Genomic DNA, 57,671 nt, shown 5'->3' with positions numbered 1-57,671 from the left:
TCGGGCAGCCAACAGATCTCCATCGTGGTCGCCGCCGCCCTGGGCTATGGCTTGAACGTGTGGATGGAGCCGGCGGTGGTTGCCGATTGGGGCTGGCGCATTCCGTTCGCCATCGGTTGCGTGATCATCCCCTTTATCTTTGTGTTGCGTCGCAACCTGCAGGAAACCGAAGAATTCGCCAACCGCAAGCATCGCCCGACCATGCGCGAAGTGCTGGCCACACTGGTGAAAAACTGGACCGTGGTCATCGGCGGCATGCTGATGGTGGCCATGACCACCACCGCGTTCTACCTGATCACCGTGTACGCGCCGACCTTCGGCAAGACCGTGCTGCAACTGAGCACCTCCGATGCGCTGCTGGTGACCTTGCTGGTGGCGGTGTCGAACTTTGTCTGGCTGCCGATCGGCGGCACCCTGAGCGACCGCTTCGGTCGCAAGCCGGTGCTGATCGCCATGACCGCGTTGACGGTGCTCACGGCTTATCCGGCGCTGTCCTACGTGGTGAATGCACCGAGCTTCGCCCATATGCTGGAGACGCTGCTGTGGTTCTCGTTCCTGTACGGCATGTACAACGGCGCGATGATCCCCGCCCTCACGGAAATCATGCCGGTGGAAGTGCGCGTGGCGGGCTTCTCCCTGGCCTACAGCCTGGCGACCGCGATCTTCGGTGGGTTTACCCCGGCGATCTCCACCTGGTTCATCCACATCACCGAAGACAAGGCCTCGCCAGCCTATTGGATGATGTTCGCTGCGTTGTGCGCGCTGTGTTCGACCCTGGCGCTGTATCGTCGCGCCAATGCACGCGGGCAGGTGATGCAGGGGGCGGCGTGATGAAGTCTCTGTTCAAGACCCTGACGGCCCTGGCCCTCGGTGCCCTGGCGCTGACGGCCCAGGCCGAGGAACTCAAGGTGATGACCTCCGGTGGCTTCACCGCCGCCTATAAACTGCTGGGCCCGCAATACGCCCGGCACAGCGGCGACACCCTCGATACCATCCTCGGCCCCTCCATGGGCAAGGCGCCGGAAGCGATTCCCAACCGCCTGGCCCGTGGTGAACATGCCGACGTGGTGATCATGGTCGGCTATGCCCTGGATGACTTGATCAAACAAGGCAAGGTCGACCCGGCGTCCCGCGTGGAACTGGCGGATTCGCGCATCGGCCTGGTGGTGAAGGCGGGTGCGACCAAACCCGCGATCGGCACCGATGCCGAACTCAAGGCCGTACTGAGCAAGGCCAAGTCCGTGGCGTATTCGGACAGCGCCAGCGGTGTGTATGTCGAGAAAGAGCTGTTCAAGAAGCTCGGCATGCCCGCCAAAGGCACCATGATCGAACGCCTCCCGGTGGCCGAACAGGTCGCCAAGGGCGATTACGAGGTGGGCTTGCAGCAGGTGGCGGAGTTATTGCCGGTGCCGGGTGTGACTTACGTCGGCAAGATCCCGGAAGACGTGCAATCGGTGACGCGCTTTGCGGCGGGCATTCCGGTCAATGCCGAACACCCTGCACAGGCCAAGGCGTTGTTGCAGTTCCTGGCCTCGCCCCAGGCACAACCGGTGGTGCAATCCACCGGCCTGGACTCGGTGGCACGCTGACCGAAACGGTATCTCCCTCCCCCACCGCTCCAATTCCAGCGCCGCCGACGGCCAGCTCCGTCCGCGGCGTTTGATCAAGCCCACATTACCCATCACCTGCGGTTCCACCCACCGCACACTCAGCCAAATGGGCTGCTCCGACGCCAGTATCGCGATCGACGGCAGCATGGCCCCCCATCACGCCTCCACCAGTCTGAAGCGCCCGGTCCACAGGGCTTGAGGCAAATGAACGAAAACCTTCGAAACAATTCAAAGCACTTCAATTTAGTATAAATTGCATGCCACTCAACAAGGCATTCAAGGAGGTTTCCCGTGGCAACTCTGCAAGCTCACACCATCCAGGCACTGCACACCCATCGCCCGACCCTGCTGACCGAATGGGTTGCCAGCCTTGAAGCTTCGGGGGCCACGCGTAACGTCAAGGCCGAAGACACCCGGCAGCAGGCCAACGACTTCCTCAACCTGCTGATCGCGGCGCTGCAGCAAGGCGGTTCCCAGCCGGTCAACCATGAAAACTGGGCAGAAACCCGGGTATTCCTGGAAAAGCTCTCCCACAGCCGCGCCCTGGTCGGCCAGGACTCGCAACAGACCGCCAGCTTTATCTTTGCCCTCAAGGGCCCGCTGTTCGCCCTGCTGCAACGGGAGTACGCCGAACAACCGACGCAACTGGCCGAACAACTGTGGGAAATCTCCGAGCTGCTTGACGCGCTGGGCATGCACACCATCCGTACGTTCCAGAAATCCCGTGAGTCGGTGATCAAGCGCCAGCAGGAAGAATTGCTGGAACTGTCCACCCCGGTGGTCAAGCTGTGGGACGGCGTGCTGGCCCTGCCGATGATCGGCACCCTGGATTCGCAACGCACCCAGGTGGTCATGGAGTCCCTGCTGCAGCGCATCGTCGACACCGGCTCGGAAATCGCCATCATCGACATCACCGGCGTACCCACCGTGGACACCCTGGTAGCCCAGCACCTGTTGAAAACCGTTACGGCCATCCGCCTGATGGGGGCCGACTGCATCATCAGCGGCGTGCGTCCGCAGATCGCCCAGACCATCGTGCACCTGGGCCTCGACCTGCAAGGCGTGGTGACCAAGGCCAACCTGGCGGATGCCTTGGCGCTGGCCCTGAAACGCCTGGGCGTCACCATCAGCAAGGCTGTTTAAGCATGGAACGTATCCCTATTTTGCAGATGGGCGAATTCCTGCTCGTGACGATCCAGGTCGACATGCATGACCAGCTCGCGCTGACGCTGCAGGACGACCTGTCCGAGCGCATCAGCCGCACATCCGCCCGGGGCGTGCTGATCGACATTTCGGCGCTGGACATGGTCGACTCGTTTATCGGCCGCATGATCGGCACCATTTCCGGCCTGTCGCGCATCATGGATGCCCAGACCGTGCTGGTAGGCATGCAGCCGGCCGTAGCGATCACGCTGGTGGAACTGGGCATGACCCTGCCGGGCGTGGCCACCGCGTTGAACGTCGAGCGCGGCATGCAACTGTTGCGTGACCGGGTAGACCACTCATGACCCAGGCCAGCAGTGGCACTCACCCGGTGCTCATCGAACAGGACGTAGTGCTGGCCCGACAATTGGTGCGCAAGCTGGCCCAGGAATGCGGCATGCGCCTGATCGACCTGACCAAACTGGTCACCGCCGTCAGTGAGCTGGCGCGCAACACCGTGGTGTACGGCGGCGGCGGCCATATGGATTGGGCCGTGGTCGAAAAAGACCACCGCCCAGGCCTGCGCCTGACCTTTCGCGACGAAGGGCCGGGCATCCCCGACCTCAAGTTGGCGATGACCGACGGCTGGACCTCCGGCAGCGGCCTGGGCCTGGGCCTGACCGGCGCCAAGCGGTTGGTGGACGAGTTTGAACTGGACACCGCACCCGGCCAGGGCACCCGCGTGACGATTACCCGATGGGCCTGAATATTCCCAGTGCCCTGACCCAGGTGTTGTTGATCGAGGATGTCAGCCAGATCGGCCATGCCCGACGCACCGCGCAACAGTTGGCCGAACAATCGGGCTTCGACGAGACCGATGCCGGCCGCGTGGCACTGGTGGCCACCGAGCTGGCCAGCAATATCCTCAAGCATGCCGCCCATGGCCAATTGCATCTGCGCCTCACGGGTAACCAGGGCGTGGAGCTGATCGCCGTGGACCGTGGCCAGGGCTTTGACCTGGACAGTTGCCTGGTGGACGGCTTTTCCACCGGCGGCACCCAGGGCATCGGCATGGGCGCCATTGCTCGTGTGGCCCAGGTGTTCGACGTGTACGCCGATCAGCGCGGCACGGCGATGCTGGCGCGCCTGTATCCACGGGCATCGGCCAGCAAAGATATCCGCTACGGCGTCAGCCAGCATTCCCTGCACGACGACCCGGCCTGTGGCGATGCCTGGCACCTGGTGATCGAACCCGGCCGGTTCAGCGTGATGGTAGCCGACGGTCTGGGCCATGGCTGCGAAGCCGAACGCGCGGCGCAGGCCGGCGAAGCGGTGTTTGCCCAAGACGCCTTCTTCGACGCAAGCGAGCTGTTCAATGACCTGCATATCGGCATGAACGGCACCCGCGGCGCAGCCGTGGCCGTGGCGCAGTACGATGCCACGACCGACAGACTGCGCTTTACCGGGGTGGGCAATATCGGCGCCAGCCTGATCGGCCCCGGCAAGTCCCGCGGGCTGGCGTCCCATCCGGGGATCGTCGGCGTGCAGTTTCGCAAGGCGCAGCCCTTCGACTACGCTCAAGTGGGCGGCCAGATGCTGATCCTCTACAGCGACGGCCTGCAGTCACGCTGGAACCTGGCGGACTATCCCGGGCTTTCCCATCGCCACCCTGCCCTGATCGCCGCCGTCCTGCACCGTGATTTCTGTCGCGGCCGGGATGACGTTACCGTCTTTGTGATTGCCCTGGAGGCCATCGATGGCTGACACCACCGTTTCGCTTGAGGAGCAAGTGCGAACGCTTCGCCTGGAAGCCGATGCACTGCGCGCCGAACTGGACGAAACCAACCAGGGCGTATTGGCACTCTATGCCGAGCTGGATACCCAGGCCGACCAACTGCGCCAGGCGTCGGACCTGAAAAGCCGTTTCCTGTCGTACATGAGCCATGAATTCCGCACGCCCCTGGGCTCGATCCTGAGCATCACCAGTCTGTTGGCCGACGAACTCGACGGTCCCCTGAGCCCTGAGCAGCACACACAGGTCGGGTTTATCCGCAGCTCGGCACGCGAACTGCGCGAAATGGTCGACGACCTGCTGGACCTGGCCAAGATCGAGGCCGGGCGCATCACGATCTCGCCGGCCTGGTTCGACATGTTCGATCTGTTCTCGGCGTTGCGCGGGATGTTCCGCCCGATCGTCGATGCGACGTCGGTGGACTTGATCTTCGAAGAGCCGATCGGCTTGCCCAAGCTGTACACCGATGACAAGAAGCTCGCGCAGATCCTGCGCAACTTCATCTCCAACGCCCTGAAGTTCACGGTGCAAGGTGAAGTGCGAGTGTCGGCGCAGAGAGTGGGTGATCAGGAAATCCGCTTTGCCGTGCACGACACCGGCCTGGGCATTCCGGCTGAATTGCACAGCAACCTGTTCGAAGACTTTTCCCAGATCGATTCGCCGCTGCAAAAACGCCTGCGCGGCACCGGCCTGGGGCTGTCGCTGTGCAAACGCTTTGCCGAGTTGCTCGGCGGCCGCGTCGGCGTGGAAAGTACCCCAGGCGTGGGCTCGATGTTCTTCGTGATCATTCCTCTCTCTATTCCTGGCGGGCTTGTTGATGAACCGTGACATCCAACTGCTGATCGTCGACGACAACGCGGCGACCCGCTATGCCCTGCGCCGGCGCCTGGAGAACCATGACTACCGCGTGCTCGAGGCCGGTACCGGCCAGGAAGGGCTGGACCTGATCGCCAGCCAAAAGATCGACGGGCTGATCCTCGACGTCAACCTGCCGGACATGAGCGGCTTCGACATCGTACGCGGGCTGCGCGCCGATCCGGTCACGGCCTTGCTGCCGGTGGTGCACGTGTCGGCCGCCTCCATCGAGACCGGCGATATCATCACCGGCCTGGATGCCGGGGCCGATGCCTACCTGATCCACCCCATCGACCCCGATGTGCTGCTGGCGACCCTGCGGACCTTGCTGCGGGTGCGCGACACCGAATATGCGCTGCGCGAGAGCGAGGCACGCTTTCGCGAAATATTCTTCAATATCAGCGCACCGATTGCGGTCATGGATGCGCAGCTCAAGGTCCACGAATGTAACCACGCCTTCGCCCAATTGATTCACGATAACCTCAACCCCGACGCCCTGCTGGAGTGCTTCGCCGCCGATCAACTCGGCGTGCTCCAGGAACTGTGCCAGCGCCTGGCTGCCGGCGAGCGCTGGAAGGGCACCCTGCACATGAAGGTCGACGGTCAGTTGCGCGAGACCGAATGGCAGGTTTCGCCCTACCGCAGCGCCGAATTGAGCCTGGTGTTTGTCGAAGACGTCACCGAGCACCGCCACCGCGAGCGGCACCAACAGGCCGAGCTGGCCAACGCCGCCACCCAGTTGGCACGTACCGAGGCGCAACTGTTGCAGGCGCAGAAGATGGATGCCCTGGGCAAGCTCACCGGCGGCATTGCCCATGACTTCAACAACCTGCTGACCGGGATCATCACCAGCCTGGAGCTGATCAAGAAACGCATCGAGACCCAGCGCACCGACAAGGTCATGGCCTATGCCGATGCAGCGTTGAGCTCGGCCCTGAGCGCCGCCGGCCTGACCAACCGCCTGCTCGCCTTCGCCCGCCAGCAGCCGCTGGACACGCGGCCGATCGACATCAACGCGCATATCCGCTCCCTGGAAGAACTGCTGGTACGCACCATCGGTGAACATATCGCGCTGAAGCTGGAGCTGACCCACAACCCTGCCGTGGCGATGGTCGATCCGATCCAGCTGGAAAGTGCGGTGCTGAACCTGGTGATCAACGCCCGCGACGCGCTGCCCAAGGGCGGCACTGTCTGGGTGACGACTTACCCGGCCTACTCCAGTGGCAACCTGAAACTGGAAAACGGCGCCTACATCGCCCTGTCGGTGCGGGACAACGGGGTGGGCATCGAACACAGCGTCATCGACAAAGTCTTCGACCCTTTCTTCACCACCAAGCCGCTGGGCCAGGGCACCGGGCTGGGCCTGTCGACCATCTACGGGTTTGCCCGCCAGTCCGGCGGCGATGCACAGATCCGCAGCGTGACCCGCCAGGGCACCGAAGTGACCATCATGCTTCCCGCCGCCAGCGGGCCTGCCAGCATCGTGACCAAGCCTCTGCCCGCACCCGGCCAGAGCAAGGGCGAACATGTGCTGGTCGTCGAAGACATGCCTTCGGTGCGCAGCTTTGTCGCCGAAGTCCTGGCCGACGCCGGCTACCGTTGCAGCCTGGCCGCCAATGGTGACGAAGCGGTGGTCTGCCTGCGCAGCGACCCGAGCATCAACCTGTTGCTGACCGACGTCGGCCTGCCCTTTATGACCGGGCGCGAACTGGCAGACGTGGCACGCGAGATCCGCCACACCTTGCCGATCCTGTTCATGACCGGCTACGCGGAAAATGCCGCGAACCGGCAAAGTTTCCTCGGCGAAGGCATGGATCTGATTTCCAAGCCGTTTCACATCGATGAGTTGCTGGAAAAGATCCGTCGTGGGCTGGATGGGACGGCAGGCGAGCGTTAGAAGGGACAGGGGCACCACGCCAAAAGGCACCTGCCTGGTGCCCGAAGGCGGCGAAAACCGAATGCCCGCGCGGCGCGAAAACCCACGGTAAAACGAAGCAGTATCGCGCAACGGCACAGGCGGCGAACCTGTCAGGAATGACAGTACCGCTGGTCCCGTGGCGCGTTGACGAGCAGCGGCTTCGGGACTTTGCTTATGGTTACCGCGACGAATCTGCAGCGGGGCACACCGGTTCGAGGACAGGAAGAATGAGCGACAGACAGAACGGCACAGTGAAGTGGTTCAACGATGAAAAGGGTTACGGATTCATCACGCCGGAGAGCGGCCCCGACCTGTTCGTCCACTTCAGGGCAATCGAGGGCAACGGGTTCAAAACATTGAAGGAGGGCCAGAAGGTCACCTTTGAAGCCGTACAGGGCCAGAAAGGCATGCAGGCCGATAAAGTCCAAATCGTGTCCTGACCCGCTTGATGCCCGCAGACATACCTGCCCCGACGGGCCACCTATTGCACTGGAAAGGAGAACGGCCATGCCCAGGAAAACTCCACAGACTGCAATCTCCATCAGCAGCAAGACTGCCGCCTACGATGAGCAGGACATTTTCTTTCGCAGTGCCACCACCGCCCAGGGCGGACGGCGGCTGCGCGAGGGGCAGACGGTCACCTACGAATTGGTCAGGGGCCCGGGCGGCGACTGGCAGGCCGTCAATATCGAGATCGTGGACGAGTCGACACTGAACTAGCCCGCGCATGTCACTACAGCTGAAACCTTGCGACGGCTTCGTTCAGGGAAACGGCCAGCTGCGCCAGTTCTCGACTCGATCCATTGATCTGCCCGGCGCCGGAAGAGGATTGCGCAGACAGGTCGCGAATATTGACGATGTTGCGATCGACTTCCTTGGCCACCTGGGCCTGCTCCTCGGCGGCGCTGGCGATGACCAGGTTGCGCTGGTGGATCTGGTCGATGGAGTCGGTGATCTGGCTCAATGCGCCGCCCGCGCCCTCAGCCAATGCCAGAGTGTCGGTGGCACGCTGGGTACTCGACTGCATCGAGCTCAACGCGTCGTTGGACCCCGTGCGCATCGCGGTCACCATCTGGTCGATTTCCAGGGTCGATTGCTGGGTACGGTGGGCCAGTGCACGGACTTCGTCAGCCACCACCGCAAAGCCGCGCCCGGACTCACCGGCCCGCGCCGCCTCGATCGCAGCGTTGAGTGCCAGCAGGTTGGTCTGCTCGGCGATGGAGCGGATCACATCGAGCACCTTGCCGATATCCCGCGATTGCTCGGCGAGGTTCTGCACCAGGGTCGAGGTTTCGCCGATGTTGGTGCTCAGGGCTTGAATGGCGCTGACCGTTTCACCCACACGGTGCTGGCCTTCGCGCGCGGTTTCATTGGAAAGGCGAGTGGACTCGGAGGTGGACACCGCATTGCGCGCTACCTCATCCGCCGCCGAGGTCATCTCGTTGACGGCGGTGGCGGCCTGCTCGATTTCAGCGGTCTGCTTTTGCAGGCTGCGGCTGCTCTGGTCGGTGATGCCGTTGAGGTCGGTGGCCGATGACGCCATCTGCCCGGCCGACTGGCGAATCAGTTGCAAGGTCCCGCGCAGGTTGGCCTGCATGGTCTTGAGTGCCACGAGCAGGCGCGTCACTTCGTCGTCGCCGCTCACGTCCACCGTTTGGGTCAGGTCACCTTGGGCAACGTTCTCGGCAGCCCGTACGGCATGACTGAGCGGGCCGACAATACTGCGCGTGAGCAACCAGGCCAGCAGCACGGTGCTCAACCCGGCCACGATCACAAAGCCGAACACCATGGTGCGCGAACGGCTGTACTGCGACTCGGCCGCCTGGCCTTGCTGGTTGATCTGGGCGTTGTAGTAGTCGGCCAGGGCATTGAGTTGGGCCCCGGAGCCATCGACCACGGTTTTCATATCCACAAGCAACAGCTTGTTGAGTTCGGCGCCCTGCTGCTTGTCGGCAAGGACGAACGACTGCGCCAGCCCTTGCTGGTATTGGCGCAGCGAGACCTGGAACTGGTCGTAGAGCGTGCGCACTTCGGGGGTGTCGATCACTGCATCGAGGTCGGCCAGTCGTTTGCTCAGGTCCTGGCTGCGGGTGTCCATCTGGCTACGGTATTGCGGGATGCTCGCCGGGTTCGGGTCCAGGGCCATGCGCAAAGAGATCGTACGAATGCGCAGCATGATTTCACGAATGTCCGCCACCAGCCGCATCTTCGGCACCAGCCCGCTTTCCACCTGCACCGCGCTGGCGCGGATGCTTGCCATGTTCGACAGTGCAAAAAAACCCAGCAGGGCCACGAGCAAAGCAATCAGGGCAAAACCCAGACCCGCACGGCGGGCGATGGACAGGCTGCGAAGGGACATTAGGGGGGACTCTCTTATTGGGGATACGATGTCGTACGAGAGTGTTTCGGCCGTGTGGGTAAAGACTTGAGGGGCGTACACCCAGGAAATGGGAAGTTATAAATATCAGTGAGTTATTTGCAGTATCGACGAGCACGGCGCCCACCAACGACAATACTGGGAACATCAAAGGATTACCCCACCAGCAGGTCTGACATGGAAAAAGCCGTCATTACTCTGGCACTGATTTCTTGCCTATACGGCTGCATCGGCGCACAACTTTCACTTCCTGAACAGAAAAACGTACGCACCACCCCTCAACAGAACCCGCCTGAACGAGCATGGTGCGGCGTGACGCTTTGGGCTGTAGTTCCAATACCCCTGAAGCTCCCCGTGTGCCGCTCACATCCCGCTCCCTCGCCCTTATATGCCTGTGGTCCTTTCATGTTCCTGGGACCGGTCATGCACGGTTACAAGGGGAATGCCTTATGTGGAGAAATGCCTTGAGAGCCCATGACACCCGTCTGGAAAACTGCTTGCTCCCATGTGCCCACTTGCAAAAGTCCCAAGGCGGGACTAGGATTTTCCCATGAGAATAGTCGCACTCAGTCAACTCAAAACCTTTTGGCACAAGCACCCGGATTCGGAGCAACCGTTCCTGGCCTGGATAGACGAAGTAAAAAACGCCGACTGGTCAAACCCGGCTGACATCAAGGAACACTTTCGCAGCGCTAGCATTCTCAAAAGCCGAAGGGTCGTCTTCAACATCAAAGGTAACGACTACAGGCTCGTGGTCGCCGTGGCCTATCGCTATGGCGCTGTCTACATCAAGTTTGTCGGTACACATAAGCAGTACGACGCAATTGACGCCGATACCGTCGAAACGGAGTAACCCATGAACATCCGACCTATCCACACCGAACAGGATTACAAGGACGCGCTCAAGTCTGTCTCTGCGCTGTTCGACAACGAACCAGAACCCGGCACCCCGGAAGGTGATTACTTTGACGTAATGATCACGCTGATCGAGGCCTATGAAGCCAAACACTTTCCCATGGACCTGCCCAACCCAATCGATGCCATTCGCTTCAGAATGGAACAGTCTGGCCTGTCGGCGGCTGATCTTATTCCCGCCATTGGCCGCCAGAATCGTGTTTATGAAGTGCTGAATGGAAAACGAGCGCTGACCTTGCCAATGATTTGGAAGCTGCATGAGATGTTTGGAATTCCAGCAGAAAGCCTGATCAAGCCAGTAAGGCATGCTTGAAGACGGAATACGGTTGGTTGTGCGTGCTGGAAAGAACCACTACGGCCCTGTTTGCTGCTCTGAACGAGTAGCTTGCCCCCAAATCTCAGAAACGAAAAAGCCCCGTAGCTTATTCAGCTACGGGGCTTTTTCTATGTAATGGCGGAGAGATAGAACGTATTGGCGGAGAGAGTGGCGGAAGCGGTGAACTTCCAGAAAAATCCATCAACGGCCAAAAAATCCCACGCAACCCCTTGAAATACTGAATATTCGAAAAACCACTCGTCTGATGGGGGTTCTCAACAACCACCCTTGTAACCTAGGTTTTTGATAGTCAATTCGTGGGTCGGGATCGCCATGAAAACTATCTTCCGCCTAACTGCCTTATCGGTATCGCGCACCAAAAAACCAGGCCTGTACTGCGACGGCGTGGGATTGTACCTGCAAGTCACCAAGGCGGGGGTCAAATCCTGGTTATTTCGCTACATGCGCCATGGCAAGGCCAGAGGCATGGGGCTCGGGCCCCTTCATACGGTGAGCTTGGCCGAAGCGCGAACCAAGGCACTTAACTGTAGAAGGAAGCTGCTCGACGACATTGATCCTCTGGATGAGAGACGCCAGTTGAAGGCTGCGAGCAAGGCTGAGCTGGCCAACCAGCTGTCCTTTGACGAATGCGCCAAGAAGTACATCGCCGCCCACCGCAGCAGTTGGAAGAACGACAAACATGCCGCTCAATGGCAAAGCACGCTGGACGCCTACGCCAGCCCAGTGTTTGGCAACCTGCCCGTGCATACCATTGATACGGCGCTGGTCATGCAAGTGCTTGAACCCGTCTGGACGAAAAAGACCGAGACCGCATCACGCGTACGCGGCCGTATCGAGTCCGTGCTGGACTGGGCCACAGTCCGGAGCTACCGCAAGGGAGAGAACCCCGCACGCTGGAAGGGCCACCTTGACCATTTGCTACCGCGCAAATCCAGGATTCAGAAGGTCAAGCACCACCCCGCCCTGCCCTACGCCGAGGCCAGTGCGTTTATTAGCCGGCTGCGCTCGTTGAGTGGCGTAGCGGCAAGAGCCTTCGAGCTACTCATCCTGACCGCCACTCGCACGAGCGAGACCCTGGGTGCCCGCAGGGTCGAGATCGATCTGGACGCCCAGATCTGGACGATTCCGGCTGAGCGCATGAAGGTCCCCAAGGAACATCGCATTCCACTCTGCCCGCAGGCGATCAAGTTGCTTCGCCCGCTCGTCCAGAACGAGGCGAGTGATTCCGAGTACCTGTTTCCTGGCAACAAGCCCGGCACTCATCTATCCAACATGGCCCTCCTTCAGCTTTTGAGGCGGTTGGAGCGTTCGGATCTTACCGCCCATGGCTTCCGCTCTACGTTTCGAGACTGGGCCAGGGAGACAACCGACTACCCACGGGAAGTTGCTGAAGCCGCCCTTGCCCACACCATAAGGGACAAGACAGAAGCCGCCTATGCGCGGGGGGATCTGTTTGATAAGCGTCGGGTCATGATGACGCACTGGGGCAGATATCTCAGTCAAAAACCGAAATAGACCATTGCCCCCTACGCATCCAGCGTTCCGCATTGCTGACCTTCGAAACTCATGCGACTGCAAGGCAGCAGTGATGTACGATCATCCAACAGACAAGGAGCCAGTCGTGAAAAGAACCAATGGCAGCTTTCTTCATAGCTATCTAGAAGCGGCAAACCGCACAAGCAAGGAAGTGCTGGAAGAAGATCCGATCGCATTAGATCTGATCGAAAAATGCGACGACCTGATCGCACACCTTGTTTCTACTGACCAAAGCAAACTAGGCCTTGTAGGTCATGCCCTCGCGCTAAACGCCTATTTTCTTTTCATGGCCAGTGTGCGCACGGCCATCTCAGGGCACCCTGGAGCTGTACATTCCACACTGCGCTCCGCTTTGGAGCATACCTGCTATGCATTTTTGATTGTTGAGGACGAACAACGTGCGGAGGTCTGGCTGAAGCGCAATGTTGATAAGGATGGGAACAAAGAACAGCGAGCGACTTTCGGGCAGGCAGTCCACCGAGCCTCCACCGAAATGGAAAAGTATGATCCTGAGACCGCCTCGCGCATCAAGGCTTTGTATGACGCGGCAATCGACTTCGGCGCCCACCCCAACCCAAAATCCGTTCTCGCGCACCTAACAGTAGATTCGACTCAATCCAGCGACGCTCAAGTGTTGACCTGCCTGTATCCCTGGAGCCAGGAAACGGGGAGAGGCTTGCTTGCCTGCCTCGAGTTCGGCATCGCGATCATCAGCATCTTGGTCATCACAAAGACCAAATGCCCACCACTGCAGGTGACCAACCCAGAGCTCTTCGACCTAATGATTCGGAAGGACGATGCGGCGGTTCAGCACTACGGCCTAAAGGTCGAGAACGGCAGAGTTATCTATAACGCATTCTGAGAGAGGTCGCCAATCAACCAGGAGCCCGCAGCTTATATGGCCTTTTCATGTGCCGCACACACGCACGAGGCCATGAGAAGGAAGCGCGTGCGCAGAGCCAGAACGGGACGAGCGTTGATGTCGGCCAAACTGACCTGACCGGTCACATCAAAGAACGGCATACGACTCGCCCCCTTCGCCACCATCACAAGAAAACTACGAACCAATAAGACTTCGCATCAAACAACAACTCATCGCGCCAGGAAGCAACAGGGGAACTCATGAGTCTATTGGAAGAGCAGTATGAAATGTTTATGGGCGAGCTGCAGGCATCCGGAGCGGATCTAGATGTCCGTAAAGTCGCAAGCATTATTCACGCGAACCTGGGGGTCATAGCTGCCACAGTGAGCGCAGGCGGCCAGCGAGCAAATATGCTGACTCCGCTTGTAAGGCGTGAACTTGCTGAGATGGAAGCCCCCCCTAACCTGGCACAACGCGCCGTCGCCGCTGCCCTGCCTTGGCAACGATTGCAGACACTAAAAATTGGTCCATTTCGTGGTTTTCGCAGGGAAGAGATCTTTGATCTAAAGAAAAATGTAACGCTTTTTTACGGTCCAAACGGAAGCGGAAAGACCAGCCTTTGCGAGGCACTAGAGTTCGCACTAACTGGCGATGTTGAGGAGTCTTCACTTAAGCGATCTGCGTCGCTCGCAGCATACTTTGCCAACATTCATGAAGGCAGACATGCCCACCCTCAGCTCTACTCAGCCGGCGCTGGCGATGGAATCGCAGTCCAGCCAGCGGCAGACCTTCTTCGCTTTGCGATTATTGAGAAGAATCGAATCGAAAGCTTTGCAAGAATTGCCGCCCGAACACCTGCGCAAGCAAATGAACTGATCTCCGCGTTGTTTGGGCTAAGTTCATTCAATGATTTTGTCGGGAACTTCCCTGCAGCCATTCAAGGAAAGCTCAACCTTGCGAGTCCAGTCAAAGATGAGATGCAGGGAAAGATTGTTGAGTTAAATGGCGCAAATGAGCGACTGAAAAGAAGCACCGAAGTACTTGCTGGTTTTGACGCTGACTTGGCTCGCACTGCTGAAGAATACAAGCAGGATTGTACCACCGCCCAACTACGCGAACTGATCGGCAGTGAGCAGCAGCCCGGCAGACTACAACACCTCATCGCTGCTGCGGATGAGATTACGCCTGCGCAATCCGGACTGCGAACTCGCGCTTTCAAAAAGTTGTTCCTACAACTTCGCCGCAACCTCAGAAGCCAAAAACGCTGCAAAGCACAACTCAGCAGTATGGCTGGCCAAATTTCTTTCAAGCGCCTCTTCGAGACGGTTCAAGCTCTCCAAGATGTCTCTCCGGATGCTTGTCCCGCCTGCCTGACACCTTTGAGCACCGTCGCCTCAGATCCCTACGTGAGAGCAGGTGCCGAGCTTCAACTGCTGCAGCATCTTGCCGTGCTTGAGACTGAGTTCGTGGCTCTGGAGGCTGATTACACCGAGCTAGAACGACAATCTAAAGCCCTTATCGTGATGCTTCGCGACAAGGAAGATACCATCGACCTGAGTGAAAATGGTCTCGTCGCGTGGGCAACAGATGACAATGCCACTCCCCTCTGGGAAGTGGAGGATGTATCAAAGTCAGATGTTCAGGAGATCATTGGCACGCTTACACGGTTCGAGTTGGAAGATGCTGCTCTGCAACTTCGCGTCGATGCGCGTGAAGCTATTGTAAGAGAGCGCGACCAGCTACTCGAAATCCAGCGTCAGCTATCCGTATTGGATGGCAAGCGCAGTCAGCATGAAAGCGATATCCAGACTGACAGGAAGCTCGTCGCAGAGTTCGACGAAGTCAACGCCGAACTTATAGATCGGGTTGTTCAGGAGTCGGCCTCCATTGCTTATGAGCTAAGGCTGGGCACGTCTTACTCAGCCTTCAGCGAAGCAATCAAAGCCTATAGGGACACGCTACCAGCCAAATTCTTGGCTGATCTCAACGATACAACGCGAGACCTATACAACGGGTTTAACGAGGACGACCATGAAAGGGACCGACTGGCATCCCTATCCCTCCCGCTTCGTGGCGGTGAAAGAATAATGGTCTCATTCGGCGCAAATCCAGAGCAAATGTACGATGCTCTTCACGTGCTCAGCGAAGGGCACCTTCGTTGCCTTGGGCTTGCAATTCTTCTTGCCAAGAACATCAAACTTGGGCTTCCTCTGTTGATCTTTGATGATGCAGTGAATGCGATCGACGATGATCACCGCGCCGGAATTAGGAAAACCCTTTTCGGAGATGCCCGCCTCAGCACTAAGCAAATAATTGTGACCTGCCATGGCAACGAATTCATCAAGGATATCCACAACCAACTCGGCGATGAGGCATCGCATTTGTATGTACTTGGACACCATGCCGGAGACCATCAGCCGAGAGTGCAAGGAGGTTCCAGCCGCAACTACCTTGTACGTGCCCAGGCTTCTTTGGATGAGGGAGACCAAAGGCAATGCTTAGCTTTCTGCCGGCAGGGCCTGGAAAACCTCACATCCAGAACGTGGAGAAAGCTCTATGGCAAAGCACGGGACCTCAGCTTTCTATCTGTTCCGGTTGGCCCTCCCACCTACAAACCAGAGCTCGGAGCATTGAGCAAAGCTCTGCTCAAGGGAATCCAGCTAGGGAGCGAGCGAGGAATGCTAACTGGCGCATCGTGGGCGAGCATATCTACAGGATTTGAGGAAGTCCTCGCCGTTCCAAACAATCAGCTCATCTGGAGCTATTTCAACAAGGGTACTCATGATGAGGTCGATCGTGAAGACTTCGAACTTCCAGCTGTAAGGCATACGTTAATGGCGCTGAAGAAGATCAGCGTCGGCCTGCCCGATTGAGCGGCTGACGGCATTTCTAGCCTGCAATGGACTGGGCCACCATCGCAGGTCCGCGAACGGCGCGCGGACCTGCGATTTGGCCTGGCACCAAGCTCCCCTGCCGCGCCTCCGGACTCCCCATCCAGTACGTAGGTCAACTCCCGGCCAGACTGCGTGTGCGGTGAAACACTGGTGCCCTGAGGTGATTGACGGTGAAACCACCAGGGAATGCGCGGGGAGACCTGCTCGATAGGCGTCGGGGCACGATGACGCACTGGGAAATATATCTGGGTCAAACACCAAGATGACTAGTGCCCCGCATCTACCCAGCCTGCTGCATCGTTGATCTCAACAACCCGTGCAAATGCAGGGCCGCATGGTGGGAGCTATCTGTCAGCAGATAGACCTGGTGCTCAGGAAGAGCGGGAAGATTCAGCCCCACCGCGAGCCCTAGTGACGCATCGCTGGCGTCCAGCTCCTCGACGATGCCAACTGCCAGCCCGCTCTTCATGCACGCCAACACCGCATGCCAGTTCGCACTCTCCAGCAAGATGCGGTACGAAATGCCCCGCGCCTTGAGCGCCGCCAGTGCCACTTCTCGATACGGGCAGCCCTTCAGTTGCAGGGCTAGAGGCAGGGGGCGATTAGGGTCGTGCGTGAAGCCTGGCGCCGCCACCCAGCGAGGCCGCGTTGAACAGAGCCTTTCGCCCTGCGCCAGCTCCTCGCCACTGACCGCCAGCGTCAGATCCAGATGTTGCCGCGCAAACAGATCAATGAGTTCCGCACTGGATCGCGCCACGACCTCTAGCTCCAGCTGCGGGTGGCTGACGACAAACACCGGCAGGAAGTCGCTCATGAGATCCGCAGCATAGCCGTCGGGAACGCCCAGACGCACCTTACCCGTCATCTGCTGGAGTGAAAGTGTCGCTAATAGCCGATCGTGCGCCATCAGGAAGCGCGTCGCTTCCCCCAGCAACTGCCGCCCCGCCGGGGTCAGCTCAACGGCCTGGTTGCTACGCAGAAAAAGTTGCCGCCCGACCTTCTCCTCCAGCCGCTGGATCTGCGTTGTCACCGCAGACGGGCTGCGGTGGACGTAGTCGGCGGCCGCCTTGAAGCGGCCAAGTCGCGCCACGGCCTGGAAGGTTCTCAGTACATCGACATCTAGGCCTTTTCCCATAGGGTCACCTGATTTCGTCGTCTCGAATTACCGGTTCACTTTATTCGGCTGTACAGCATTTTTCCCCCCGCCTATGGTTCGGTCAAGGTAGATCCTCTACCTGCCAACTGTGCTCAAACAAGGGTGAAACCGCCACGCGACACACAGCATGGAGCCATGGGGATGAGTTTGAACAATGTCGTCGTCGATGCGCTCACGCGCTGCAACCAGTATCAGGGCAAATCCATCTGGACCGTCGAGAACCACGCCAAGTACTCGACGTTGAAGATTGCGGCGGGTCATCAGCAGGATCATCGCATCAACCACCGGATCTTCATGTTGATGCGCGCCCTCAATGAGCAGGGCATCAGTACGAACGGACTCTGTGCAGACGCACAGGGCCATGGCTCACTAAAGAGTCTTCTGGCACAACTGACTCAACGCCTGGTTTATATGAGCCGTGGCAAACGCGTTCACTACGTCGAACTGGGGCCGGAGCCGGTCAAGACCTCGTACATCCTTACCCAGATCGCGCAAGCTGCGACGGCCGTGCGCTACACGGCGATCGACATCAACGCGACATCCGAAGGCGCCATGCGCGACGCGGTGATTCCAATCATCGCCGACCCAGCAAATTTTAACTATCTGGCGGCCGACTACCGAACCGTGACGCATGACACCCTGCGCCATGATCAGGATCTCACTCTGATCACCATGCTTGGCTTCCAGGAGGGCAATGAGTCGCCACTCGCAACTGGACGCCTGATCCAGGCCTTGGCAGATGACACTACCTGCATCATCTCGGAGATGCAGGTCTATGAAGAGGGCCTAGAACACTGCATCCATGCCTTCTACGCCAATCCCCACATGCTGAGCTTCTCGCAACTGATTGCTCGCCAGCAGGGCTTCGTTCCCGTGGGCGATCACGAAACCACCCTGTTGCGCCTGACCATCGCAGGTGAGCTGCTGCATATCGCCGTCACCTTGCAACCGGTGGAGCACTTGCAGAAGCGCGGCTACCTACTGACCAACAGCTGCATCAAATACACACCAGACCAGTTCCGCCGCGTCAGATCACTGCACGGGAACTGCACCGTGCTGGATGAGCTCGTCAGCGGCGATGGTTCGGTCCGCTACCAGATCGCCCAGTACCTCCCACCACTATGACTTAGGGAGCGAATGACCATGCATCGCACAGACCTCCCCCTCTATGCCCGCGGCCTTGATCGCGTGAAATTAGCGTTCAAATCGACGCTGCACCGCATGCCCCGTCACCCGGTTATTCAGCGGGACGAGCAAGATCATTGGCACGACGGCCTACTGACTGAGGCCGGCCCGGTGATCAGCGACAGTCGCACGCTGACCGAGCTGGGCTATACGCAGAGTCCCCATCCCAACATCGCCGTGGACACCATCACCGGCCTGAGCGCGGTGCATGGCCTGTTCACCCCCGACGCGGTGTCGGCACTGCAGCGTATCTGCGCCGACCTTGAGCAAGACGCCGGCGACAGCGACTGGATCATCTCGCGCCGCACCCGTGGCGTCACCGCACTTTCGTCATTCCTCCACTGCATGATGAGAAGCCGTGCGTTCCTGCTGGCGGTCTCGCGGATCGCCGGGGTTCCGCTGGCGCCCTACCCCATGCTCAACGCCCGTGCCCAGGTCAACTACTTCTATCCCAAGGCGCCTGGCAGCCCGCGCGAACAGGTCGGGATGTGGCATACAGACGGCACCAACTACGTGCTGAACATCGTGCTTTCCAACGCATCGGACTACACCGGCGGCGAGCTCCTGTTCCACAACAGCACTATCGACACTTTCGATGCTCTAGACCACCGAACCTTCGAGACCGCACCGCTGGTTGAGCCCGGCGACGCGTTGTTCATCTATGGCAGCCGCCTGTTCCACGGCGTATGCCCGGTGAAGACCGGACGGCGCATGTCACTGGTATTGTCCTTCCACTGCCCCTATGCCCGGGAAGACTCCAACCGCTTCTGGCATCTTGCCTCCGATGATGGCATTCCCGCGACCGTGCCCAACTGGCTACACCTGCACTGGTCCCTGCATCAATCCGCGGCCCGCCAATTCGCGGCGCTCGGCATCGAGCCGATCACCTTCGACGAGCTGGGACGGGTCCCGGCGCACGCATGCTAGCCAACCCGCTGTACCTGCTCCTGCTGCAGGTGGTGTTTGTGCTCTCATGGAGTTCGGGATTCATCGGTGCGCGTCTGGGCACAGAGGAAGCTGGCGCGATCAACCTGCTGTTCTGGCGGTTCCTGCTGGTCAGCCTTTGCCTGCTGCCGTTGGTGTGGCACAGGCTGCGGGCGCTGTCTTGGGCGCAGGTGCGCTACAACGCGATGATCGGCTTCCTGGCCCAATTCGCCTACCTGGTCAGCGTCTACATCGCCATTCGCGGCGGCCTGCCGGCCGGCATTGCCGCCATCATCTGTGCCTTGCAGCCGCTTATCACTGCGACTATGAACAGCCGGGCCCGACATGAACGCAGCAGTGTGCAGGAATGGCTAGGGCTTGCGGTCGGTTTCGCCGGCGTCAGCGTGGTGATCCTGGGTGAATACCGCTTTTCTGCGCAACGCTTGAACCTCGGGTTGTATGCCCTGCCACTGATCGCCGCATTCACCCTCTCCATCGCCACCCTGTACCAGCGGCGGCAATCACTGCTGGCCAACGACCACAGCAAGGAGGGTTTGCTGATGCCGCTGTTTCTGCAGTCAGCGGCGACCTTGATCCTGCTGGCAGCCACAGGTCTGCCATTGGGTCTGATAGAAGTGCCCAGAAGCTCCCAAGTCTGGGTATCTGTTGCATGGCTGACCGTGTTCTCGACCTTCATCGCCTATCTCAGCCTGTGGAGCCTGTTGAAGTGGATATCGGCGACAAGGGTGTCTGCGCTGGTATATCTGGAGCCGCCGGTGACCTTGATCTGGGCGACGTTGATGTTTGGAGACGTGATTCAGTGGACTACTTATCTCGGCGTCGGCGTGGTCGCGCTGGGCATCTTCATTACACGACGCCTCGGCAAGCCAGGTATTGCCTGCACAAACTAGCCAGATCAACAACCAGAAACACCACACTGAGGGATCACCCTGATTCAGCCCTGTATCAGAGTACTGCGTCCTCCTTCGGCCTACGGCATCTCAGGCCCAGCATCAGTTGGCCAGAGCATTGGCAGCTGACTCATGCAACAAGCTTGGTTGTACAAAATAAGGCAGCCAGCAATGCAGGCCTGATCAATCGATGAACACGCAAACCACACACTGCCTTATAGCTATCGCGGAGAAATTTACGGCCTCTCCGCAGCCGCCAGCCACTCACTGACGCCGGAAACCCCTCGAGACAATAATTCGTCTTGCACCGAAACGACTCGTCGCAACATCACTCCTCCATCGGCCTCTTCCCACTCTTCTGCTTCCGCAAATAGACGCGTAAGTAGCTGAGTAAACTTGCCACCATGGTCATACATGTGCCCGCCCTTGTCACGCACGAAGCCTAGGTACAGTTCGAAGATCGTGAGCGCCTCAGCGGGATCTCTCTGCGCAGTGGAGTTTAGCCATTCATCTAAACCATACATGTGCGCATTCGCTTTACCACTTGCCTCGCGAGTACCGAAGTAGTGGCGCACGAGATCAGAGGGCACGCTCGCAGCATCACCATGAAACAGTTGGCTCATCCGTTGCGCCACAGCGTTTCCATGTGAATCAGAAGACAGACCATACTCAAGGCCTGCAATGCATTGGCTGCGATACCTACTGAAATTACCGGCATTCGACCATACGATCGAAGCTCCATGCCACGCTGCTTCTTCATCTATAGCGGAAAGATCCCTCAGAAGCTCAGAAGTACGGCCATGGTCTGGCAAAGCGGCCAGAGCGGATATTCTCCCCCAGGTCTCGAAATCTTTTCCGACACCTTCTTGGCGAATGCGCTTCAGCCACGCCGATACACGCGCAAAATCATTGTAGTACGCATAGTAGAGGCAGGGCTCAGCGACGCCCCATAAACCGGACGACCCGCCTTCCATGCAACGATCGAACAAATCCCAGCCTAAGCCAGACTCCAGACTCTGCAGATACGGTAGGCGGCGAATAATGACAGCAGCTATTGCTGGGCTTTTCTCATCAGCAAAACTGCGCAGAAGCCCCAACAACTCGCCAGGCATCAGAGTGCCGCTCTCCAGCAGATTGGTAGCCAAAACAACGAGTGCCTCGGCAATATGCCCACGGGCCATATTTATCCCAACATCCAGATGGCCTACCCCATCTCCACTGATCGATGCTTCCTCTTGCATCTTCAGAAACTTCTCGCTCAGATTTACCAGCCGAAGGATCTCGTCCACATCAACAACCACATGAGCGCAGGCATTCAACGCATTCGACGCCGCACGGTTCTGCGCCCAGTACTCTGCATGGTGCCGCAACGCATAAATGATCTTTTTCGCCAACGACGCTCCGTCTACCGCGGCAATAGGTGCCCAGGACGTTTCAGAGCGCAAGCTTCCGTGAAGATGTGCCAGGCAGTTTCCAACCCCACTCATGATCGCATCGCGGAAAACCGACGAAATCTCACCCCAGCTCTCTAGCATGATGCCAATGAATCGATCCGGGCTGCGAGATGCTGCCTCCCGAAGCATCGACGCGACCTCTCCTTCACCACCAACCAAGTGTTCTACAAAGCCTCGCTCGTAACCGGTGTAGTGCCTTAGAAGTCGCAGCACACCACAGTCGCTCGTTTCAAGAAAGACGCTGTATAGAAAGGGGGCCGAAACCATCCCGCCCCATGACTCAATTGGTGGCGTATCGACAAAGGCGCCTTCCTTCTGGATCACCTCTTCAAGCAGCAACTGCGCCTCGATCGGGCGCAGATGACATGGAATACATGCAATAAGCCGAGCCTGAGCATTTCGCCGCCAAAAAATCTCCCGCTCATCTGGATCAACACAATCCGCAATCGCTAGTACGGCAGCCATCACAGAGTCCTGCTGACCATGGTCAAAATGAACAAACGCCACCCTGGCAAGAAGGCCAAGTTCATACAAAAACTCAGAATCCTCCAAAGGCTGATCACAGAACAGGCGTACTGCGAGATCCACATTGCAGCCTGGAGATTCTTTGCAAGAGAGCATCCCAAAGTAACGCAGAGCCCCTTCATGACTGAAACAGAGCCGCTCACGGTTGCAACGCCACCACTCCGAATCAAGTGAAGCATGTTTGATCACAGCAGACTCGATTGCGCTCATGAGCAGGACATCGGACTCTGCATGCTGGAAATCGCGCTTTGATCGAACGGACTTATACGAAGTACTCCGCAAGAACCCGGAGCTCTCAGCTGCCCACTCGCCGAGTGCATCTATCCTGAATCGACTCCAAGTCTCTATCGATTCTATCGCAAGGCCCAATAGTTCGACCGACGTCTTCAGACGCTCCGCAATGTAGCCTTTGCACCTGTCACCGAACTCATAGTCCTGCAATTTCAGTTTAGAACCAACATTGTGGAAATCACGCACATCGTCATCGGTGACGCCTCCCGCCACGAATCTCCATAGCACCTGATCCGATACAACCCCGGCATCAATGCAACGCACAATGGATCGCCCCAAGTGGCTATGCTCTTGCACAGGCATACGAATAAGGATCTCCACCAACTTCCCGGTAAGGGCCGCGTGGGCAGGCGCCACATCTGACAGCAAGTACCCCAGCCTGCTTGCTACAAGCTCTTTATCCATCCAGTCAACTTCAAGCAGCTCGGTCCAGAATGGCAGCACCAAAGATGGAGTCTCGTTGACCCACGCCGAGGATCTATGCATGTGCATCATCAACGCTTCCTGGTCTCTCTCCTCTCTCAACACAGGGACTAGATGCTTGAACCAGAACTCCCCCCACTCAACGGCCTTGCCTTGCAAATAAATGACCTGAAAAACATCATTGCAATCTCTACGCAGAACACGAAGCAGCGACCAATCGTCATCCTGCGGCACTCGATCAGCGAATGATTCAGCGACTAGGCGACGCACGTGAAAAGGGCTCGCCCCCATAAGAACAGCGCGCAATTGAATCCTAAAAGCTCGACGATCACCAAGAGCCAGCTGAGCCACAAAGCTGCGAATACTAGGCCTGACGAATGGCGCAGGCGACAAGCTCTCGATAAACCCATTGAGGGTCATCCCCCTACGAATGGCAGAGCTAATCACTAGCACATCTAGCAATGTTTGATGCCCGAATCCCACCCGCCCATCTACAGCTTGATGCAGCACGTTGTGACTAAGGAGCACCCGGAGGATGCCCTGATCGCCCTCGAATCGTTGAGCAGGAATCGTAAGACTTCGAGTGTTGAGCATCTCGTCGGCAACCGATTCGATTGCCTTGATTGCTGCATCACCCAGTCTCTCGTCTGCGCGGACCAGGGTATCCAGGTATCTCTGCGCTAAACCCTGACCGGTCACAACACTAAACCCACCCTCCAACTGCGCGAGTTCAATGAATATTGCCAACTCTCGATGATTTTGGATGAGCGTCCGCGTCGGGCCGTCAACCCCAGCAGTATCAATACTCAATGACTGGAGTAGTGGTAGAACTTCGCGATCAAAATCCAAAGGCTGGCAAGCTAGCTCACATTCCCAAGCACGTACTGCAAGGCGACGATCGTAGCGGCGGTCGAAATCACGACAGGCTGTCAGCACCGTCACGTTCTTGATCAACAAAAGCCTGTCGATCTGCGCCAAGAAGTACGTGAGTGCCGCATGCTCCCGCGAGATTGAAAGTACATCGAGAGAGTCAACAACAATGACAACGCGAGCCTTGTCAGCAAGCCGCGCCACCCTCTCAACCCAGTCTTCGCACAAGCCCTGAGCCTCCCGATCCCTGGCATTAGCAAGATCAGCGAACTCTCGCGACTGAATGAACATCGGTACCAGCGAACTATCACACTTGGCTCGAAGCTCCAGGGCTTCTTGCACAGCAAGGAGAGCACACGTTTTCCCCGAGCCAGGCAGCCCGGTGAGCAGGATTGAACGCTTCCCACTGTCGATAGCAGAAAGCAAATCCTCCACAATACGATTTGCAAGCTGCTTTCCACCTATCTCTCGCCGCCAACTCCGCCCAATTGCGGATACATTACTGAGCGAGACTCGAATTTCAGTCTCGCTCATTTGTGGCGCGAGCATTGATCCCGATTGCGTCAACAAAGCAACGAGATCATCCCTAGTCAGACGATGCTGAACACACGCCGCATCTGAGCCACTAGATGCGATCCGCGAAGCCAGTTGATCGAGACGATGCCAGAGCGTGTCGTAGGCAGCTCGCGGATTGGTTGCCAATCCACGCAACCGCTCAAGCAATGATGCTTCAAGATCACTGAAATCGTCTGTGTTGTGAAATGTAGTGCGACGCAGAAATTCATACGTAGTGAGAGACACTTCGGGACTGAAGGTGCTTCCCAAAGATTCATCAACTGCCACGTGCGCCGCAGTGAGACTGCTGCGGAAGCCCCCCTCATCGGGTTGCGTCGCACAATGCTCCCGCAGCTTCGCAACTAGACCGAATGTCCCCCTTGAATAGAAGCGAACCTCTGCGCTCGCCTCTTTCGCCAGCAGCAACGACGCCTTCTCGAACTCACTTGAAAGATCACCAATAGTCCACGGCTTAAAATCAGGTTGATTCTTTTTACACTGACAGCAGATGATCACTCCATCAACCCGTCCTACAACAACGTCGTCCACCAACCAACGAGTGGAATCAACTTCCAGCCATTGGTATTCGGCGTCAGAAAGCATCGTGATCGCCCATCGCATAGCGACCAGCGTCTGATAGCTATCCCCTCGATTTGATCGAATACCGGCAAGACTCATTGGCTACCTAAGAGTGCAATAGAACGTGGAAGATCGTGCATCAGCGACATGGCCACAAAAGCAATAGAGGGACTGAAGTTCATCACACGTCGCACCATCTAAAATACGACTCTTTGCTTCTGACCATAGCAGTAGCATCCACCGAAACCTCAGCACCTGAAGCCCGGAGCCAACTTCGCTCCAGGCTCTGTGGCTCACAGACTCATCTGGCCGACCAAATAGTCTGTCCAGTCTTGAAAGCTCCAGAGGTCCGACCGTATCGCTCTGCCAGGAGCATAGACAACTCAAGGTCCATTGTTTCTAAGTGCGGAACCATCATCGCGACAAAGACCTCGAAAGTTGGGTGCTTTGACCAGCAGCCAGCCTCAATCGCCATGCTCAATGATCGATCGAACCATCCCCGTGTAACCATAAGCAGACCTGCCACGCGATCTTCTTCATGTTCGCCATGGTTCATTTGATGGTAGCCATCCTTCTTCATACGCTCGCGCTCAACGTAAGTTCCAGGTCGGTACGCCAACTTTTCCTCAGCCTCCATGAAGGCTTCATGGAACTCCCGGTGCGCCTTCTGATCTGGCTTGTGATCAGCTGCGAAGCGAAAGTCGCAGTAACGACAATGGCTAACGCTATTAGGCTCGTCAGGCGTATCGACATGCTGGTTGATTGCGCGCTCAAACCAACGGTTCAGTTCGTGGAAGTTGCGGGCACCGCAGATCTCAACAGCCGCCTTGTCCAGGCGCTTGCTGTGCGGGAGATCAGGGAAGTCGACTTTGATTTTTTTGGCGTGGCGCTTAACGCGGTGAACGTCAGCAAAAGTGATGGTGTGTTGCATCTCAGCCTCCAGGGCCGGGCCTAGTGTCCACTACAAGAACCCAATACAGGGCGGTTGGAACTGTCACGGTAGAGCCTGGGCTTTGCCATTTGTGGACGGCTGGCACCTACCGGGTGCCTTGGACAGAGCGTACGTCATTCATTCCGTAGATCGCAAGCCAAGAAGTCGAGCAAGGCTTTGCGACCGTCACTCCTCCTCGGCGCGTCCAGGTCGAACCTCGACGAACAAGCTCAGGGTGCTACACACTGAAAAATGTAACGGCTGATGTCACCTGATCAGGCGCGATGACCAGGTGCCCCATGTTGCCTAAAGCGTGTGCACCACAACGTGACAACACTCTCCACTTTGGCCTGAATTCTGCCCACCCAAGACCTCCATTTCGTTGGATGATAGCCACGACGGCTACGGGAATAGCCCCGCACTCCCATCACTACAACAGCCGCCCAACCAAGGAACCCATTGATGACTTCACCATTCATGCAAGGTATCGATCATGCGCGAACTTACTACCTCATTGATGAAAGCCTATTACCACCCGATTGAAGCAGCGATCCGCTGGAGTGACCTGCATCACTTCGAAACCTCAATCCTGGCACAACTCGGCGACCGTCTACGCCCGACCAAGGACGACTTCCCACGCTGGCCAAACCTGCATTTGAACAGCGAGCGCATCTACTGCGCGCTGTACAACGGCGACCTACCCTTCGGCAAGCACGGCATCATCTGCCAGGACAAAAGCCTGCTGGAGTCCCCTGAACTGAGCATCTGCGAGCCGCACCTGAAAGCCTGGATGCAACTCCACTATCCGGCAGACAAGCCAAGGTTTTTGTATGGGCCTGCCGAACGTCGCGGCCTGACGTGGACCGCGATGCAGGAGATGTCGGCCAACCACACGGAACTGAAAGTGCAACTCGAAATGTGCGCCAAGAACGGGGCTCAGTTGAAAGAGCAGAAGGCCCTGCTGGAGCGCGACCTGGCTAAGTTGCGACACCTGGCCCCTCCCGGCGAAGAACTCAGTGACCGTGGCCGCTCTGCCCTGTTGAACATCATCGGTGGCCTGCTGACGGTCCTGCGCGGCAGCTCCCCCGGCGGGCAACGCTACAGTCAGTTCGACAGTGACTCGTCGATCATCCAGGCGATCATTTCCTACCACGGCGGGCGTGTCGGCATCACCGAGCGCACGATGCAGAAGCATTTCGCCGCGGCTCGCCGCAGCCTGGGCGCCTGAACCTGCCGTCTGCGACCGCAACTGCGACCGCAATTCGCAGTTGCGGCCCCGCTCCAGGTCAATAGCTACCGACTGACCTAGCAGGTACTCTCGAAGTACCGCACGCTGTACGGTACGCATTGAGGCATCTAAAAAGTGTGGTGCCGCCCAAGCACCTAGTCATATTTCATTGCTGAAGCAACACCTACGGCTACCGGCCAATCTAATAGCCTGGCGACTGATCCATGACCTCTAGCGATGAATGAATTCCGACCATCATCATGAAAACGCTATCCATGATCTCGCTGAGCTGCCGCACATTGATATGGCGCAACTCTGGTAGCGATACCTCACCTTTCTTGGTGGTTGGGTATCGGAAAGAAAATGAACCTGGATCAACATCATCCAACTGCTGGATGAACTCTTCCATGGCAGGTAGCTCTTTATCATCCTCTTGAGGATCAAGCTTTTCTGCAAGCTCGCGCAGCTCCCGCCACAAAGGCATGAGCCTGTGATCGTGATCGTCCTTAGGAGCACGATCAGCTAACCGCCTTGCTAAAGGCAGGATCAATTTCAGCTGAAGCTCAAGACCTTGGCGATACAGAAACACCAGCGGATAGATCACGCTATCAAGACTTACGCGACGATCTGCCAATGCGTATAGCAACCCATCTGCTGCATCTTTGTACCCCGCTGCGTATAGATCCATAGGGAAGTGTGTCCAACCCAGCATGGCGTTGTTCTGCCAGTCATCGCCCTGGACAAACAACTTCTGGCCAGCGAACGCAGAGGGTGACTTGTACTCACTCGTCAGGCTTGGGTCCAACATGTCATCGTCCATGGCATTCATAACGCATTCCCTACCTTGATTGGTCAATGTGATGAAGCTGACGTTCTACGTCACCGCATAGGTTTAGCACCTTCGTCGATTGGATGCACTGCAACGTGGTGCGAAGTGTCAGTCAGCCGATGCACCTGATATTGATCAAAGCCAGAAAGAATCAGACACAAGGAACCCGCCCCTCGACCAGGCGAAACATCGCGCATCGTCCAAACGCACCAACTGTCGGCCCGGCGTGTCGGCATCACCGAGCGCACGATGCAGAAGCATTTCGCCTCGGCTCGCCGCAGCCTGGGCGCTTGAGCTAGTCCCCGGAACCGCAACTGCGGCCGAGTCCCCCGCAGTTGCGGTAGCCGTAGGCTGACGCGGACTATTGAATACCGATCACCCCTAACAAGCCTTCGGGAGTGATCACCATGACTGACAACATCTCCACAGAACCCCTGCACGCCGAGCACCGCGTGCTGCGCCGGGTCGATGTCGAACACAAGACCGGCCTCAAGCGCGCCCACCTATATGCGCTGATGCGCGCCGGGCGCTTTCCCAAGAGTTTTCCACTGGGCATCCGTGCGGTGGGTTGGGATTCGCTTGAGGTTGAGCAATGGATCGCCGAACGCCGCGCCGAACGCGACTGACGGGAGAAGACCATGCGTATTGTGGCCATAGCTTCCTCCAAAGGCGGCGTCGGCAAGACCACCACCGCGGCCAACCTCGGTGGCTTTGCCGCCGACGCCGGCCTGCGAGTATTACTGCTGGATCTGGATGTGCAACCGACCCTGTCCAGCTACTTCGCACTGACCTACCAAGCCTCGGCCGGTACTTACGAGTTGCTGGCCTGCAACGAGCGCGACCTGGATCGATTGGTGTCGCGCACCAGCATCCCCGGTCTGGACCTGATCGTCTCCAATGACGAGTTGGGCCAGCTCGGCACCTTGCTGCTGCATGCACCCGATGGCCGCTTGCGGCTACGCAATCTGCTGCCGATCTTTCAGGCCCACTACGACCTGCTGCTGATCGACACCCAGGGCGCGCGCACTGTGCTGCTGGAGATGGCGGTGCTGGCCGCGGACCTGGCACTGTCACCCGTCACCCCGGAAATCCTCGCCGCCCGCGAACTGCGCCGCGGCACCCTGCGGTTACTGGACGATATAGCGCCCTACCGTCACCTCGGCATCCAGCCGCCGCCGCTGTACCTGCTGATCAACCGCGTGCATCCGGTGTCGGTCGATGCGCGGCAGATCCAACAGGCCCTGCGCCAGGTGTTCAGCCACACCGGCGGTGTCCAGGTGCTGCACACCGCCGTGCCGGCGATCGATGCCTACCCGCGCGCCGCTACCCAGCAATGGCCGGTGCATCGGGTCGAGTACCGCAAGCCGTCCGGGCGCGTGGCCCCTGCTGCACTGGAGACCATGCGCGCCCTGGCAGGGGAGCTGTTCCCGGCCTGGGTGGCGCGCTTCGCCACGGTCACTGGTCGCGGAGGACGTCAGCATGGACAGTAATCGCCTACCGCGCCGCCTGCGTCGGTTGATCCTGATGGCCCTGCGTGAAGGCTGGCGGGTGGAGATCAGCCCCGACCTGCACCTGACCCTGCGCAAGCCTGGCTTCACCCCGATCCACACTGGCGCCCGCGCCAACGACAGGCGCCCGGTGGTGCGGCGGCGCACACCCAGCGACAGTAATGACCATGGCTAAGCCAACCGCCCCGGACCTGGCCGCCCAGCTGCTGGCCACGCCATTTACGCGCGGCGTGCCGCCTGCACAGGTAGCCAGCGATCCGGTGGTGGACACCCCGATGCAGGTGAGCCTGGAGCAACTGCGCCCGTACCATTTCGACCCACGCCGAGCGCCGAACCCGCAGTATCAGGCGATCAAGGCCTCGATCCGCCAACGCGGCCTGGACCAGCCACCGAACATCACCCGCCGCCCAGGCGAAGAACACTTCATCATCCGCAACGGCGGCAACACCCGCCTAGCGATTCTCAACGAGCTGTGGCAAGAAACCGGCGAGGAACGTTTCCACAGCTTCCTGTGCCTGTTCCGCCCCTGGACCGCGCGCGGCGAGATCCTGGCCCTGACCGGGCACCTGGCCGAGAACGAGTTGCGCGGCAGCCTCAGCTTTATCGAGCGCAGCCAGGCGGTGGATCAGGCGCGGCAGCTGTATGAGGAGGAATGCGGGCATGCGCTGAGCCAGCGCGAGCTCGCCGAACGCCTGACCGAGGACGGCTACCCGGTGGACCAGCCGGCGATCAGCCGCATGGGCGACACCCTGCAGTACCTGTTGCCGGCCATTCCGGAGGCGCTGTATGCCGGGCTGGGGCGGCCACAGATCCGCAAGCTGTTGGCGTTGCGCAAGGCCGCGCAGCACACCTGGCAGCAACATGCTCCCGACGCCGAGGACGAGTTCGCGCCAGCCTTTGAACAAAGCCTGGCGCGCTGCGACAGCAGTCAGGGGCAGTTTTCGGTGGAGCGGGCACGCGATGAGCTGATCGGCGATCTGGCCCAGCGCCTAGAACTGGGCTATGACGATCTGGCGCTGGACCTGGGCGAAACAGAACTGCATCGCGACCTGCTCAGCCAGTTGCTGGAGCCCGAAGTACCGCTGCCGCACCCTGAACCAGGCAAGCTGCCGACGGCCGCGACCTTTACCCCACCGCCGACGAATGCCGCAGCACCGAATGGCGAACCGCTGCGAAAGCGCATTGCTGAGCTGGCACAGGCGATCACCGAAAGCTGCGCGCCAACGATTGAAGTCCTGGCGCAGGCCGAGGGCCTGGGCTTCGCCTGCCACTGTGAGGATCCCGGCACCCTACCCGCGCAAGGCCAGGCTCTGCTCGGGTTTTGGCAGACGTTGACTGATCCGGTCAATGCCACGTCAGCCGACATCGGCGCTCTGCTATGCGGCACCCCATCCCACGCCCCTTGGCTGGACGATACGGCGCTGGCTCAACTGTTTCGCCTGATCAAGCTCGCGCGCCAGTTGCCCCATGCCGGTGAACCGCGATGAAGACACGGCAACCACTGAACCAAGCAGTGATCGCCCAGGCACTGCAAGACCTTCGCAACGGCCAACTACGCCGCTGCCTGGCAATGGGCTTTACCGAGCAGCAACTGGCCGCACTCAAGCGCCCGGAGCTGCTCAGCGTCTTGATCAACGCCCAGGTCTGCTGGTGCAAAGTCACGGTCAACCCGGCGGTGGTGCAGCGCATCCTGACCCAGGCCATCGTGGTCAACGAGGAAGTCGCCACCATCGACCGCCTGCTGCGTGCCGGCGCCAGCACCGAGATGATGAGCCGCTACCACGGCCTGCCCCACCAGGAAGTGGCGACCCGGCGCGAGGTACTCGGCCTGCCCAAGCGCCGCGGCCGCCATCCCACTCTCGACGAGGCCCAGGACACCGAACTGTGGCGGCGCTGGAAACCCTTGCGCGATCAACGCCAGCTCGACTTGGCCGATGACACGGCGATGCTGCAACTGGCGCTGGAAGTGGCCGAAGACATGGCCCTGCCGCTGTCGGTGGTGTGGGCCACGATCCAGGGTTGGGTCGAACAGAAACTGGTCTGAACCATGGCGCGCCGTCCCGAGCCGCCCACTACCACACCGGTCCGGCCACTGCCCCGCGATGACTTTGTATACAGCGGCCAGTTGCATGACTGCGTGCCGCGCGCCCTGCTGCTGGACCGCCGCTTGTCCCCGCTGGAGCGCAATGCCTGGCAGGTGATCCGCCTGCTGCTCAATGGCGATGGCGTCACCGCCCTGCCCACCTATGAACGCCTGCGCCCCTTCCTCACCACCTCCCCCTGCGCCAGCCAAGCCTCCTGCGAAACCGTCGCACGGGCGCTGACCGTGCTGCGCCTGTGCCGCTGGCTCAGCCTGGCGCGCCGGCGTCGGCCGGGAAGTCACGGCCAATGGCAGGGCAATCTCTACGTGCTGCACGAAGCGCCGCTATCACCCTTCGAGGCGCTGCGCCTGGACGCCGAGTACTTGGAGCTGCTCAGCCAGTCGCTGACCCACGCCAGCAAGGCGGTGCAATGGGTGGCCTATGACGCGCTGCAGGCACTCGCCGAAGATCCACTGTTGTCCACCCGCCCTCTGCCGGAGCGCCTGCAACGGTTGGCTGATTGGCTGGAAAGCGCCACCAACATCCAGCCACCACCGCCCTCCCTGATCTCACAGCTCACCGCAGCACGTACTTCGGATTCCGAAGGCAACCCTACTTCGGAATCCGAAATCACCTCACCTGCTTCGGATTCCGAAGCAGGTCTGAAAGCCCCGAATTCCGCCTGCCTTCGGAATCCGAAGCAGGCGCCTAGTACTGTATTTAGTATCAGTAAAAGCTTTTGTATACCGCGCGCGCGGGAAACGAATCCGGCCACGCTGCCACCCGGCTTTGCCCAACTGCGCCCGGAAGAGCAGAGCGCCGCATTGGCCACCTTGCAACGAGTGGAACCAGAATTGCGCCAGGCGGTGCTGGACGAATGGCAGGTGCGCTGCGCGACCGGTGGTGTGCAACGCCCTGCGGCCTACCTGTTCGGCATCCTGCAAAAGGCCCTGCGTGGCGACTTCCACCCCTGGGCGACCAAGGCCAAACCAGCCTCACCACCACCCGCACCGGCGCCGCTATCGCCCGAACAGCAACAAGCGCGGTTAGACAATGCGCGCCACCACCTGGCGACCCTGCGCGAGCTACTCGGCATCCGCTAACCCCCGTGCCCTGTTCCAACGATGTCTGCCAACGACTTATGTCACTGACATAATCAGCGCGGCAATCCGGAACACCGCGCGTGTGCATTGCCCACAGACACCGGGTACCGAACCAGCCACGCTAAGCCCTCGACTTGCCTTCGAGCCCTTTGCCCATGGCCCTCACCGACCACGCCCCGCTCGGTCGCCTGCGCAGCGATATGCAGCTGACCCTGCACACCCACCATGCCATCCGCCTGTGGCAAGGCCGCCTGCCTGCCGCCGAGCTGCACGGCATCTTCGGCCTGAGCGCGTTTGTTGCCATGCTCAACCGCATCCACCGCGACGCCGCGCTGGACGACCCGTATGCAGATGCCTGGCTGCTGCAAGTGGAAGCCAAACTCGACAGCACCCGCGCCGCCCTGCTCGACCTGCGCGCCCAACTGAGCGACGCCCTGACCCAAGCCCCGGCCGCCCTCCGCCTGGGCGACAACCTCAACCTGGAGCCCGTGCAACTGCCCGTCACGGTCAACGCTCCGCTGGGGTTCCTTGGGCTCTACCTGCTGGCCGACTACGATGAACTGGCCCGACGTGCCCTGCTGGCCCAGCACACCGCGCTGATCGACCCACCCACCCTGGACCGTTGGTTGGAGGAAGGTGCGCACCAAATGCGCAGCCTGTTCGGCCTGGTCCAGCCCTACCGCTCCAGCGGCGTCTGCCGCAGCGATTTCCAAGCCAACAACGCCAGGGCGGCGCACGCGCGCGAACAGTTGGGTGAACTGCCACAGCCAGTGCTGGAGGGCCTGCAGCGTGCCCGTCATGCCCCAACGATCCGGCGTCCTGGGTCAACCAAGACCAACGGTGCTGGGTCAGAGCCCACGTTTGCAGACGATGCCGCCAGCGATGACGAGGAGGCTCAGTCATGCCCGTACTGACCCACGCCGAAGTGCTGGAACAGCTCGCCTCCCTAAAAGGCCTTTTCAAGGGTAAGGGGGAGTTGATGGTGCTGGCCGAGGCCTGCTGCGAATTGCGCGATGAACTGATCCAGCAGGATCTGCGTACCGTGCTGGCGGATGCCCGTACCCCGCCACTGCACCTCATGCCGGTGCAACTCAATCGCCAGGCCACGGCCGCCGGCACCTGCTTCCTGCGCTGGCGCCGGGTCGACCGCACGGCCATGGGCGTGAAGCAGTGGCAGGCGCTCTTGCTAGCCCCGAACACGCCTGAGCTACTCGTGCCCCAGCTGTATCAGCTGGAACGCCAACGCGTGCTGCTCAACGCTCAGATCAGCCTGGCCCACAACCTGGCGCAGCTGGCCCGCAGCGCCGTCGACAAGCTGGCCCACGCCGAGCACATCGTCCAGCAGCGCCTACCCATCCTCGCCCCGGAGGTTCCATGAGCACCTATTTCATCGGCGAAGGCAACATCGGCTCCGCCCCGGAATTTCGCGAATTCCCCCGCGACAACGTCGAACCTCGGCGCCTGCTAAGGCTCAACGTTTACTTCGACAACCCAGTGCCGACCAAAGACGGCTATGAGGACCGCGGCGGCTACTGGGCCCCGGTGGAGCTGTGGCACCAGGACGCCGAGCAGTGGCAGGCGCTGTACCAGAAAGGCATGCGTGTGCTGGTCGATGGCCGCACCGTGCGCGAAGAGTGGGAAGACCGCGAGGAGAACCCGCGCGTCACCTTCAAGATCGAGGCGCGACGTGTGGCGATCCTGCCATATCGGTTGGCGCGGGTGATGCTGTTGGCGCCTGCCGAACCGGCCGCCGATGTGCCTGCCGACCCGGTGTAACTCAACTGCCAACATGCTGTTGTAGTCCGCTTCCCACGTCATTCGTCGCATCGGTATTGAAACGATGTGCAGGGATTTTTAGGATTCCAAGCGACGGTGTACTGGCACCGTCACGGAGTGGCGGGTAGGTGACGGACCACCTCATGACCGCCCACTGCGCCCGCCACTCTGTTCCTTGCGCAAGATTGAGCCTCAAGGGTGCTTTCCTCCTTCCCTACTGGCGCCTTGAGGCTCCCTTTCTCCACCCAATGTCAATGTCAGCCACCGCCGGGACGACCTGATGCTGGAACTGGATTCGCACGAAGGCGTACCTGCCTAAGCAGACTCAACCAACATCGGTAGTGGTGGAACAGTCGTAGTGGCGTAGGCATCCCATTGCCACCAGCCAGATGGATAGTTGGTGTTGTAGTGCTCGACCTTGACCGCCTTCCGCGTCAAGTACTTCGGCGTGTTCATGCCGAACACCTCCATCGGGTAGTCACGGTCCATATCCAGCAGCCAAAAGTCTGGGAACACAGCCTCTAACCCGGCATCAAAACGAAGTGGCTTGTAGAAACTTCGTTTGTTGTCGTAGAGCAGCTTTTCAATCGTTGCCTCATGGCCGGAATCCAGCGGAATCAGGCGTTCGCTCACACGCATCAGCCCGATCTTGTTCACATCCGCATATGGGTTGGTTCCAGCACGCATGCTCAGATGCAAAATCGCATATATCTGGGCGCCCGCCTGCCAGGCATTCAGCTCGGCTGCGAAGCTCTCGTTCAACGCCGCCCTCGCGATATCGCCCAGGTACATCATTGGCATACCGGCGGCGCTACGCAGGGGCAGTCGCTTAAGCACAGCATCACGATCGGGGCTGTACCTTGCCAGTGGAGCGATGGCCACCACGTTGCGTCCGTGTTTCCGGGCATCCGCCACGACCTGAAGGTTCTTATCCTTTTCTTCGGAGCCATCGGCGGCTGGTACCAACAGCACATCGTTCAACGTCATTCGTGCCGCGTTGATCCTTTCCGCTTGCTCGGCCATCAAGCGAGCGACAAGCCGATCGTTACGCTTTCCATCCATGGCTGGGTACCACTTGATCAGACCGCTTTCGCTCCAGAGCAGATGCAAGAGCCCCAGCAATGACATCGCATCACGTTTCACGCCCGCGCCGGCAACGCGTGGCGACGCGGGTTTGGTCTCAGCATCGGTTTTGCGAGGCTGACGCAATGGAAGGTCCAGCCGGACCCTCAGCCCTCCGTCCTCAAGCTCTGTGACCGCGTTGACGCTGTAGCCTTGCAACCCCGAGCTGGAGGCATCGGACGAGTAGAAGCGGCAGTTCCGACGATGATTCGGACCAGAGCCCGCATAGCGATGTAGGTGGTACTTTTTGCGGAACTTGACTGAAAGCCGTCCTTCGCCCGTCTGCGTGCAAAGACAGACGAAGTGAGTCACACGGTGGGCGCGAGTGAGTACATCGACCCAGCCGGCCCCTTGCTGGCTGTCGCTGTTGAGGATCTTTCCAGTATTGGCAACCTTGAGAGAGTAAGTTTTCGTCATTCTGTCTCCTTGCTGGCTCGATTCAGTAGTCGCCTCACTCACCATTGATCAATGGCCGATGGGCTGGCTATTGGGCTATGGAACCCTAGGGGCAGGTGGCAACGCAATGCAAGGGCGTATTTGCATCTCCAGTTGGCTCTCGACAGGACGCGCCATCGGTCACTTCAATCACTGGTGAGGACACCGCTGCACCGTCAGCTATCTGATCAGCCGGACGCAAAGCATTCGATGGCATTACTTCCGCCGCATGGGCTTAAACCGGATTACTACCGCCAGCAACGACTGGGCCAAGCTTAAACAGTCGATTGGCGGTGCTCAGCCCAATGGACACTTTGAAAGCCACGAAGAAGCACATGAACGAAATCGGCAGTATCAGCCATGCGCTCGCAGTCTCGTGCTTGGCAAGGTGGGCGTAGAGCAGGATGAGTCCCGTATACAGGACTAGGCCGGACACAGCAGCGATAGCCGGCCAGAAACGATAGTTCCGATCATCGTTAGCGCGCGCAGTTCTTTGAAACCGACTTCCGTCCTCGGAGACACGCACGAACTCGCGGGCCGCCAGATAGTCCCTCAATACCCCAAAAGCGGAATCCTGGTATGAAAGCGCAAGACGCAACGCTCGCGCGTCCAAGTTGATCCGCATGCCAAAGGCTTCACGGACATCCAACACCAGCACCATGGGATGCACCTTGTTCCAAGCCCCAGCGAGCACCAACTCGCGCAACCGCTGAGTTCGTTGATGGGACAGGCTTGCGGAGTTGTTCGACCACGTGACCACCAGCGTCAAAAAGGCGATCGCCAGCGGCACAACGATGGCTTGCCAAACCTGAATATCCATAAGTAGCTCCTTGCTGAGCGTTGAAGGCAGACAAGGCCTACCTTCGCATAGCGGCGACTGCTCCTGTTGGCGAAAATTACTTAGAAATCCACGGGCGGCCAAGATCGACCGGATGCGAGATCAGGGTGACGCGGCTCGCCTGCTGGTCGACCGTACTCCAGGCGCCACTCCTCGATTTTGCCGAGAAGGATAGAAGCAGACTTATGTCGTTTCTGGTCCCCAACCGCCATTCTAAACAGCAGCACACGCAACTCATTTGAGGCACGCGCGTGTTGCGTGAAAACATTAGAACTCTGTCCAAAGGGGCGCTGCTCAACGCACGCACTCTCGAGCTGATCCCAGATGCCTTTGGGAATTGGCATCGCCTCAGCATCGTCAATAAGATCTAGATTTGCGGCAAGAGCCTCGGATGTTCCGAGCGAACTCATTACCCTCGACAGGATGTCCCGGCTAACTTCCGGCAGATCGCTCTGGCATAAATCTCGCATACGCTCTGCAACATGGCGACTGCGCCGGGCCAAATCTGCAAGTCGCGCAAGCAGCACTTCATTCGCATGATAGCGGCGCGCTGACACAACTCCACGAATCTCCGGATCTACAAACCCTAGAAGCCACTCGCGCGCACGCGCTGTGTCGAGCGATGCAAACGCATAAATGAAGTCGTCCTCGTAGTGCTCAAAGGTCCGGGCATCAGATGCCCACTCGCACAAGAAATCAACGGCGGCATCCGACCGACTTTGACCCAGAGCGTGGATAAGCCCGCTCAGATCCCCTCCTCGGACCCCTCGCGTCTCTAGCACATCTCGTATCTTGGCCACCCCGACGAAGGGGTCGTCAACAAATGGACAAAGTGAAAGGATACGTAGCATAAGATACCGGTCGGAATCCTGCATCCATCTGTCCGTACGCTCGACCATAGAATCAACGAGAGCGACCACCATGTTCACAGGCAAAACAACACCCGCCGTCAACAGACGCTCGGAGGCATCGAGACAAGTGTGGTGATCCCATTGACCGGGCGTAGAAATGGCGTCTAGCACGACTGACGCAGATCCAAGCCCGTCAACTGCAGCAAGCGCCATTGCAAGATTTTTCAGACCTGCACCGACATTCCCCTCTTGCTGGCGCTTGATCTCAGCATTGAGAGCGGCGCTGAATTGTGCCCGACGCTGATCGCTGCCGGGCAGCGCAATTCCCCCCTTTCGTGCAGCCCATATCAAATCGTAGCGAAGCGCCCGATTGAAAGAGCCCTCAGAGCTAGGCATGAAGTCGCGTGCCATCGCGGCCGCAGCCTCAGAGCAATACTCCGGCTCTGAGAGCAACTCAATGAGCACCTGCTCGGAAGCACCCTCACGAAGTTGCATGACGGCGGAGATATGCCAACTTGCATAGCTCATAGCACCACCATTACCAAGCGGACCGCGGTCGCCCGCTAAACGGGCAGCGCGGCCGCGACGGACACGCTCAATGTCCGCGCGGATGAGCTTCACTAGATCAACCATGTCTTCTGGCTGTCCCGCCTGGGCGATCGCCGAGGCTAAATTGGCCTTCTCTTCACCGCTGAAGTCATTCTGCTGCAGGACAACATCAACGCTGTTCTTCAAGTACATGCGAATGCCTAACCTCAGGTCCTCATTCACAACCTGGAAAGCTTCTGCGTCCGGTCTGGCGACTCGGCTCAGCAGGCCAGCTGTGACTTTGATATCAAGTGCATTGCCACTCCTCACGGACGATAGAATGCCCGCTGCAGCGACTTCGCCAGGAAGGTGACGATACACAGCTTCCAACTGACGCGTAATTGCCCACTCGAGTTCATGCCGCTGATCTGGAGCTTCGTCCACCATCCGTCGCAATTCGCAAAGTCTCCCAAACACGCGCGCGGCAAGACTCGCATCCCCACCCGCTGCAATGATGGACATCATGCCAGTGAGGCTAGGGTGCTTGACGTCTTCCGTCTCGAGACGTTGCAAGTACCTCTCAATGAGGCTATCGGGAATGACCGTCGCAAACGGCAACCAAGATTCGGGATCGTAGAGAGCGCCTTCGGCAATTCTGCCCACTACCCACTCGCTTACCCAATCAGGATCGGCCTTGCACATGTGCTTGAGCGCAGTTTGGACGTACCTTGGACCAAGGCTTCGCATGTCGCTGCGGCTCAGCTCGACCAGAGCATTTCTAATGGCGCCATCCATTCCGGCCTGTCCAAGATCGACCAAATCGAGCGCGGCTCGCAGACGGGCAACACCGTCCTTGGTGGTCTCTACGAACTTCCTCATCGCCGCAAAGACTTGCGGCATGAGAGCACCGGGCATTCGTTCGGGATTTTGACAGCAGACCTCCTCAAATGTGGGAACATCCAAAGACTCAAGGACGCGAATGAGCCCATCGTCAAAGCCGGTCCACATGAGGCCGGAGACCGCAGCCTTCTTGACCTCGGCACTACAGTCTTCGGCAGCAAAGATCGCGATGTCGTCGTCAGTACGGTGATGCAGCAGCTCCGAGACGAAATCCGCGCGCGCCCCGTCGCCCCAGCCACGCACCAGGTCACGCCAGTTCTCTCCTAGCGAAGAGACATGAAAGTCCGGCCAGAGACGATACGTGCCAAGCCGTATCTGCTGGTCTTGATCTGATAGAAGCGGCACGATGAGATCGCTAAAATCGTCTGCGCCGCTGGCGAGCATGGCAGAAGTTACATACTCCTGAAAACTGCCGCCACCGATCGCATAAAGCGTACGGAAACGCTCTCCGACATTTGAGCGAACCTCATTCCAAACGGACGTACCGCAAAGCTGTGCAAGCTCGGCGGTGAATACAGGATCAACGGTGAGTGCCATCGCCAAGAGCCTCACCCCCCCACTGACATTTCGCCCTTTCACTTCACTGTCGACTGTCTGCTCAGCGAACGTCTCTGCAATCATACGCAGAGGTTCAGCCCATACCGGATCGTTCACATAGCTGGCCGTAAAGCGGGCAACTGATCCATAGTCATCATCTTTCAGGCTAAGGAGTAGCTCACGAACGTCAAGTGCAGCGTAGTACTCCTGGAGCTGTTGATGCTCGAACTGAAACGCTGCGTATGGGTAGTCAACGCGTTCAAGAACGTGGTGTGCCGTAAGCGTCGCAAGGATCGCAGGAGCTCCCACTTGATCGATCTGGCCTCGCTGAAAAAGATCTCGAGTGATAGCAGCAACCACAGTGCGAGTATCCGCCTCAGGCATTGTCGTGGCGCCCAGTCGGGTCATCTCAGTTGCGATGGCTTTCAGGTACTCTTCTTGCAAACCGAAGATAGGTGCTGCGCGCAGAGCATTTCTGTGCTCGTCTCGCTGCTCTTGCAGCAGAAGAACCTTGCCTAGAATTCCAATTTTTGTGGATGGAATTTCGAGACCAGCTTCAAACAAGGAAACGACTTCGGAAAGAATGAATGGCGTACGGGTCAGTTGATCAAGCGGTCGATCGGAATCGATGCGAGCACGCAACTCAGCGTGTCGTTCTTTAAGTCGAGCAACGAGGTAGCTGAGCCGCTGGGTACGCTGAAGACGCGACAACCGCAGCCGTACAGCACCTGGCAGTGGTGGAGTTAGGTGATGCGTACGGGTTGCGACGATGATACCCGCACCCGGAAAATCTCGCTCTAGCTCCCGTAGTGCGTCACTCGCCCGCAAAGAATTTGACTCCGAAATCTCATTCCAACCGTTCAGCAAGAACAGGAAAGGCTCCGTTGGCTGCACGCGAGCCAGATCGGCAGCCGTAAGCCCCTCAGCTTGGAACGCGGGCATACCTGCAACATATTCGAGAATTCCTCGCTGCGATGATGTCCATGCCGGAAGCTCGACCATTAGCGCAGTCCCAGCAGCGCGTTCGCGTTGTGCGAGCTGTATTAGCGTCGTAGTTTTTCCACGTCCTGCCGGCCCCTCTAGAACGATGCGACCGCTCTGCTGCAACTCCAAATCGATCTGTTCCAGTGATAACACGTCGGCAGACACTGCGCCGTCTGCGTCAAGGCGCACCGCAGCCAGATCGATAAGTGGGTGCCCTTTTGTCCTGATTGCCCACGCCCGCGCGACAGTCGTAGCTGCACGCTTTGCCCTTTCAACAAGATCAGCGATCTGTGGTTCGGCATCGACATGGAGAGACAGGAAGCTCGCACAGAGCGCGACATTCTCCGGCATCATCATCTGCGTAATGATTTCTTCGCGCTCTATGAGATGAAGTTCGACACCGTGATCTCGCGGAATTGCCTCCTCCCACCTCCTTCGATCGGCGTTACCGACTTTGGCGGGCGTCACAAAGAGAAGCTTCCTGAGGTCAGGGAAGTTTTCCTTGGCGGTCTTCGCGTCGTCAGAAATCTTCTTCAATGTCGGCGTGATTGAGGCGGCGAGCCCCTTGCCAATACTATCCGGCGCCAGACTGGCCGGAGCGTAGGCATCAAGCCCGAAATCCTTCTTCCTCTGACGGGAGACAAGTTCGGGCCAGAACTTCTTGCCGAGTACTACTGCCAGCCCCTGAAATCGCATCCCCTCTTCTTGGGAAACGAGCTCATCGAGCGCCCTTTCTACATCTGTTCTCAAAAGAGCCATCATTGAACCGCGCTGAGTGTTGAATGAGCCAGGGAAAATATGTCGCGGTGTACTTCACTACTCCACGTGCCGGCGCTCCACTGCCATTGCCGCAGACATTTCTTTAGATAAATAGACCTGCATGGGTGAACGATCACATTTTGCCTATATCGCATCTTCGAAGGTTTACTTCCGCCCTTTGAAATTTTCGAGAGGACACGGCCCATGATGACCGAGAGCAGCTGACTGACCTCCCGATGTTTCAACCTCGTAATCCAGCGAAGGAATGGCTGCAAAGCATTCAATCATGGTCAGGTTTATCAAGAAGGTCTGCAGCATTTCCATTACGGGAGATTGTTCGCCCTGCAACAGCTTTACGGCAGCCTCCGCAAGCGGGAAGCCCCCTCCTAGACCGTCTTCTATAAGCGCCAATCCTGCTTCTCCTACATCATCGGGCAGCCCTAGCTTTATCCAATCCTCTCGCCCCTGATCCAAGGCATCTGATGCCGCCTGATACACGCGTATCTCTTCGGGCGTCCGCGCTACCTTGCTTTTCCAGTAGGCAGCGATTCCCTGGAGCTCAGCCAGTAGGTTCGTGAGGCGACAGAACGCGTTCACTGACGTCAGCGGCGCGACCTTCACCCCCGCAGTCAGACACCACGGGTGCGCCTCCTCATGAGGAAGCACAGGAAAGAGCACGTCGAAGCCGCTCACAGCAAGATTCGTCAAGGCGAGGCCGTGCAGGATCGGCAGAACACAGATCTTGCGTCCGTCACCAACTAGTGCCCGCCAAGCCGGAAAAGCCTCCGCCACAATGATCGTCGTTACATCAGTGTTCAACGGCACGGTAATAAGCACGTCCGCCGGCGGCCAAACAGAGGCGATCGCTGCATCAGCCAACAGATGAACCCCGATGCCCTCACTGACAGAGCAAAGATCTACCCTTAACCTCGCCTCCAAGGCAATTAATTCAGCTTCACGACGCTGCCGTGCAGTCCGCGCGGCGTTATCAAATGCAGCCCCCTTCGCCGAAGCTTTCGGGAGACGCGTCGCAAAAGGTGAGCGCCCCCCTCTATGCGCCTCACCGGCCATATTTTGAAAGGCCTCGACGATATGGGAGAGCTCGCCCAGCTCCTTTGGCGATTCAAGGGACAGCATCTCCCACGGCTCGCTTGCGCGAGCAATCGAGATACTCTTCAGAAGGTCATTTAGCCAACCCAGATAGGCGGGGGCACCTTCTGGAAGGCCATAGAATCTGCGAATCAGGTCTGAGGAGCAGTCAGAAATAATTGACTGCAGCCTCGACCATCGCTTTTGGACGCCCGCAGGCTGTTGCTCCTCCGGAGCTACCAGAAAACGACTGCGGTCGTAGACCCGTCCTAGCGCCTCCAATGCACCTTTGTCCGTCTTACCCCTGAACTGCCCCCCCAGGAGCAGCCTCAGATTTCGACTGACAATCCGAATCAGGTCAAGGCACTCTGCCAAGTAAACTGTATAGTTCTCGGAAGCTTGTAGTTCGTTAAGTATGGCCAGCCATTTTCGATTACGCTCCACTTGAGGACGCGCAGGAAGGTTTACCCTTGGCAAACGCTTGCTTTCAATGGGGTAGTCCCCTATTGCGGACCTTATAGCGGCGCCGTCAGGGCCCAGCGCAACACTCGAGACCACATCAGCAGCTGGGACCAGCGCCAGTAGAACTTCGCACGTCCGGACCACCACTCTGTTGAGGTCCATCTGGATAGACGGCGCTACAAACCAGACATTGGACCGAACCTCTTGCCCTTCCTCGCAAGCAGTCAGTTCAGGAAAAGCGGCCCAAGAAACGTTTTCAGAAAAACGCTGGAACATGGCAGCCTGCCCTACGGCCTCAACCCAGCCTATAGCCAGGGTTCTATTGACCTGCACCGCCACCTCAAGCAGCGACACTACATCCTGAAAGTCAGCCATAAGAAGGGACGGCGCCAGCCGGACGAGTTCTGATAGATGCTGAGACGGAAGCTGTTGTCCCAGCAGCGCCGCGAGGCATGGAACCAAGTCACGAACCTCACCCGCAGCATTTAAAACGCCCCTCAGATCACTTGAACTCAAGCATTCAAGGAAACGGGCCGTTAAGCCTGTAGCTACTATCTCAGATCGAATTTCCGTGAACCGGAGGCAGGCGGGCGCGATCGATCCGAAGTCTGGGGGCGCAATATCTCCAATCGCAAGACCGGCAGGTGTCCCCTGCAACGCCTTCGGTACAGCCTGGGCTTCAGGGGTCTCCTGCCACATGCGAATGACTCGATAGGCGTTTGCGTGATCCAGGCCCATCAAAATTGAACTGAATAATTCAGGGGTTGGTGATGCCTTGAGCCGCAGCATGAGAGCTTCAAGCACGGCCTCGTCGCACCCGTTGTGCTTCGAGAGGGTACGCTCGAGGAACCGAGCCAGCTCATCCATCGGAACAAGTCGAGCCGCAGACGAGGCGGTCGCAGACATCAACGGTGGAGGAAACTCGTGAGTCAGTCTGAGCAGCTCCGTTGACCTCAACTCGTGCAACCCAATGATTCGGCCATCACTCGTGTTCTGCAGGAGATGCTCATCCTTCAGCCTGGTAAGCGCGTATGAAACTTTCGATGGCGGCTTGCCAACAACTTGAGGCAGGTGTGCGATTTCAACGCTGCACCCTGCGGCGTTTGCGCATGCGACTATCCTAAGGATGTCCAGTTCATCGTGTCGCGCGGAGTCGTTCATTCGAGAAGCAACCTGAGCATGCAGGGTGTCACTCAGGCGACGCCCCTGAGTGAGCACGTGCGTGTACTCGAGCAGGTGACCAGCAGCCAAGCTCCAAGGCTCTCTCCAGCCTTTCCAAGAGGTTTGCTCTCTATCCCGCAGCTCTCGCCATACTCTCTCAGCGAGGATGTCATCACCCAGAACTCTGACCAGGGCAGCACGACGTGTATCCACTAGCGGATATCTGTCCTCCTCTCGCACGGATGCGAGTAGCAATAGCCCAGGATCGCGGTCCACCTCTCTAGCCAGTGCTGTCCAGCCGTCGGAGAAACCGCGCCCCACATCGTCGATGATGAAACCAACCGGCGCGTCAGATGTTGCGCGCCTAGAACGTGACAGGTGGAGCAGCGGCTGCACTGCTGTCAGCGGCAGTTGACGAATTTGAAACCAACAGACGGCATGACGAGTAGCATAGGCCGCCTCCCACAGAATGGCAGACTTTCCGGCGCCTGATGCTCCGTGGATAAGCGCATTGCGTTGTCTCTCTAAGCCGGCCAGAACAGCCAAGCGCAACTCTGTGCGCTCAACCACAAGTCCTGCAGCAACGTGTGATGCCTGTGCATCCACGCCAAGATAGAAAAGCGGGTCTTCGTCCGGTGTGAGGAAGTCGACCGCCTCACAGTAACCTAGCGTCAGGGCTTCTTCGATTACCGCTGACGTCAGTAGTGGCTGCAGAGCATCCAGGCGCTGCTGAACATCGGATACGGCAATGCCGCGGAACGTCTCTGCCCCGCGCATACCGTTTTCGTCAGATATGCGCCCCATGAGGCCCAACAGGTCCGAAAAGTAGATCTCAGCCTCTAAGGGTGTGCAACCTTGTCGGCACGAGATGAGGCGAATAGCACTAGACCGAGGATTCGGCAGCACTAGCACCTTGGTCCTCGCTGCAACTGCTGCGAGCGACTTGTAGCCTTTCAGGTCCGCGATGACACTCGGGTAGTCGGATAATTCTTGAAGCAAGACGCCTGTGGTGCGGTGCTCTCCGACCTCACTTTCAAGTACCAGAAGGAAGCTATCACTTGGTCCCACTCCTCTAGCTTCCCACATCTTTCTAACGAAGGAAGCCGCTGCCCGAGACGTGAACGGGCCAAGATGATCACGACGTGACTTGATCTGCGTCAAGACTCTAGAGTCCCTTGATCTCAGCTCAAGATCATCACCGCCCTCAGGCACGACCGTACCGTACTCCGATTGACCAACGAACCCTTGCATGCACAGATAGACCGCGACAGCGTCCTGGTATCGGAATCCTCTTCCTGCGTGAGACCCTGCTCTTGTCGACAATTCACACTCCCCTGTGCGGCTGAACTACGGCGTCATTCACTCTTCTGACTGCCCCATAAACCTCGCCGCAAGTCGAAGCCGGCTCCCGGCCGATTGTAGCCTGTGGCATTTGTCGCTGCGATGGCTAGTGATAGGAGATAGGCCTCTTACTGTGCTCCGCCATATAGCCATGGGTGGAAGCAGTCACTAGGCTGCAGGAATCTGGGTGCCGGTAGAGTCGAATTTCCGCTGCATATGCCTTTTGCACGCCCCCAAACTACCCCAGCACCGCCGCCCCGTCGGCACTCACCCAGGTAGCCCCGATCCTCAAGGCTACGACACGGCACCCGCCGCGTTGATCCCACAGCCTGTCCGCACACCCCACAGGCACCCATCCCTTCCAGCGGCCCGCCCAGGCCATCACTGAGTGGAGGTTCCTCACCATGCACCCAAAGCTCCCAGAGTCCGCACTCTCGGACCTGATCAACGCCCATCAACAGCAAGCCCTCTCACCGGAGCAGTTCTTCCAAGCCTGGAAGAAAGCCGTCCTGCTCGCCGGGCCGCGTTACTTCGGTATCGAGTGCCGAAGCGACATCAACATGGCCCGCAGCAAGTGGGCCCTGTGCCCAGATGTCCCACTGATCGAGTCCGCCATCGGCGTAATGAGCCACGGCGAGCAGGTGTTCCTTGCCGCGCTCGTCAGCTTCTACAACGATGAGACCGGGGGACGCCTGTTGCAGCGGGTCGGCGTCCGCGGTCTGGCCGACTTCGGTCTGCTGGACACGCAGCGACGCATGCTCCTTGCCACATTGATCATCCACTACAGCGGCTGGTAACCCACCGCACGATGGCACCCGACGGGACACCTCCCGTCGGGCGGTGTCCCTCCTTCATAAACATAGGAGATCACCCATGCCTATTCATAATCATCCGTCCAATCCGTTTGCCCGCGGGTTCAATGACCTGCGCATCCAGCGTCTGCTGACCGTGCTCTACGACGCGAAAGCGCCACTGTGCTATCTGCCGCCGCATCCGTCCCAGCAGCACCTGGGTGACGCGGAGCTTGAGCGCCAGCCGTGCCTGTTCAATGACCAGCATGCGCTGGTCGTCAATTCCAGTGGCGCGCTGGCCGCTCATGAGGACAGCTACCCTCATCCGGGCATCGTCGTACAGGTGATCTATGGGGTCTTTTCCCATGATCAGTCACCGCCGATCCTGGTGGGTGATCTGTACTCCGAGGCGCTGGCCCAGGAGCGGGTCCGGCAGATCGCGTTCGAAACCGGCCATTACAGCCGGTGCTGGGAGATCAGCAGCGCGCATTTGCCTCAGGTCGCCTGGGAGCGACTCGCGTCATCGTCAATCCCGACGGGGCTGCTGCTAGAGGCGTTCGAACTGCCGGACAGCAACGCGCTCGGCTTCAAGCTGATTGCCACGCCCTGGACCGATAGCAATCTGGATCAAATCGACGTATGCACCGCCGATCAGTTACGCCAACAGCAGTTGGACGCTGGACTGCCGCTGGAGCTGGTGGAGGTACTGCACCTGGCCGCACAGGCCGATGTGCGCATACTCATTTTCGACCCCGATGCCGCCGACTTGGACGGCTTGCCGACGTATGTTCATCAACCATAAGCCCTCAACCAGAAGCCCCGATATCGGGGCTTCGCTTTTTCCGACCAGCCTTGCAACACGGAGGTGCTGCGCGCCGCATTGAGATACGCACTCGGCACGCCACTGCGTCAGGCTGACCCCATGTTCCGCCGACCCGCTCGGCAACATGCCCAGGTGGCCCCGATCTTCAAGGCCACGGCGCCAACGCGCTGATCCACCCGCCAGTCCTGCACTGGCATCCGACCCGTGGGGCCACGTCCCGACGGGGCGTCTCCACGTTCACGTCCGTTCCGAACCAGGAGACTGTCATGTCCCACTCATCTGCCGTCGCCGGCGAGGCGACCTACTTCGATCTGCACACCCAGGGCCTGGGTTACCTCAACCGCATTCGTGAGATCAGCCCCAAACGCGGCAAGCCGTTTCTAGCCTGCACCATCGCCGCGCTCAACGGCCCGACCGAAGCGCCGGAGTACCGCTACTTCGATGTCACCGTCTGCGGCGCCGAGGCCCAGCAACTGGTCAACCGCTATGCCAGCGCCGTCGATCAGGGCCGCAAGGTGCTGATGGGCTTTCGGCTCGGCGATTTGTGGACCGATCTGTTCCGCTACAGCCGGGGCGAAAAAGCCGGGGAAACCGGCGTCAGCCTGAAGGCGCGGTTGCTGTTCGTCAGTTGGGTAAAGGTCGACGGGAAGCTGGTCTATCAGGCCCACCCCAAGGCTGAATCCGACGATGCCGTGGCCGCACAGGCCTCGGATACATCGGCGATTGCCCAGCCGGTCTAAAAGCTTGTTCCTTTCATCTTTGCGACCGAGTCACGGGTATGCCGTGGCTTCGGCGCACGCCATGGAGGAGTCCATCATGGAGTCCGCACGCTCTGTTGCCCCTTGCTTTGCACCCGGCAATATCTACGTTACGGCCGGGGTTCACGCTCTGGTCGATAACGGCACCTTCCATCCTGCCCCTTATCTGAAACGCCACCTCAGCGGTGACTGGGGTGATATCGACCCCGACGACTGGGAGGAGAATCAGTCCGCACTGAAGCATGACAATCGTCTGCTCTCGGTCTACCACGTCACGCCAGAGCTGACGTTGTGGATCATCACCGAGTGGGATCGGTCGGTGACGACGATGCTGCTTCCTGAGGAATATTGAGCATCAGACAACGGCCTTCCTTGGAAGGCCGTTTGTCTTTAACCTTGGGAAAAACTGGAGAGAACTGACGCCATGCTTTCTTACAGGCTGCTCAATAACCATGCTGGCTTACTTCTTGTTGGTGACTACACATCACTGCGGTGGCTACATGAAGTCATCCACGAAATAAACGACCGATCGCCGCTCATACGTGTTGATGATGGCCCGTTTCTTGGCTTGGCCTATGAGGTGCGCAAAGCCTATGAGCAGCAGCGCGAGATCATTCCCGCCCCCGAGCACTTCGAAGAAGTAGGCACACGGTACGGCACCAAACTCCTATGGCCGGTACTGCTGTTGCAGCAACGCATGATGCGCGTCTCCCTGGCCTATCTCGATCACAGTGCTAAACATCAAGCCATCACCTACGCACTTGAAGCCGTGATTGAAGAAGCCCTCATCGAGGACTTCGGCCCCCATAGCCGGGTTGTCATCGACCATTGGCAGCAAATTGACCCAGCCTCACCTGATGTTCTCGACAAGCTGGACAGTCGTGGAGGGATCTTCTGTTCTTGGACCAAAAGCGAGCGTAAGTACCGCATCGCGGCATTGCTCGCGAGCTTTGATCGCCGGTTTGAGGATAACCATCTAGCTGAGGTCGCGCGCGGGGAGAGTCCAGTGCTGTCACCAGAGGAATTGCGCATGTGGGAACAAGCTGAATGGCCAGATCCAAACTGGTGACGCAGGACCATCAGCATCACCGAGTTGGCAATGTATACGGCTACCCGCGGCAACGTTTTACCGCCTGCCCTCTTGCCCTAAGTGAGGCTAGATAGCTCTCTCCGTGAGAGGGCTATTTGATGTTTTCGTCGAGTATTCGCCAGTGCCGCAATGCACTTTTTCTAAGCATGCCCCTACTGGGCGGCTGCGTTACAGCGCCGTCTTTCAAACCTGCTTGTACCGCCGTTTCGATAACGGCGCCCTCTGCGGCGCCGATCTCTACACTCAGGCAAAGCCGCTATACCTTGGTTGAACTGCGCCCCGACCGCGGTCAAGAAGATTTACAACATCAGATCATCGACCTGCGGATCCCCGCCACCGCAGCCACAACCGTCGGCGATGCTATGCGCTATGTACTGCGTCACTCGGGCTACCAACTGTGCGAAGGCGACCCGACGCTGGCGTCCTTGTGGGCCCTGCCCTTGCCCGCTGCACACCTGCAGCTCGGGCCACTACCACTGAACCAGACCCTGCAATTGCTGGCCGGCACCGCCTGGCGTCTGTCAGTGGATGAGCGCACACGGCAGGTCTGCTTTATCACCGTCCCACTCGCAAGGGAGGCTCAGCCATGATGCACACACCCCTCCCAAATCCGCACCTGACTCGCCTGTTGGTTGTGGCATGGCTGACGCTGCTCAGCCTCGCCCTGATCGCGCTGGCACTGTCCCTGACCCGCCAAGATGCGCAGTACCGACAAGACGCGCCGGATGCCCAGATCGCCGAACTGCAAACCCGCATGCTTGAGCTGGAAGCGTTTCGCGCCTCGGTGGAGGGTTCGCCGGCGGTGGTCACAGAAAGCGATTTCCAGCAGATGCGCGACGACTGGCAGCAACAGTGGGACAGTCTCAATCAGCGTCAACGGGACTTCGCCAGCAGCACCGACCTGGCTGCCGTGCAAAACCGCCTTGATGCCCTAGCGCAACAGGTGAGCGCCACCAAACCCGTGGCAAACAAAGCTCGCCCTCGTACTGCCAAGCCGCAGTCCGACGCCCACAACGCCAGCCTTCCAACTGCTTGGCGTGGAGTCGCGCGGCGGCGAGCGTTTCCTGGCCATCCAGCCCAACGGCACGGCCGGGCTGGCCGCCGTCCGCCTGCTACGGCTCGGCGATGCCGAAGGACGTTGGCAACTGGAGACTCTGGAGCCACGTAGCGCGGTGTTCCGGTTCGACCAACAGACGCGGCGCCTGCCGCTGCCGCAGGAGTAGGTCATGGCCACGCATATGCTCTCCCGTGCCAAACCCGCACTGGCCGTGGCTGTCCTGGCAGCCCTGCTGATCGGGCTGGCCTCGGCATTGGCCGGTGGCGAGGCCGCCAGCGATACACGACTCAGCCAGCAACGCGACAGCCGCGAATCCCGTAGCGACGAACAGTTAGCCCAGGACTGGGGCCTGCAAGCCGAAGACTGGGCACGCTACCGTCAGCTGCAGCAAGGGCCGTTGGGTGTGTATTCGCCCAATTTGGACCCGCTGACCGCGCTCGGCATCGAGGCGCGCAGTGACGACGAGCGCCGCCGTTTCGCCGAATTGCAGGTGCGCGCCGAATCAGCCCGAGTGAACAAGGAGTTGGCTTATCAACGCGCCTACGACCAGGCCTGGAAGCGCCTGTATCCGAACCTGCTGCCCGTCACCCTGCTCGACGCCCACAACAGCAGCCCCATCCTTCAACCTGGCAACGGGCGCCTGGCATTGTTCATCGAGGACAACTGCGCGGCCTGCAACCTGCAGGTCAAGAAGTTGCAGGCGACGGGCAGCGAGTTCGACCTGTATATGGTCGGCAGCGACAGCGACGATACCCGGCTGCGACGCTGGGCCCAGCGTGTCGCGCTGGATCCACGCGCCGTGCGTGAGCGCCGGGTCACCCTGAATCACGATGCGGGCCGCTGGAGCAGCTTGGGTGTGGCCGGAAACCTGCCGGCGCTGGTGCGCGAGGTAAATGGGCAATGGCAACGTCAGTGACCGGCCACTGCGCGGCGCTGGTGCTGGTTCCGGCGCTGCTCAATCCCAGCGTACTGGCAGCGCGGGAGCTGCCGCCGCCGGCCTACCAGTTGGCCGCGGCGCAAGCCCAGGTGCCGCCAAACCTGCTGTACGCCGTGGCCTTACAGGAGAGCGGTCGCAATCTGCGTGGGCGCATCGTGCCGTGGCCATGGACGCTGAATGTGGCCGGGCAATCGCGTCGCTACGCTACTCGCCGTGAAGCCTGCGCCGACCTGCGCCGCACCCTGCTCGTCACTCCAGCGACTAGGATCGATGTAGGCCTGGGACAGCTCAACGTCGGCCATCAACGCCACCGCGTGCGCCAGCCCTGCGAACTGCTGGAGCCCTATCGCAACCTGCGCCTGGCCGCGACCATCCTGCGCGAACAGTACGATCCCGCGCAAAGCTGGTTGATGGCTGCCGGACGCTACCACCGCCCGGCCGGTGGCGCGCCAGCCGTACGCTACCGGCAAAGTGTTGGACGACATCTGGCTCGTGTTGCCGAGCCTGAACAGAGGAATCAGCCATGAAGCGTTTGCTATTGGTCAGCCTACTCAGCCTTCCATGCGCGGTCACGGCACTCGAAGCGTCCGATGACGAACCATCGATGGCCTATGACGAAGCAGCCCTGCTACCGATCCGTTCGCCCTCGCTGCGCCCCGGTCCGGTGGAGCCGCGAGCAAACAATTTGCCCGGCATCACCGCGCTATTTCTGATCGGTGATGACCCACGCTCCCACGCCTGGCTGCAACAACGTCTACCGGACCTGCAACGCCTTGGCGCCGCCGGGCTGGTGGTCAATGTCGAATCTGCGGCGGCGCTGCAAGCCCTGCGCGAGCGTGCCCCTGGCCTGAGCGTGACCCCAGTCCCCGGCGATGACCTGGCTCAACGGCTGGGCCTGAACCGCTACCCGGTGCTGATCACCGCCGCGGCGATCGAGCAATGACATGGCCCAGACCGTCGAAGTGCTGCTACGCCCGGCGGTGGAGTTGTACACCGTCGCGGTCTGTGCCGGCAGCGCCGTACTGTGCCTGGCCGCGCCCTGGGCGCTGGCACTGACCCCAAGCCTGGGCCTCGGGGCCGCCGTGATGTTTACCGCTTTCGGCACGATCCGCCTGCGGCAGGCTTGGGTGATCCTGCGCTACCGCCGCAACATCCGCCGCCTGCCCCGCTACGCCCTGCGCGACGACCGCATCCCAGTCAGCCAAGAACGCCTGTTCCTCGGCCGCGGCTTCCGCTGGGAGCCGCATCATACCCACCGCCTCCTGCAAACCTACCGTCCGGAGTTCCGCCACTATGTCGAGGCTCCCTGGCGGCTGCGCTACGCACGACACCTGGAACAACGCCTGGAGTTTGCGCCCCGCCCCTTACCGCATCTGGCGCGGCTTACTGCCTGGGACCACCCGCTGAACCCCGTGCGCCCTCTGCCCGCCGTGGGCGGTCTGCCGCGCTTGCATGGCGTCGAACCGCATGAAGTGGATGTCACCCTGCCCCTGCGTGAGCGCGTGGGCCACACCCTGGTGCTCGGCACCACCCGCGTTGGCAAGACCCGCCTGGCCGAACTGTTGATCGCCCAGGACATTCGACGTGGCGAAACCTGCATCGTGTTCGACCCCAAGGGCGATGCCGACCTGTTCAAGCGCGTCTACCAGGAATGCCGCCGCTGCGGCCGGCTGGATACCCTGTATGTCTTCCACCTAGGCTGGCCCGACAGCTCGGCACGCTACAACGCTGTGGGCCGCTTTGGGCGCATCACCGAGGTGGCCAGTCGCATCGCCGGCCAGCTTTCCAATGAAGGCAACAGCGCCGCGTTTCGCGAGTTCGCCTGGCGCTTCGTCAACATCATCGCCCGCGCCCTGGTCGAACTCGGACACCGCCCGGACTACCTGCTGATTCAACGCCATGTGGTGAACATCGACACTTTGTTCATCGAATACGCCCATCACCTGTTCGCCCGCAAAGCGCCCAAAGCCTGGGAGGCCATCGTGCAGATCGAGGGCGCCATCAACGAACGCAACACCCCGCGCCACATGCTCGGCCGCGACCACCGTGTGGTAGCCATCGAACAATACCTGACCCAAGTGCCGCTGTTCGATCCAGTGCTCGAAGGCCTACGCAGTGCCGTGCGTTACGAGCGTACCTTCTTCGACAAGATTGTGGCCTCGCTGCTTCCGCTGCTGGAGAAATTGACCAGCGGCCGCATCGCCCAACTGCTGGCCCCGGACTACGCCGACCTCAATGACCCACGGCCCATCTTTGACTGGATGCAGGTGGTCCGCCAACGCGCAGTGGTCTACATCGGCCTGGATGCCCTGTCCGATGCCGAAGTGGCTGCCGCCGTGGGTAACTCGATGTTCGCCGACCTGGTGTCGGTCGCCGGCCACCTCTACAAGTTCGGATTGGACGACGGTCTGCCCGGCACCGCAAACCGCCCCATGGCCCCAATCAACGTCCACGCCGACGAGTTCAGCGAGCTGATGGGCGACGAGTTCATCCCCATGGTCAACAAAGGCGGTGGCGCTGGTGTGCAGGTCACCGCCTACACCCAGACCCTCAGCGACATCGAAGCCCGCCTCGGCAACCGCGCCAAGGCCGGGCAAGTGGTGGGCAACTTCAACAACCTGATCATGCTGCGCGTACGCGAAACCGCCACTGCCGAACTGCTGACCAAACAACTACCCAATGTCGACATCGCCAGCATCTCCCCCATGAGCAGCGCGACCGACAGCTCCGACCCACACGGGCGTACCGCCTTCACATCGAGCAGCATGGACCGCATCACCACGACTAGCGTGCCGCTGCTGGAGCCCGCGCATATCGTTGCTCTGCCCAAGGGCCAGGGGTTTGCCCTGCTGGAGGGCGGCACACTGTGGAAGTTGCGTATACCGCTGCCGGTCCGCCAAGCTGAAGACCGTCTACCCGACAGCCTGCGGGCACTAGCCGATCATATGCGTCGGCAGTACACCGAGGGTGAGACTGCCTGGCAGGGTGAAGAACACCGCCATGCGTGATCCGGCCAGCGTCGCCCAGCAACAGCAGGCGCGGCAGCAAGGATTTTTCGCGGCGCTGATCACCCTACCATTGCGCTTTATCGGTGTGTTGCTGGGGTCGCTGCTGCTGTGCCTGATGATCGAACTGGTGGGCATGCATCTATTCTGGCCAGAGCAACGCTGGCGGCATGCGCAGGGAATGATGAATTTTGAACTGCAACAGCTCTCGACCCAGTTCACCCGTAGCGTGGTGGTGCAGGAGCCGGGCCGTAACGCATATCGGCTGGTGGCTTGGCTACACCAGAACCTGCTGCTAGACAGCGGGCTGCTCGACTGGTTGAAGCGGATGAACGAACAAGCGAAAGCAGCTGATACCGCCACAGGGTTCAATGCCACTCTGGCTCAGGCGGTGGTGTATGTGGAGAGCTACGTACTGGCGGCGTTCTACACCACGGCGACGTTTCTGCTGCGGCTGCTGGTGTTGGTGCTGACCTTGCCGCTGTTCGCCTTGGCGGCGTTGACTGGGCTGGTCGATGGGCTGGTAAGGCGTGACCTACGACGCTTCAGTGCGGGGCGAGAGTCAGGTTTTCTGTATCACCGGGCGCGGGCTACGCTCCTGCCCCTGGGTGTTTTGCCGTGGGTGTTGTACCTGGCGTTACCGGTGAGCGTGCATCCATTATGGGTGCTGCTGCCGGCAGCGGGGATATTGGGGATGGCGGTGGACGTGACGGTGGGGAGCTTCAAAAAACATCTCTGACCAGGATGCAAAACGACTTTCCCGCCAAACAGTTGATAGAGTCAGCAACCCTCACTCAGCGAACTGGGATGTCACTGGCATCATCAGAAGAACATCTCAATCGCCAAAGCAATACCCACGCGATATACATCTGGCAACAAAATACTCGTAAATCCTACATGAGATACGCTGCTGGTTACCAACAACATGGTTTGACACAACCCCTCGTGTAAATCGGGGCACGTAGGATGGCTGGGATTAATACAACAGCAACATACATTGACACAGATGGGCTTCGCCTCTAATAAAGGGCCCGACCGTTAACAATATAGTTTGACACAAACAGCTACCCACCCTTTCTTTCGATCAGCAACCAGCCAGGCACATAGCGAATCGACTTGTCCGAGGTCTGCTGCGCCGTCGCCTGGGCATCAAGCACCACCTCGTCACGCTTGAAATTCTTCGACTTGAACGACGGCGACAAGTGTACGGCTTGTTAATGAATGCAACTGGTGTGCTTTGAAGGCAGCGTTTTCATGTGTCGACCTTAGGAAATAAGTGCAACTAGATACGGGAATAGGTGCGGCTGTTTCCAGATGTGCCGTCAATAGGTGCGAGTATCACGGCGCATGTCGGGAGTGGCCGTCAAAGAGACTAAATCTGGAATGTGCCGTTCGTCGGATACCTATTTGTTCGCTCTCCGTACAGGGGGTGAATCACAAGGCGTCATGAGAGTCGGTAAGGGTGCCCTTAGCTCTGGATTAAAGCGTCATGCTGCTTGTCACTAGGCGACTTCGACATCCGTATCTGCTGCGTTTAATAGCATCTCCAATGCTTCGTAACCCTCATCGCGACGCATCAGGATCCAATGATGTCTTCCGCATTAAAACTGAATGGCTCGGTAATCATGACCGTTCTGAAGAACGTATTAGCGAGGACGACGCCTCCCTGATTTAGGAATATTTGTTCGTTCTGGCCGGTTAGCTGCTCAAAGAATGTCAACAACACTGCTATCGCGAGTGGACGCATATCGATTGACGAGGACGATAGCTCCCAATGCCAGCGACCCTTGGTTGGGCAGAATGTAGCACCGTCGTCGTTGAGCATGTAATTCAAGTGATCGCTTTTCCAAATCCACTGTGCCGACAGCGGAGTCAACAGTGGCTAAATTAAAACTTTAAAGCCCAACATCGCAAGACGCTAAAATCAGGAATAAACATAATAGATAACAGGCAGACCAATCGCTATAACCGAAAATAAAATTAAATATAGCGAAGGTTGGAAGTCCATTTTTTTGAGGAGCGCAACGCATGCCAACGTGACCAGCAATAGCAAGAAACAGCTATATATGAATATAAATCTATACGACAAGCATATATTCTTATCAGGAATTACAAGCTGCAAACAGAGAACCAGCAAGCAACATGCATATATTGGAAAATTAGGCTTTAACACCAACAAAAACCTCAGCTTAAATAGAATTGCCGTAGATACTACGGCAAAGTTAAGTCTCTGTAATCAAAACCTTAAACAGAAAACTTGATGAAATCTAGACAGACTAGGATCCCTTAAACGCATCGTAAATACCAGCACCAATAAAGGAGCCCGCGACTAAACCTACAGCACCTACGAGCGCACCACCAATGAGCACTCCTGCCGGCCCGCCAACTACCCCGATTGAGGCTCCTACCTCCGCACCGACGACAGCTCCAGCCCTCCCTCCTGCAACCGCGCCGATTCCAGCTCCCGCCATAGCGGAATCACCTCTATCACCACCGGATACGAGCAAGACTTCTTTATCAGTTAATCTACGCATAATTAATCCCTTATGATACCGAAACGGTAGATGTAAAAGAACTACACTCACAAATAACATTTGATAAGCTAGGACTCGATTTTGAAAGGCATAAAAGCCGGCAAAAAAACGATTCCGAAAACATCCATCCTGAATTAGCAGAGGGTCTTTTCAAGTTTCAAAGCTAAGTCTGCCGGTGAAGTCTCGAGAAAGCCCGCTGCCTGATTATTTTCTGTGAATGCCACGAAAAAAACAATCAAAAGGTTACCCGTTCCCCCCCTATATGTGTAGGGGCTGACCCAGCCTTTAGAACTATGTAAAATATAAAATTAATTTTCTTTTTTGCACTTGTCGGGACAAGTCGTTTTTTATCCATTTTCTCAGCATGGCCGACACATAATTTCTAGAAAATATCGAGCAACTTAAGACGCGTAGAAGTAGTATGAAAAAAAGCTGAAATCATGTTCAGTTCGAAACGGATGAGTGTTAATTGATAGCGCTGCATAGGGTTTTAGTGCTAACTATTTTTTCTCGAAAAAGTTTCGAGGTACATTATTTTTTGCACACTATCCACATGTTCAACAAAACAAAGAGTCAATTTTCCGCCACTCTCGCGGAACCTAGATTTCACATGGGCAAACTTGCGTTAGGGATTCTCCGATCAAGTTCAGCACAGCACCCGCTTGCTGTGCTGAAATAGCTCACTCCTCTCGCCACGAGCAACAACCAGCCCCATGGGTCCGATGAGCTTTTACGATTTCGAGTACGCCGCCAAACGCAAGCAGATCCGTCGCGAGCGATTCCTGGCCGAGATGGAGCAAGTCGTTCCTTGGAGCGGGCAGGTGGCCCTGATCGAACCTCATTACCCAAAGGCTAGCGGTGGTCGCAAGCCGTATCCATTGGAGACCATGCTGCGCATTCATCTGCTGCAGGACTGGTTTTCTCTCAGCGACCCCGCCATGGAAGAGGTGCTCTATGCAATCACCTCAATGCGTCAGTTCACCTGGCTGACGCTCAGCGCTCCGATCCCCGAAGACACCACGATCGTAAGCGCTCCATGAACCCCACATTCAAAGTCACCATCTGATCCCCGATGCTGTGCTCCCGATTCCTTTCCGGAGC

General features: G+C 58.8%; 50 protein-coding genes and 2 pseudogenes (1 of these 52 running past the window's edge). 41 read left to right on the top strand and 11 right to left on the bottom strand.

Translation table 11 applies throughout. The features are described 5' to 3' along the window. From AC07OP_RS28880 to AC07OP_RS28835, 10 genes are all read left to right on the top strand, one after another. Positions 1–831 carry the 3' portion of an MFS transporter gene (locus tag AC07OP_RS28880; RefSeq protein WP_065928204.1) on the top strand. It extends 474 nt beyond the left edge of the window, so only the last 831 of its 1,305 coding nucleotides appear in the window; its start codon lies beyond the left edge, outside the window; the stop codon is at positions 829–831. Then, positions 831–1,589, top strand: coding sequence for a substrate-binding domain-containing protein (locus AC07OP_RS28875; RefSeq protein ID WP_495103041.1), 759 nt, complete (start codon positions 831–833; stop codon positions 1,587–1,589). Before AC07OP_RS28880 ends, AC07OP_RS28875 begins: the two co-directional genes overlap by 1 nt. A 312-nt stretch (positions 1,590–1,901) precedes the next feature. After that, on the top strand, positions 1,902–2,753 hold the full coding sequence (locus AC07OP_RS28870; RefSeq protein ID WP_027604298.1) for an STAS domain-containing protein: 852 nt from the start codon (positions 1,902–1,904) through the stop codon (positions 2,751–2,753). Between the two features lie 2 nt (positions 2,754–2,755). After that, entirely contained in the window at positions 2,756–3,118 is a 363-nt protein-coding gene (locus AC07OP_RS28865; protein ID WP_065938902.1) for an STAS domain-containing protein, read from the top strand. Continuing rightward, positions 3,115–3,519 (top strand): ATP-binding protein, encoded by a 405-nt coding sequence (locus AC07OP_RS28860; RefSeq protein ID WP_027604300.1) that lies wholly within the window; start codon positions 3,115–3,117, stop codon positions 3,517–3,519. Before AC07OP_RS28865 ends, AC07OP_RS28860 begins: the two co-directional genes overlap by 4 nt. After that, a complete protein-coding gene (locus tag AC07OP_RS28855; protein WP_495103040.1) occupies positions 3,510–4,517 on the top strand; it encodes an ATP-binding protein in 1,008 nt (335 codons plus the stop codon). The genes AC07OP_RS28860 and AC07OP_RS28855 overlap by 10 nt, the downstream gene beginning before the upstream one ends. Further along, positions 4,510–5,373, top strand: coding sequence for a sensor histidine kinase (locus AC07OP_RS28850; RefSeq protein WP_027604302.1), 864 nt, complete (start codon positions 4,510–4,512; stop codon positions 5,371–5,373). The genes AC07OP_RS28855 and AC07OP_RS28850 overlap by 8 nt, the downstream gene beginning before the upstream one ends. Beyond that, entirely contained in the window at positions 5,363–7,297 is a 1,935-nt protein-coding gene (locus AC07OP_RS28845) for a PAS domain-containing hybrid sensor histidine kinase/response regulator (protein ID WP_495103039.1), read from the top strand. Before AC07OP_RS28850 ends, AC07OP_RS28845 begins: the two co-directional genes overlap by 11 nt. Positions 7,298–7,545: 248 nt before the next feature. Continuing rightward, positions 7,546–7,758: a cold-shock protein gene (locus AC07OP_RS28840; protein ID WP_027604304.1), complete on the top strand. Its 213-nt coding sequence runs from the start codon at positions 7,546–7,548 to the stop codon at positions 7,756–7,758. A 67-nt stretch (positions 7,759–7,825) separates the two neighbouring features. Then, entirely contained in the window at positions 7,826–8,038 is a 213-nt protein-coding gene (locus AC07OP_RS28835) for a cold-shock protein (protein ID WP_027604305.1), read from the top strand. A gap of 13 nt (positions 8,039–8,051) precedes the next feature. Here AC07OP_RS28835 and AC07OP_RS28830 read toward each other — a convergent pair whose 3' ends face one another. Then, positions 8,052–8,861, bottom strand: coding sequence for a methyl-accepting chemotaxis protein (locus AC07OP_RS28830; protein ID WP_371856053.1), 810 nt, complete (start codon positions 8,859–8,861; stop codon positions 8,052–8,054). A 48-nt stretch (positions 8,862–8,909) separates the two neighbouring features. Then, positions 8,910–9,677, bottom strand: a pseudogene (locus AC07OP_RS28825) (MCP four helix bundle domain-containing protein); the annotation flags it as partial. Positions 9,678–10,245: 568 nt separating this feature from the next. On the opposite strand from AC07OP_RS28825, the gene AC07OP_RS28820 reads away from it, so the two are divergent. From AC07OP_RS28820 to AC07OP_RS28800, 5 genes are all read left to right on the top strand, one after another. Then, positions 10,246–10,548 (top strand): type II toxin-antitoxin system HigB family toxin, encoded by a 303-nt coding sequence (locus AC07OP_RS28820; RefSeq protein ID WP_027604307.1) that lies wholly within the window; start codon positions 10,246–10,248, stop codon positions 10,546–10,548. Between the two features lie 3 nt (positions 10,549–10,551). After that, positions 10,552–10,923: a helix-turn-helix domain-containing protein gene (locus AC07OP_RS28815; RefSeq protein ID WP_027604308.1), complete on the top strand. Its 372-nt coding sequence runs from the start codon at positions 10,552–10,554 to the stop codon at positions 10,921–10,923. Positions 10,924–11,259: 336 nt separating this feature from the next. Beyond that, on the top strand, positions 11,260–12,462 hold the full coding sequence (locus AC07OP_RS28810) for a tyrosine-type recombinase/integrase (protein WP_495103038.1): 1,203 nt from the start codon (positions 11,260–11,262) through the stop codon (positions 12,460–12,462). Positions 12,463–12,568: 106 nt separating this feature from the next. Continuing rightward, entirely contained in the window at positions 12,569–13,345 is a 777-nt protein-coding gene (locus AC07OP_RS28805; protein WP_495103037.1) for a hypothetical protein, read from the top strand. A gap of 260 nt (positions 13,346–13,605) precedes the next feature. Then, positions 13,606–16,218 carry an AAA family ATPase gene (locus AC07OP_RS28800; protein WP_495103036.1) on the top strand — a complete coding sequence of 871 codons (2,613 nt, stop codon included), beginning with the start codon at positions 13,606–13,608 and terminating at the stop codon, positions 16,216–16,218. Positions 16,219–16,519: 301 nt separating this feature from the next. On the opposite strand, the gene AC07OP_RS28795 is transcribed toward AC07OP_RS28800, so the two are convergent. After that, entirely contained in the window at positions 16,520–17,374 is an 855-nt protein-coding gene (locus AC07OP_RS28795) for a LysR substrate-binding domain-containing protein (protein ID WP_495103035.1), read from the bottom strand. Between the two features lie 162 nt (positions 17,375–17,536). Between AC07OP_RS28795 and AC07OP_RS28790 the strand changes: the two genes are divergently transcribed. From AC07OP_RS28790 to AC07OP_RS28780, 3 genes are read left to right on the top strand one after another with little or no spacing between them, the layout of a single operon-like run. After that, positions 17,537–18,520, top strand: a complete 984-nt coding sequence (locus AC07OP_RS28790) for a hypothetical protein (protein ID WP_495103034.1) — start codon at positions 17,537–17,539, stop codon at positions 18,518–18,520. Between the two features lie 18 nt (positions 18,521–18,538). Beyond that, entirely contained in the window at positions 18,539–19,507 is a 969-nt protein-coding gene (locus AC07OP_RS28785; protein ID WP_495103033.1) for a 2OG-Fe(II) oxygenase family protein, read from the top strand. Then, entirely contained in the window at positions 19,501–20,415 is a 915-nt protein-coding gene (locus tag AC07OP_RS28780; RefSeq protein ID WP_495103032.1) for a DMT family transporter, read from the top strand. The genes AC07OP_RS28785 and AC07OP_RS28780 overlap by 7 nt, the downstream gene beginning before the upstream one ends. A 236-nt stretch (positions 20,416–20,651) precedes the next feature. Here AC07OP_RS28780 and AC07OP_RS28775 read toward each other — a convergent pair whose 3' ends face one another. Together AC07OP_RS28775 and AC07OP_RS28770 are read right to left on the bottom strand one after the other, a co-directional pair. Further along, the gene (locus AC07OP_RS28775; RefSeq protein WP_495103031.1) at positions 20,652–25,136 is read right to left on the bottom strand and encodes an AAA family ATPase; all 4,485 of its coding nucleotides are present in this window, start codon (positions 25,134–25,136) and stop codon (positions 20,652–20,654) included. 277 nt (positions 25,137–25,413) lie between these two features. After that, positions 25,414–26,043, bottom strand: a complete 630-nt coding sequence (locus AC07OP_RS28770; RefSeq protein WP_495103030.1) for a hypothetical protein — start codon at positions 26,041–26,043, stop codon at positions 25,414–25,416. 493 nt (positions 26,044–26,536) lie between these two features. Here AC07OP_RS28770 and AC07OP_RS28765 point away from each other — a divergent pair, with 493 nt between their 5' ends. Further along, the gene (locus AC07OP_RS28765; RefSeq protein ID WP_248486896.1) at positions 26,537–27,271 is read left to right on the top strand and encodes an ATP-binding protein; all 735 of its coding nucleotides are present in this window, start codon (positions 26,537–26,539) and stop codon (positions 27,269–27,271) included. Between the two features lie 202 nt (positions 27,272–27,473). Here the strand turns inward: AC07OP_RS28765 and AC07OP_RS28760 are convergent, their stop codons facing one another. Continuing rightward, positions 27,474–28,100 (bottom strand): hypothetical protein, encoded by a 627-nt coding sequence (locus AC07OP_RS28760; protein ID WP_495103029.1) that lies wholly within the window; start codon positions 28,098–28,100, stop codon positions 27,474–27,476. 407 nt (positions 28,101–28,507) lie between these two features. Here AC07OP_RS28760 and AC07OP_RS28755 point away from each other — a divergent pair, with 407 nt between their 5' ends. The 9 genes from AC07OP_RS28755 to AC07OP_RS28715 all read left to right on the top strand — a co-directional run bounded on the left by AC07OP_RS28755 (position 28,508) and on the right by AC07OP_RS28715 (position 34,568). After that, complete coding sequence (locus tag AC07OP_RS28755) at positions 28,508–28,726, top strand: AlpA family transcriptional regulator (RefSeq protein WP_495103028.1); 219 nt, start codon at positions 28,508–28,510, stop codon at positions 28,724–28,726. 12 nt (positions 28,727–28,738) lie between these two features. Beyond that, positions 28,739–29,590 (top strand): ParA family protein, encoded by an 852-nt coding sequence (locus AC07OP_RS28750; RefSeq protein ID WP_495103027.1) that lies wholly within the window; start codon positions 28,739–28,741, stop codon positions 29,588–29,590. Then, the gene (locus AC07OP_RS28745) at positions 29,580–29,783 is read left to right on the top strand and encodes a hypothetical protein (protein ID WP_495103026.1); all 204 of its coding nucleotides are present in this window, start codon (positions 29,580–29,582) and stop codon (positions 29,781–29,783) included. Before AC07OP_RS28750 ends, AC07OP_RS28745 begins: the two co-directional genes overlap by 11 nt. Then, the gene (locus tag AC07OP_RS28740; RefSeq protein WP_495103025.1) at positions 29,776–31,095 is read left to right on the top strand and encodes a ParB family protein; all 1,320 of its coding nucleotides are present in this window, start codon (positions 29,776–29,778) and stop codon (positions 31,093–31,095) included. Before AC07OP_RS28745 ends, AC07OP_RS28740 begins: the two co-directional genes overlap by 8 nt. Further along, positions 31,092–31,652 (top strand): DUF2857 domain-containing protein, encoded by a 561-nt coding sequence (locus AC07OP_RS28735; protein ID WP_495103024.1) that lies wholly within the window; start codon positions 31,092–31,094, stop codon positions 31,650–31,652. Before AC07OP_RS28740 ends, AC07OP_RS28735 begins: the two co-directional genes overlap by 4 nt. A gap of 3 nt (positions 31,653–31,655) precedes the next feature. Continuing rightward, positions 31,656–32,792: an STY4528 family pathogenicity island replication protein gene (locus AC07OP_RS28730; RefSeq protein WP_495103023.1), complete on the top strand. Its 1,137-nt coding sequence runs from the start codon at positions 31,656–31,658 to the stop codon at positions 32,790–32,792. 155 nt (positions 32,793–32,947) lie between these two features. Beyond that, positions 32,948–33,706 (top strand): PFL_4669 family integrating conjugative element protein, encoded by a 759-nt coding sequence (locus AC07OP_RS28725; RefSeq protein WP_495103022.1) that lies wholly within the window; start codon positions 32,948–32,950, stop codon positions 33,704–33,706. Next, positions 33,694–34,170, top strand: a complete 477-nt coding sequence (locus AC07OP_RS28720) for a DUF3158 family protein (protein WP_495103021.1) — start codon at positions 33,694–33,696, stop codon at positions 34,168–34,170. Before AC07OP_RS28725 ends, AC07OP_RS28720 begins: the two co-directional genes overlap by 13 nt. After that, positions 34,167–34,568 carry a single-stranded DNA-binding protein gene (locus AC07OP_RS28715; RefSeq protein WP_495103020.1) on the top strand — a complete coding sequence of 134 codons (402 nt, stop codon included), beginning with the start codon at positions 34,167–34,169 and terminating at the stop codon, positions 34,566–34,568. Before AC07OP_RS28720 ends, AC07OP_RS28715 begins: the two co-directional genes overlap by 4 nt. Positions 34,569–34,883: 315 nt before the next feature. Here the strand turns inward: AC07OP_RS28715 and AC07OP_RS28710 are convergent, their stop codons facing one another. The 4 genes from AC07OP_RS28710 to AC07OP_RS28695 all read right to left on the bottom strand — a co-directional run bounded on the left by AC07OP_RS28710 (position 34,884) and on the right by AC07OP_RS28695 (position 45,395). Then, on the bottom strand, positions 34,884–36,107 hold the full coding sequence (locus AC07OP_RS28710) for a DUF1173 family protein (RefSeq protein ID WP_495103019.1): 1,224 nt from the start codon (positions 36,105–36,107) through the stop codon (positions 34,884–34,886). Between the two features lie 253 nt (positions 36,108–36,360). After that, the gene (locus AC07OP_RS28705; RefSeq protein WP_495103018.1) at positions 36,361–36,945 is read right to left on the bottom strand and encodes a hypothetical protein; all 585 of its coding nucleotides are present in this window, start codon (positions 36,943–36,945) and stop codon (positions 36,361–36,363) included. 80 nt (positions 36,946–37,025) lie between these two features. Next, positions 37,026–41,525, bottom strand: coding sequence for an NACHT domain-containing protein (locus AC07OP_RS28700; protein WP_495103017.1), 4,500 nt, complete (start codon positions 41,523–41,525; stop codon positions 37,026–37,028). A 162-nt stretch (positions 41,526–41,687) separates the two neighbouring features. Then, positions 41,688–45,395, bottom strand: a complete 3,708-nt coding sequence (locus tag AC07OP_RS28695; RefSeq protein ID WP_495103016.1) for a hypothetical protein — start codon at positions 45,393–45,395, stop codon at positions 41,688–41,690. Between the two features lie 584 nt (positions 45,396–45,979). On the opposite strand from AC07OP_RS28695, the gene AC07OP_RS28690 reads away from it, so the two are divergent. The 12 genes from AC07OP_RS28690 (at position 45,980) to AC07OP_RS28635 (ending at position 54,775) form a co-directional block, all read left to right on the top strand. Continuing rightward, positions 45,980–46,372 carry a hypothetical protein gene (locus AC07OP_RS28690; protein WP_495103015.1) on the top strand — a complete coding sequence of 131 codons (393 nt, stop codon included), beginning with the start codon at positions 45,980–45,982 and terminating at the stop codon, positions 46,370–46,372. 76 nt (positions 46,373–46,448) lie between these two features. After that, a complete protein-coding gene (locus AC07OP_RS28685) occupies positions 46,449–47,168 on the top strand; it encodes a DUF5983 family protein (RefSeq protein ID WP_495103014.1) in 720 nt (239 codons plus the stop codon). Between the two features lie 287 nt (positions 47,169–47,455). Next, entirely contained in the window at positions 47,456–47,929 is a 474-nt protein-coding gene (locus tag AC07OP_RS28680; protein WP_495103013.1) for an STY4534 family ICE replication protein, read from the top strand. A gap of 76 nt (positions 47,930–48,005) precedes the next feature. Beyond that, positions 48,006–48,299 carry a plasmid related protein gene (locus AC07OP_RS28675; RefSeq protein ID WP_495103012.1) on the top strand — a complete coding sequence of 98 codons (294 nt, stop codon included), beginning with the start codon at positions 48,006–48,008 and terminating at the stop codon, positions 48,297–48,299. A 72-nt stretch (positions 48,300–48,371) separates the two neighbouring features. Then, on the top strand, positions 48,372–49,016 hold the full coding sequence (locus tag AC07OP_RS28670) for a DUF6904 family protein (protein WP_495103011.1): 645 nt from the start codon (positions 48,372–48,374) through the stop codon (positions 49,014–49,016). Between the two features lie 119 nt (positions 49,017–49,135). After that, the gene (pilL2, locus tag AC07OP_RS28665; protein ID WP_495103010.1) at positions 49,136–49,627 is read left to right on the top strand and encodes a PFGI-1 class ICE element type IV pilus protein PilL2; all 492 of its coding nucleotides are present in this window, start codon (positions 49,136–49,138) and stop codon (positions 49,625–49,627) included. Next, positions 49,624–50,205, top strand: a complete 582-nt coding sequence (locus tag AC07OP_RS28660; RefSeq protein ID WP_495103009.1) for a hypothetical protein — start codon at positions 49,624–49,626, stop codon at positions 50,203–50,205. Before pilL2 ends, AC07OP_RS28660 begins: the two co-directional genes overlap by 4 nt. Before the next feature lie 58 nt (positions 50,206–50,263). Further along, positions 50,264–51,010: a TIGR03759 family integrating conjugative element protein gene (locus tag AC07OP_RS28655; protein WP_495103008.1), complete on the top strand. Its 747-nt coding sequence runs from the start codon at positions 50,264–50,266 to the stop codon at positions 51,008–51,010. After that, the gene (locus AC07OP_RS28650) at positions 50,995–51,558 is read left to right on the top strand and encodes a transglycosylase SLT domain-containing protein (protein WP_495103007.1); all 564 of its coding nucleotides are present in this window, start codon (positions 50,995–50,997) and stop codon (positions 51,556–51,558) included. Before AC07OP_RS28655 ends, AC07OP_RS28650 begins: the two co-directional genes overlap by 16 nt. Then, positions 51,555–51,974, top strand: coding sequence for an integrating conjugative element protein (locus AC07OP_RS28645; protein WP_495103006.1), 420 nt, complete (start codon positions 51,555–51,557; stop codon positions 51,972–51,974). Before AC07OP_RS28650 ends, AC07OP_RS28645 begins: the two co-directional genes overlap by 4 nt. Before the next feature lies 1 nt (position 51,975). Further along, positions 51,976–54,039 (top strand): type IV conjugative transfer system coupling protein TraD, encoded by a 2,064-nt coding sequence (traD, locus tag AC07OP_RS28640; protein ID WP_495103005.1) that lies wholly within the window; start codon positions 51,976–51,978, stop codon positions 54,037–54,039. After that, complete coding sequence (locus tag AC07OP_RS28635) at positions 54,032–54,775, top strand: TIGR03747 family integrating conjugative element membrane protein (protein ID WP_495103004.1); 744 nt, start codon at positions 54,032–54,034, stop codon at positions 54,773–54,775. Before traD ends, AC07OP_RS28635 begins: the two co-directional genes overlap by 8 nt. Positions 54,776–55,100: 325 nt before the next feature. On the opposite strand, the gene AC07OP_RS28630 is transcribed toward AC07OP_RS28635, so the two are convergent. After that, positions 55,101–55,238 (bottom strand): hypothetical protein, encoded by a 138-nt coding sequence (locus tag AC07OP_RS28630; protein WP_495103003.1) that lies wholly within the window; start codon positions 55,236–55,238, stop codon positions 55,101–55,103. Positions 55,239–57,283: 2,045 nt separating this feature from the next. Between AC07OP_RS28630 and AC07OP_RS28625 the strand changes: the two are divergent. Beyond that, positions 57,284–57,601: pseudogene (locus AC07OP_RS28625) on the top strand (transposase); the annotation flags it as partial. Positions 57,602–57,671: the final 70 nt, after the last annotated feature.

Source organism: Pseudomonas sp. GW821-FHT09D08, assembly GCF_059416305.1.
Note: the sequence above shows the minus strand (reverse complement) of the source record. Positions and strands in the feature narration are given on the sequence as shown.

Excerpts from the sequence above, each read along its gene's own strand:
- AC07OP_RS28775 (WP_495103031.1), bottom strand. The coding sequence starts at position 25,136 with ATGCTTTCTGACGCCGAATACCAATGGCTGGAAGTTGATTCCACTCGT.
- AC07OP_RS28850 (WP_027604302.1), top strand. The coding sequence starts at position 4,510 with ATGGCTGACACCACCGTTTCGCTTGAGGAGCAAGTGCGAACGCTTCGC.
- AC07OP_RS28760 (WP_495103029.1), bottom strand. The coding sequence starts at position 28,100 with ATGAATGCCATGGACGATGACATGTTGGACCCAAGCCTGACGAGTGAG.
- AC07OP_RS28670 (WP_495103011.1), top strand. The coding sequence starts at position 48,372 with ATGCTTTCTTACAGGCTGCTCAATAACCATGCTGGCTTACTTCTTGTT.
- AC07OP_RS28820 (WP_027604307.1), top strand. The coding sequence starts at position 10,246 with ATGAGAATAGTCGCACTCAGTCAACTCAAAACCTTTTGGCACAAGCAC.
- AC07OP_RS28705 (WP_495103018.1), bottom strand. The coding sequence starts at position 36,945 with ATGGATATTCAGGTTTGGCAAGCCATCGTTGTGCCGCTGGCGATCGCC.
- AC07OP_RS28685 (WP_495103014.1), top strand. The coding sequence starts at position 46,449 with ATGCCTATTCATAATCATCCGTCCAATCCGTTTGCCCGCGGGTTCAAT.
- AC07OP_RS28780 (WP_495103032.1), top strand. The coding sequence starts at position 19,501 with ATGCTAGCCAACCCGCTGTACCTGCTCCTGCTGCAGGTGGTGTTTGTG.
- traD (WP_495103005.1), top strand. The coding sequence starts at position 51,976 with ATGGCCCAGACCGTCGAAGTGCTGCTACGCCCGGCGGTGGAGTTGTAC.
- AC07OP_RS28635 (WP_495103004.1), top strand. The coding sequence starts at position 54,032 with ATGCGTGATCCGGCCAGCGTCGCCCAGCAACAGCAGGCGCGGCAGCAA.
- AC07OP_RS28795 (WP_495103035.1), bottom strand. The coding sequence starts at position 17,374 with ATGGGAAAAGGCCTAGATGTCGATGTACTGAGAACCTTCCAGGCCGTG.
- AC07OP_RS28845 (WP_495103039.1), top strand. The coding sequence starts at position 5,363 with ATGAACCGTGACATCCAACTGCTGATCGTCGACGACAACGCGGCGACC.
- AC07OP_RS28710 (WP_495103019.1), bottom strand. The coding sequence starts at position 36,107 with ATGACGAAAACTTACTCTCTCAAGGTTGCCAATACTGGAAAGATCCTC.
- AC07OP_RS28655 (WP_495103008.1), top strand. The coding sequence starts at position 50,264 with ATGGCCACGCATATGCTCTCCCGTGCCAAACCCGCACTGGCCGTGGCT.
- AC07OP_RS28675 (WP_495103012.1), top strand. The coding sequence starts at position 48,006 with ATGGAGTCCGCACGCTCTGTTGCCCCTTGCTTTGCACCCGGCAATATC.
- AC07OP_RS28700 (WP_495103017.1), bottom strand. The coding sequence starts at position 41,525 with ATGATGGCTCTTTTGAGAACAGATGTAGAAAGGGCGCTCGATGAGCTC.
- AC07OP_RS28680 (WP_495103013.1), top strand. The coding sequence starts at position 47,456 with ATGTCCCACTCATCTGCCGTCGCCGGCGAGGCGACCTACTTCGATCTG.
- AC07OP_RS28840 (WP_027604304.1), top strand. The coding sequence starts at position 7,546 with ATGAGCGACAGACAGAACGGCACAGTGAAGTGGTTCAACGATGAAAAG.
- AC07OP_RS28755 (WP_495103028.1), top strand. The coding sequence starts at position 28,508 with ATGACTGACAACATCTCCACAGAACCCCTGCACGCCGAGCACCGCGTG.
- AC07OP_RS28855 (WP_495103040.1), top strand. The coding sequence starts at position 3,510 with ATGGGCCTGAATATTCCCAGTGCCCTGACCCAGGTGTTGTTGATCGAG.
- AC07OP_RS28860 (WP_027604300.1), top strand. The coding sequence starts at position 3,115 with ATGACCCAGGCCAGCAGTGGCACTCACCCGGTGCTCATCGAACAGGAC.
- AC07OP_RS28715 (WP_495103020.1), top strand. The coding sequence starts at position 34,167 with ATGAGCACCTATTTCATCGGCGAAGGCAACATCGGCTCCGCCCCGGAA.
- AC07OP_RS28745 (WP_495103026.1), top strand. The coding sequence starts at position 29,580 with ATGGACAGTAATCGCCTACCGCGCCGCCTGCGTCGGTTGATCCTGATG.
- AC07OP_RS28765 (WP_248486896.1), top strand. The coding sequence starts at position 26,537 with ATGCGCGAACTTACTACCTCATTGATGAAAGCCTATTACCACCCGATT.
- AC07OP_RS28800 (WP_495103036.1), top strand. The coding sequence starts at position 13,606 with ATGAGTCTATTGGAAGAGCAGTATGAAATGTTTATGGGCGAGCTGCAG.
- AC07OP_RS28785 (WP_495103033.1), top strand. The coding sequence starts at position 18,539 with ATGCATCGCACAGACCTCCCCCTCTATGCCCGCGGCCTTGATCGCGTG.
- AC07OP_RS28725 (WP_495103022.1), top strand. The coding sequence starts at position 32,948 with ATGGCCCTCACCGACCACGCCCCGCTCGGTCGCCTGCGCAGCGATATG.
- AC07OP_RS28650 (WP_495103007.1), top strand. The coding sequence starts at position 50,995 with ATGGCAACGTCAGTGACCGGCCACTGCGCGGCGCTGGTGCTGGTTCCG.
- AC07OP_RS28830 (WP_371856053.1), bottom strand. The coding sequence starts at position 8,861 with ATGGCGTCATCGGCCACCGACCTCAACGGCATCACCGACCAGAGCAGC.
- AC07OP_RS28720 (WP_495103021.1), top strand. The coding sequence starts at position 33,694 with ATGCCCGTACTGACCCACGCCGAAGTGCTGGAACAGCTCGCCTCCCTA.
- AC07OP_RS28660 (WP_495103009.1), top strand. The coding sequence starts at position 49,624 with ATGATGCACACACCCCTCCCAAATCCGCACCTGACTCGCCTGTTGGTT.
- AC07OP_RS28810 (WP_495103038.1), top strand. The coding sequence starts at position 11,260 with ATGAAAACTATCTTCCGCCTAACTGCCTTATCGGTATCGCGCACCAAA.
- AC07OP_RS28875 (WP_495103041.1), top strand. The coding sequence starts at position 831 with ATGAAGTCTCTGTTCAAGACCCTGACGGCCCTGGCCCTCGGTGCCCTG.
- AC07OP_RS28690 (WP_495103015.1), top strand. The coding sequence starts at position 45,980 with ATGCACCCAAAGCTCCCAGAGTCCGCACTCTCGGACCTGATCAACGCC.
- AC07OP_RS28740 (WP_495103025.1), top strand. The coding sequence starts at position 29,776 with ATGGCTAAGCCAACCGCCCCGGACCTGGCCGCCCAGCTGCTGGCCACG.
- AC07OP_RS28730 (WP_495103023.1), top strand. The coding sequence starts at position 31,656 with ATGGCGCGCCGTCCCGAGCCGCCCACTACCACACCGGTCCGGCCACTG.
- AC07OP_RS28735 (WP_495103024.1), top strand. The coding sequence starts at position 31,092 with ATGAAGACACGGCAACCACTGAACCAAGCAGTGATCGCCCAGGCACTG.
- AC07OP_RS28815 (WP_027604308.1), top strand. The coding sequence starts at position 10,552 with ATGAACATCCGACCTATCCACACCGAACAGGATTACAAGGACGCGCTC.
- AC07OP_RS28790 (WP_495103034.1), top strand. The coding sequence starts at position 17,537 with ATGAGTTTGAACAATGTCGTCGTCGATGCGCTCACGCGCTGCAACCAG.
- AC07OP_RS28645 (WP_495103006.1), top strand. The coding sequence starts at position 51,555 with ATGAAGCGTTTGCTATTGGTCAGCCTACTCAGCCTTCCATGCGCGGTC.
- AC07OP_RS28750 (WP_495103027.1), top strand. The coding sequence starts at position 28,739 with ATGCGTATTGTGGCCATAGCTTCCTCCAAAGGCGGCGTCGGCAAGACC.
- AC07OP_RS28835 (WP_027604305.1), top strand. The coding sequence starts at position 7,826 with ATGCCCAGGAAAACTCCACAGACTGCAATCTCCATCAGCAGCAAGACT.
- pilL2 (WP_495103010.1), top strand. The coding sequence starts at position 49,136 with ATGTTTTCGTCGAGTATTCGCCAGTGCCGCAATGCACTTTTTCTAAGC.
- AC07OP_RS28770 (WP_495103030.1), bottom strand. The coding sequence starts at position 26,043 with ATGCAACACACCATCACTTTTGCTGACGTTCACCGCGTTAAGCGCCAC.
- AC07OP_RS28865 (WP_065938902.1), top strand. The coding sequence starts at position 2,756 with ATGGAACGTATCCCTATTTTGCAGATGGGCGAATTCCTGCTCGTGACG.